Source organism: Halostella sp. PRR32 (genome assembly GCF_034808085.1).
Lineage (GTDB): Archaea > Halobacteriota > Halobacteria > Halobacteriales > Natronoarchaeaceae > Halostella > Halostella pelagica.
In genome coordinates, this window is sequence record NZ_JAXHGL010000003.1 from 780,452 (window position 1) to 834,051 (window position 53,600).

Consider the following 53,600-nt stretch of genomic DNA (forward strand, 5'->3'; position numbering starts at 1 on the left):
GTGGATATCTCTGGCCGAGTAGCGTCGAGTTCGGCCGCGTCGGCGAGCGCCATCGCGGCGGCGGCGAACCCGGACGAGGAAGAGCCGAGACCGACGTTCGACGGGAAGGAGTTCTCGCTCTCGATGCGGACCGGGTAGACGACGTGCGCGGCGTCGGAGCGGTCGCGCACCTCCTCGACGACTCGTTTGAGGCGGTCGAACTCGTGGCCTTCCAGTTCGTCGCCGTCGACGACGTAGGTGTCTTCCTCGTAATCGATGTCGAACTCGACGGTCGTTTTAGTGTGGCTCGGTGCCGTACAGACGCTGATGCTGTCGTGGTACGGTAGACGCAGTCGTTCGTCTCGCATCCCGTGGTACTTGACGATCCCCTGAATCGGATGCGCCTTCGCGGTCGCTTTCATACTACACCACGGTGTAGTGGCCCCGCTTAAACCTCCCGGATGCGGAGGTGTCAGACCGGGGGCGATAGTTTGCCCGGTGCCGTAAGCCGTGTCTGACGCCGAAGTACCGGATCGCTTAGGAACGAGGCGCTGTGAGGGAGACGTATGGGAACGCCGCTTTCGCCGCGCGACGCGCAGGCCGAGGAAGTGATCCAACGACTGGAGGAAGAGTACCCCGACAGCACGATCTCGCTGAACTTCTCGAACCGTCTTGAGTTACTCATCGCGGTGATGCTGTCGGCGCAGTGTACCGACGAACGCGTGAACAAGGAGACCGCAACCCTCTTCGAACGGTTCGACGGCCCCGAAGAGTACGCGAACGCGGACATCGAGGAGATAAACGAACTGATCGACTCGATCACCTACCACAACAGCAAGGCCGACTACATCAAGAGTTCCTGTCGAACCATCGTCGAGGAACACGGCGGAGCGGTGCCGGACACGATGGACGAACTGACCGAACTGAAAGGCGTCGGCCGGAAGACGGCGAACGTCGTCCTCCAGCACGGCCACGACATCGTCGAGGGGATCGTCGTCGACACGCACGTTCAGCGGATCAGCCAGCGACTCGGGATCACCGAGGAAGAGCGCCCCGAGGCGATCGAACAGGACCTACTGGGCGTCGTCCCGGAGCGAAAGTGGCAGCAGTTCACCCACCTGCTCATCGACCACGGCCGGGCGACGTGTACGGCGCAGAACCCGGACTGCGCCGACTGCGTGGTCGCGGACCTCTGCCCGTCGGAGAAAGGCGACGGCGAGGTCGACCTGGCGAGCGGCGAACCCTGGAACTGACCGGGCTACCGACGGTTTTTTTTCGCCCCACTGACCCCGACCACAGTCATAAACAGCGGTCCGGCCACCCCCGGATTAGGGGAGACACACAATGGCAAACGAAGAGACGAGACTCCGGTCGAGTGAGACGAAGGGCACCCGCACGAGCGCGATGTCACGTTGGCACGGGAGAAAGACGAGGAGGAAAACGCCGAAACGGAGGGGGCCGAGGACGAAGCCGAGGTCAAACAGGAGGAGGCTCGTCGTCGCACCGAGGAAAGCGGACAAGCGGGACATCGACGAAGGCTCGACGATCCGTCACGACGGGTGCGCGCGGGACAACGAAGAACCGCGACAACCACCGCGACGAAGGGCCGTTCCAGAGCTGAGGCCGTTTCGCCGTCCGCTTTTTCAGACGAGCGGGAATCCGGTTCAGAACACCTGATACTTGACGAGGTAACGAGCGACACCTAGCGCGTACGCGATGAGCCAGAAGAGGACGTAGCCGAACACGCCGACGCGAAGTCGGCGTCGCCAGTCGTCGGCGTTCTCGTGGATGTCTGAGAGCGAGACGTCCTGATTCGGTTCGGCGTACAGGTCGGACTGACGCTTCGCCTGCAGGATACGGACGATACCAGTAAGCGCGACGAGGAGCATCGCGTAGGCCTGTAACCCGAAGAACGCGTGAGCCGCGGCGAAGCCGCCGAGTTGGTCCCACAGTCGCGGAACCATCCAGACGACGACGGGCACCGTGTTGAGGACGAGACCGGTAACGATGAACTTCAGATGGTAGATGAGTACCCCCCAGGTGACCGTCTCCGTGTCGATCATAATCCACGCCCCGTAGAGATAAAACGGAAAGCTGAGCGTCACGAGGGCGGCTGCGACGGTCGCGAGGAAGACATCCGACGCCATAGGCCGCGGTTGGGACGGGGACGCGTTAAAACGACCGAAAGTACCTGCGTAGCGATGGATCGGCACCGAAAACGCACGTGAGCGCCTCATACTGTCGGCTGTAATTCATCGAACAGTGGTTCGACAGAAACGGTGTGTAAGCAAGTAACGCGGCCATACTTGCCTCGCAGTCTTCACGTACTTACAGCCGACAGTATCAACCGGCGAGAGCGAGATCGTCTAGATTACAGCCACTGGGACCGAGACGGTCGTCGGACAACCAACAGTATAAGCCTGTGGGGGACCGATCGCCGCATAATGGCCGACTCCCCATCGTCGCCGGAAGAGGATCCGGACGACCGTGAGGCCGCCGTCCCGGCAACGGACGGGGCGTCGAACGCGGACGACTCGCTGGGCGAACAGTCAGTCGGGGGCGATGAAACGGCGGAGATCTCGGAGGCCGAACTCCGCGAACAGGTGGAAGAGCAGTACGATTTCGACGACTTCGGGCCGCAAGACATGGCCGAAATGAGTCCCGAAGAGTGGGACGCCGCCTTCGACGACGACACGTGGATCACCGGCCGGGACCTTCTCGACCGGGTCGAGGCGGACCTGGCGAGTCAGATCGCCGACCGTCAGGTGTTCGCCGTTCTCGAACGAAGACAGCAGGACGGAGAGCAGCGGTTGCTCGCGTACTCTGACGACGGCTACGCGCTGGTGTATCCCGACGGCACCGTCGAGGGGTTCGGCACAGTCCTTCGCGACGTCAAACCGACTATCGCGCTCTGCTCGATGGAGAGCTACACGCCGCCGGAACCGCCGGAAGGGGGCGTTTCACTTCCCGATCCCGAATCGGTGGCCGAGGGGAGCGGCGAACTCGGTAATCTAATGCTGCAACTCATCGCCGTCATCCAGTTGCTTGCGGGCCTCGTTCTGATCGGCGCGTGGCTGTTCGCGGATATCACGGGACTGGCGGTCATCGTCGCCGCCGGCTTTCTCTTCTTCAGTCTCGTGCTGTTCACGACTGTCGCCAACGCACGCCTCTCGGACAGGTTCCGCGCGGAGGAGTACCGCGACCGTCTGCGGGCGGTCGGTCTGGAGTCCGGCGAGTATCCGGATTTCCTCCCGTTGGAAGACGGAAAGGACGATTCTAACGAGAGCGAATGAACCGCCAGACGGCGGTATGGGGCCGCGAACCGATAGCAAGCGGGGGAGTGAGCATCGGTGGGTTTAAGCGAACTGAATCCTGAATTTCTAGGCGTATGAACAGGCGGGACTTTCTGAAAACAGCCAGCGGCGTGACAGGTACCGCCGCTGTCGCCAGCGTGGCGCCACCGGCCGTCGCGCAGGAAGAAGACGACGGGAACGAAACCACGTCTTCCGACAACGAGACTGCCGGCAACGAGTCCGACGGAAACGAGACTGCCGGCGGTGGCGGTGGAGGGGGCGGAACCAAAACCGTCGAACTCACCGGGGACAACGTGTTCGATCCGGACGAACTGTACATCCAGCCGGGCACGACGGTCGTGTTCGAATGGACCTCCGACGGCCACAACATCGTCGTCGATGGCCAACCGGCCGACGCCAACTGGGAAGGCCACGAACCCATCGAAAACGAGGGGTTCACGTACGAACACACCTTCGAAGTCATGGGCGAGTACGCCTACTACTGCAAGCCCCACGCATCGCTCGGCATGGAGGCGACGATCACCGTCAACGAGTCCGGCCAGAACCCCGCCGCCAGCGGCGAGGGTGGTGGAGAAGTCGACCCGCACGAACTCGGCGTGCCGTTCCAGGCGCACTTCGTCGGCATAGCGACGATACTCGCGATCTTCATGTCGCTCGTGTTCTCGTTCTACGTGCTGAAATACGGCGAATCGCCGAACACGAGTAGCCCCAACAGGAAGTAAACCATGTCATCAGAAGGAAGCAAATACGGCGACATTCACCGCTACGAACCGGCGCGGGAGAGCACCGCATCGGCGATAGCTATCGTGTTGCTGACAGTCATCGAAGTCGTGTTCGTTGGACTCTTCACGTACGGTCTGGTCAACGGCTGGGGATACGTCGAAACGGGGAACATGTACCTCGGGTTCATCCTCGCCGTCATCTTCATCGACCTGGCCTTTATCCTCCTGCTGTACCGCAAGGAGTTTCTCCCCGACGTGATGATCGTCAAGAAGCGCCGGCGCAAGTGGGAGGACCTCTACGTCCGAGAGGAGGACGCTGAGGGCGAAGAACTCGGCGGGAACGCATGGGAGCACGTCAAACGCGCAGTCTACCCGTACTACAAAAAGTAACTATGCCAGAAGACGAAGACAAGTATCCGGTCGAATCGGACCGTCGCCGTTTCGTGAAAGGTGTCGTCGGTAGCGCAGCGCTCGCTGGAGTCGGCACCACTGGTGCCGCCGCCGTCAACTCTGCAACCGAGCAGAGCGGCGCAGGGGGCGGCGCGACGACGGCGATGGCGATCGAAAACACGGACGGTCCCGCACCGCGCGGAATGCCCCAGATCCCCATCGAGATCGAAGACGGCGAGATCAAAGGCGTCTGGCCGGAGGTAACGGAGATCGAGCAACAGGGCCAGACCGTCACGATCACTCAGACCAAGAACTACAAGGGCACCGACGTCACCTACTCCTCCCGCTGGTTCCAGTACTGCGGTGTCCAGTCGTACACCGGACTCAAACCGGAGGCCGATCAGGAGAACTTCTTCCGCTACTCCTCGTCACCGCCGGTGGCGTACGGCTGGCAGACTGAGGACGTGTCGGGTGGCGACCGCGTGCAGGTCTCCGACTTCGAGGACTACGAGAACTGGGAGAACAGCATCGGTTCGGGCGGCCTCGGCAAGCCCGCTGCGGTGACCTGGCGTTCCCAGGATGTCGACAACTCCAATACCATCCCGGTAACGCTCATCAGGAGCAAACGGATCGAAGAGAAAGCACAGGAAAACGACTGGTTGGCCGCCTCTACCGACAAGGGCTTCATGGCGTATCTGAACAAGTGTACGCACTTCTGTTGCGTCCCCGGCTGGAAGACGAGCGAGCAAGCGTCTCAGTTTAACGCGGAGGACGACGTGTACTGCCCGTGCCACCAGTCGGTGTACGACCCGTTCAAGATCGTCGAAACGACCTTCACGGCGCTCCCGGTCCCCGCGGAGGACTAACACATGAGCTTAGAAAAGAAAGACGAGCACGACCACGAGGCCTGGATGGAGGAGAAAGACCTGACGCCGGTCGAGAAGACGTTTCTGGTCTCGCTGATGTGGCTCGACGAGCGGCTCCGGATCGTCGACTATCTGGAGCTTCTAGAGAACCTCTACTACAAGTCGAACCTTCAGATGCCGAAGAGTCACACGGAACAGTACAATCTGGACAACAAGTTCTGGTACTGGTATCCGCTGTACTCGCTCGGGTTCTTCTCGACTATCGCGTACGTCGTCGCCGCGGTGAGCGGAGCCTTGCTCGGCTTCTACTTCGCACCGGCGACTGCCGGCGAAACCGCGACAGCGTACGAACAGGTCATCTACATCATGACGGACCTGAACTTCGGCTACATGCTCCGGAGCATCCACCGCTGGTCCGCGCAGGTCATGACGGCGGCGGTGTTCCTGCACATGCTCCGCGTCTACTTCACCGGCGCGTACAAGGAACCCCGCGAACTGAACTGGCTCATCGGGATCGTTCTGATCAGCCTGACGATGGTGTTCGGTTACACCGGGTACCTGCTCCCCTGGAATCAGCTGAGCTTCTGGGCCGGGCAGATCGGCGTCGAGATGGCGCTGTCGATCCCGCTGATCGGCGAGTGGGCCGCACAGCTACTGTTCGGCGGATTCACGCTCGGGCAGCCCACGCTGCAACGGATGTACATCCTGCACGTGTTCTTCCTGCCCTTCGTCGTGACCGCACTGATCGCCATCCACATCGGCATCGTCTGGATGCAAGGCATCGCAGAACCACACTAAAACCATGGCAGACGACAACGAAAACACCGAGACACGCACGGACGGCAGCGGGCCGGGCATCGTCGCACCCGACGACGAGGTGCCGACCTGGCGAGAGCGCAAGGAGCGCACGCAGGGCCTGTCCCGCCTCACGTACGAGTACTTCGAGCGGTCGCGCCGAGAGGACCAGGACCTCAGACAGGAATCGAGTTACGTCGAGCGCGACGTGCTCGGCTTCCCGACCTGGCCGCACGAACTCATCCGAAACCTGTCGCTGACGAGTTTCTTCGTCGGCATGATCCTGTTCCTGTCGGCGACGTTACCGCCGGAGATGATGGCAGTAGCGGACCCGAGTACCACGCCGGAGATCATCCTGCCGGACTGGTATCTCTACTGGTCGTTCGGCCTGCTGAAACTGGGGCCGCTCAACCCTGAGCTCTCGATCTTAGGCGGCGAGAAGCTGATGGCCGACCGTACGTACGGCGTCGTCGCTAACATCGTCGTGGTCGGATTCATCGCCATCGTCCCGTTCCTCAACAAGGGAAGCGCCCGTCGCCCGGTCGAACAGCCGTTCTGGGGGGCCGTCGGCGTCGGCGGCGTCGTCTTCGCCATCACTATCAGCGCACTGGCGATCAAGAACCTCCTTCCGCTCGACTCGCACCTGCTGTTCGACATCACGTTCCTCGCGCCCGTCGTGGCGACGCTGATATCGTACGCGGTGCTGAAGTCGATGCGCGAAGGGTACATGTTCGACCTCAACCGCCGGTATTACCGGCTCCGGCCGCCGAAATAACGGTCTCATTTTTTCATGACTTCGCCCGATCCGACGGACGACAACGAGCAGGGCGGAGCGCGCGAGATAACCGTACCGCTGCGGTTGTACAAGGCGGTAACGGTGTTCTCGACGCTGCTTGCCATGATCGGCGTCATCGTCGGATTCATCCTGCTCGACTCGGCGACCAATCGTGCAACGGTGGCGCTGTCGGAGGTGAACGTGCCGCTCGCCCTCGCGGGGTTAGCGGCGATCGTGTTCGGCGGCGGCGTGTACGCGTTCGCCACGCGGTTCCAGGCGGCGGGAATGGGAAACGCTAAAGACGACGACGACGAAGGATCAGATAATGGCTGACGAATTCGCAAAAGGATTCGGGATCCTCACCAGTGCGGGGCTCATCTGGATGGTGCTCGCGGGGTGGTTCAACACGCCTACGTTCGAGGCAAAGGAATACCCACAGTTACTCGCACCGGACCCGGCTAATCCGGATACGTACACGGCTATCGCTCTCGAACTGAAAGACGGCCTGTTCTGGTTCGCCATCCTCGGCGCGTTGACGTTCTGGGTCGTGATTCCCGTCGGCCGCGAACTGTACGCCGCGTACGCGAGCGAGTAGCCGCTCTGCGGCCGCGAAACGACCGACTCCGGGTTTCTCTTCCGTTCTCGTCGTCAATGGTCTGACAGTCACCCGTCGGGCGAGCGATTGGAAAAACACTAATGCGCCAACAACACAGGTTGACGTATGGATCCGTCATCGATGTTCGGCCCCATCGACGCTCTCACCAAAATACAGGTGGAGTTTCTCATCCTGGGGTTGGTGATAGTCAATATGGTTACGCGGATTTTGGCTCACCGGACACACGTCAGTCAGGCACGGGACGGCGCGGACGCGATCACGCGCTACGTACCGCACGAACTCGCGAACGTCCTGCTCATACTTGGGGCATTCTACTACTTAACGATCGAACACCACGGCGGCATGATACTCTCGATGCTCGTGTTAGGTACCTTCCTGACCGACTTCTTCGAGTTCGAGGCACGGAAAGTCGAGGCCCGCAGGGAGAAACCGCTCGACAAGCCGAAAGCAGCGGTCGTCGGGTCGCTGTTCGTGCTCTCCTATATCGCGTACCAGAGCCTGTTCTATCTCGTGGAACCGCTCTGGAACGGCGTCGTGTGAGCGCGGACCGCGGCGTCTGACCGCTCCAGTTTCTCTCGTCAGTAAAACGACCGACTAGCCTCGACGACGGCCAGTTTGAGTGCGTCCGTCCGGGCGATGCGGACCGCGGTGTCGTGTGGAACTGCCCCGGCGCTGCGGCCGTCGACGAGCAGCGAGACGCCGCCTTCGTCCCGTTCGACGGAGAGGGTAACGTCGTCGTGCGGGACGACCCACCGTTTTGCGCCCGTGACGAACGGCGCGATGGGCGTGACAGCGACGGCGTCCGTCTCCGGGTCAAGCACCGGCCCGCCCGCCGCTTCCGCGTACTCGTGACTGCCGGCGGCGGTCGCCACCACGATGCCGTCGGCCCGAAGTTCGGCGACTCGCGTCGGTCCAGCCGTCACCGAGTACTCGGAGATACGGGCCGGTTCCGTCGTGACGAGAGTCACGTCGAACAGCGAGCGAACGGGATCCGCGCCGTCGACGCTCACGGAGAGCACCGGCCGGGTCGCGGTCTCGTATTCCCCGGTGACGACGTCTGCGATCGCTTCGTCCGCGGCGGCCGACGGAACCGACCGGACGCCCGCCCCGGCGTCGACCGGAAGCACCGTCGCGTCCGTGCCGGCGCGGACGAGGTCGACGAGCGCCGAGACGCCGCTGGCGAGAACCACGTCGGCGTCGGCCGCCGCCGCACCGGCGCTCACCTCCACGCCGGTGTACGAGTCGATATCGTCGGCGAGTCGGTCGGCGTCCGCGCCGACGACTGCGACTGGGTCACTGGCCATTGGAAACCCGCACCATTGCCGAACCGTAGCGGCCCGGGGGAGAAAAGGCTGCAGGTTTCGGTTATACTGTCGGCTGTACGTCGGTGAAGAACTCCGGACAGCCCGGACTGACCGGATATCTTCAACAGTGTCGGTCGACAGTGTTAGTCGTCGTAGGGCCAGTCGCCCGTGATCTTCATCCCTTCCGCGAGGTCTTGTGCCTCCAGTGCGGTGGCTATCTCGTCTGCCGACTTGCGCTCCGCGTCGAACTCCTCGTCGGCGAGTGCCACCGCCAGTTCGGTGAGGAGGACGGCCTGCTCGCGCAGGTCGCGCGGTTCGAGTTTGTCGAGGGTGTCCGCGTACGTGTGGCCCCAGCCCCGCCCGTCGTCGCCCGTCTTGCTCATCACGTGGTAGCCGGGGACGCCCCACTGGACGAACGGCCAGTGGTCGCTGTGCGGGCCGAGTTCGGGGACGGTTTCGATGGGGTGGTCGTAGCGGTCGGCGACGCCCCTGGCAGCCGTCTCCAGCGCGTCGAACCCGTGCGTGTAGAGCGCGAGGGTCCGGCCGCGGACGACGCCGTCGAGGTTGAGTACGGCGCGGACGGTATCGCGTTCGACCCGTTCCGACTCGTACTCGGAGCCGACGAGTCCGACCTCCTCCGCGCCGAAGACGACGAAGCGGACTCTGGTGTCCAGTTCGGCCTCGCGCGCGGCGAGCGCTCGGGCGACTTCGACGACCGCGGCCGTTCCCGCGCCGTTGTCCATCGCGCCCTCAGCGATGTCGTGGGCGTCGACGTGGCTGGTGACGAGCAGTTCCTCGTCGGTGTCGGGGCCGAGTTCGGCGTGGACGTTCTGGCTGGTCGCGCCGGATGCGTCGGCCTCGACCTCGACGGTCACGTCCTCGCCCTCGAACCGCCGCGCGAGGCGCGCGCCGACCTCCTTCGAGACGCCGACCGCGGGTATCTCGCCGATCGGGTCGTCCGCGGTGCCGACGGATCCCGTCGGCGGTAGACACCCTTCGACGTGGTTGCGGTAGACGAACGCCGCGGCGTCCGCCTCGACCGCGTGGTAGTACTTCTCCCGGCGGTGGACGTAGCGGTCGTAGTGGTCCGGCACGTCGCTCCGCGCCATCACCACGTTGCCGGCGACGTCCGCGTCGTCGAAGTCCTCGGGGAGACCGTATCCGAGGTCGACCAGTTCGGCGGTGGTCTCGCCCGCGGGGCTGCGCGGCAGCGCGATGCAGTTCTGCTCGGTGCCGTCGGCCCGTATCGCGCTCTCGCCGCGGATCCAGCCCTGTATCTCGAACTCGTCAAGGCGGGCGTTTCGCGCGCCGGCACGGTCGAGCGCGTCGCGCGTCGCCTCCGCGGCGCGGCGTTCACCCTCGCTGCCGGCCATGCGGTTACCGACATCGACCAGGGTTTCGAGATGGTCCCACCCGACATCGCTCGTGAAGGTGTCGCCGATCCACTCGGTCATGTCTGGCTTTCCACCGGGACTCCGCCTAAGCGTTTCGGCTTCCCGAGGTGAACGGTTCCGTCGGGTGCTCGGAACCGCCGGCTCGGAGGAGTTCGCGGACGGCTTCGGCTGTGAGGCCGCCCTCGCTCTCGAACAGCGGCGTCAGGTCCCAGCGATACTGGCCGGGCGTCTCGCTCCGCCGTCGAGCGTCTTCCCGCAGCTCTCCCGCCGGAGAAAAATACGTTCGGCCGTGCTTTCGCTCAGAGCAGTGAAACGGAGAGCGCTCGAACGCGACACGAACGGGGCGTCCGATTCGACGGCAAAACCAAAGTATTCAGTACGGGCCAACGCTTAGGCCCGGGTATGTCAGTAGACGACGCGAACGCGAGACTGTCCCGTCGCGGCTTTCTCAAGGCAGGCGCGGGCGCGACGGCCGCTGCGGGTTCCGCCGGGGTTGCGGCGGGCCAGGAAGACGGAAACGAGTCCGACGGAAACGAGACTGCCGGCGGCGGCGGTGGAGGGGGCGGAACCGAAACCGTCGAACTCACCGGGGACAACGTGTTCGATCCGGCCGAACTGTACATCCAGCCGGGCACGACGGTCGTGTTCGAATGGACCTCCGACGGCCACAACATCCTCGTCGATGACCAACCGGCCGACGCCAACTGGGAAGGCCACGAACCCATCGAAAACGAGGGGTTCACGTACGAACACACCTTCGAAGTCATGGGCGAGTACGCCTACTTCTGCAAGCCTCACGCGTCGCTCGGCATGGAGGCGACGATCACCGTCAACGAGTCCGGCCAGAACCCCGCCGCCAGCGGCGGCGGTGGCGGCCCGTCTCTCCCCGACAGCGCGCTGACGATGGGGATCGCCACGATGGCCGCGATGCTGTCGACGCTCGGACTCGCCTTCTTCTTCCTCAAGTACGGCGGCGACTACGAGACGCCCGAATAGGCAAACGATAGATTTTCACGAGGGGACTGAGTACGCCGACATCGAATGTACATCATCGTCGTCGGTGCGGGTAATATCGGCTATCCGCTGATCGATATCGCCACGAACGACGAGAACGAAGTCGTCGTCATCGAGAACGACGCAGCGAAAGCCGACGAGGCGGCGCGGAATTTCGACTGCCTCGTCCTCGAAGACGACGCGACCGAAATGGCGACGCTCGAAGACGCCGGCATCGACCGCGCCGATGCCCTGATCAGCACGACCGATCAGGACGCCACGAACATCATGGTCTGTCTCCTTGGAAAAGAGAGAGACGTTCCCGCGATCGTCTCGGTCGTTCACGACCCGGCCCACATGAACCTGTTCCGGCGGATCGGCGTCAACACGATGGAGAACCCACAGAGCCTCATCGCTGATTACCTCTACCGCGCGGTCAAACGACCGTCTATCAAGGATTACATGCGGGTCGGCGACACCGCCGAAGTGTTCGAGATCACGGTCGACGACGACGCACCCATCGCCGGCGAAACGCTGTCCTCAGCCGGCTCGAAGGGGCTGTTACCGAAGGGCGTTCTCATCGTCGCCGTCGAGCGAAACGGCGATGCGGATCCGATCACACCTCACGGTAACACCGAGATACGAGTCGGTGATATGCTGACTGTGTACGCGCAGGACGGTGCGACACCCGACGTAACGGACACGTTCGGTCACTACGAGGACCACGAGTTCGCGTAGATGAACCGAAACGGCAGCCGAATTCCGCGGGCAGTCGAGACGATCAGCCGCGACATCGGGTCGCTGTTGCTCATCGAGGCGGTGTTGATGACTCTCACCGTCGTCGTTGCGCTCGCATTCCGGGAGTTCTACGCGGCGCTCGCCTTTCTGATCGCCGGCGGGATCACGGCCGGCGTCGGGGGAGGCGCACGGCTCACCTTCGCGGACGCGCCGGACCCCCGGATGAAACACGGGATGGTGATCGCGGCCGGAGGGTGGTTCGCGACGGCGCTGTTCGGTGCGCTCGGCTTCCTGCTGACGGCCCACCTGACGCCCGAAAGTGTCGCGGCCGGCTACGTCCCGGCGGGTGCTGAGTACTCTGAATCCAGCCTGAAATACTTCGAGCACCCGCTGCACGCCTTCTTCGAGAGCATGAGCGGGTGGACCGGGAGCGGCCTGACGATGGCCGTCCACGAGCCGTCGCTCCCCTACGCGCTCCAGTGGTGGCGCTCGCTCATCCAGTGGGTCGGTGGCGTCGGCGTAATCGTCCTCACCGTCTCAATCCTCTCGCGGCCAGGCAGCGGAAGCTACGCGCTGTACAGAAGCGAAACGCGCGAGGAGAAGATCCACCCGAGCGTCGTTTCGACGGTGCGGACCGTCTGGGGGATATTCCTGATCTACACGCTGTTTTCGGTCATCGCGCTCTTTCTGGCGATCTACTGGACGCAGGATTACACCGTGTTCACGGCGTTCTGGCAGGGGCTCAACCACGCGATGACCGGCCTCGCGACCGGCGGGTTCAGCGTGACGGACAACTCGATCGCGACGTACGACTCCCCGCTGATCGAGAGCGTCCTCCTGCCGATCATGACGCTCGGCGCGATCGCCTTCCCTATCCACTACGGCGTGTTGAACGGACGGAACCCGCGCCTGCTCCTCTCGGATCTGCAGACGCGGTGGCTGCTGGTCCTGCTCGGCGCCGGCGTCGTTGCCCTCTCGCTTCAGAACCTCGGCGTCGACCCCGTTTCGTCCGCCGCGTTCGACGGGTCGTCCGACGCCGTCCGCGACTCGACGTTCCAGTGGATCAGCGCGCTGACCTGCACCGGGTTCCAGTCCTCGCCCATCGGTGAGTGGAGCCCCGGCGGCAAACTCGTCGTCAGCGTCGCGATGGTGCTCGGCGGCGCGGCGGGGTCGACCGTCGGCGGGATCAAGATCGTCCGCGGGTACACCGTCGCCCGCGGCATCAAGTGGCAGTTCTCCCGCGTGTTCCTCCCCTCGTCGGCGGTCGTCCACGCGCGCATCGGCGACCGAGTGCTCGGCCGCGGCCAGATGGAACGGGAGTTCAGCGAAGCGGCCATCGTGACTATCCTCTGGGTTATCCTGCTGATCGTCAGCAGTCTGGTCCTCGTGAACGCCACCGACGCGTCCTACGCCAGCGCACTGTTCGAGGTGGCGAGCGCGCAGGGCAACGTCGGCCTCTCCGCGGGCATCACGGGGCCGAACATGCCGGCACTGACCGAGGCGATGTTCCTCCTGAACATGTGGGTCGGGCGCTTGGAGATCATCCCCGTGCTCGTGTTCGTGCGGTCCGCGCTGTACGGTCTCGAACCGTAGCCGCGAATCGTCACCCCTGCAAGCAGTCCCGGCGTTCCGACCCCGGAACCCATTACCGTCCGGTTCGAACGATCCGGCGATGAAAGTCGCAGTGTTCGGCGGTGGCTACGCCGGCGTATCGCTCGTGCGCCAACTGGAGGACGCACTTCCCTCTAACGTCGAACTCCTTCTGGTCGACGACTCCGGCCACCATCTCGTCCAGCACGAACTCCACCGGGCCGTCCGTCGTCCGTCCGTCGCCGACGACATCCGCGTACCGCTGACCGAGGTCGTCGAACGAGCGCGGGTCCGCAGGGGCCGCGTGACCGATATCGACCCCGAGGCGAACGAAGCGACGCTTTCCGACGGGTCGACGGTCTGCTACGACATCGGCGCGGTGTGTCTCGGCGCGGAGACGGAGTTTTACGGCCTCCCGGGCGTCGAGGAACACGCGACGCCGCTGAAGCGTCTGCCCCACGCCGAGCGGATCCGCGAGGACTTCATGGCGACGCTTACGGACGGCGGGCGGGCCGTTGTCGGCGGGGCCGGTCTCTCCGGCATCCAGTTAGCGGGCGAACTCGCGGCGCTGGCCCGCGAAACCGACGGGGCGGACGTCACCGTCACGCTCCTCGAACAGATGGACGAGGTCGCACCGTCGTTCCCGTCGGCGTTCCGGCGGGCCGTCCGAGACGAACTGACGGCGCGTGATGTAGAGGTCCGGACGGGAACCGCTGTGGCAAGCGCGAACGAGGACGCGGTCGAACTCGTAAGCGGCGAATCGGTCCCGTACGACACCCTCGCCTGGACGGGCGGCATCCGCGGTCCCGACGCGCTCGGCGGCGACAGGCCGCAGGTGGATGGGCGACTCCGTCTGGGCGGTTCGACGTTCGTCCTCGGTGACGCCGCGAGAGTAGTCGACGCTGACGGCGAGGCCGTGCCCGCGAGCGCCCAGTCGGCTATCCGCGAGGCCCGCTCAGTCGCCGAGAACGTGCGTCGACTCGTCGCCGACGACGACGGCGTTTTCGCTCCCCGTCTCGACCAGTTCGCGTTCGATTCGCCGGGATGGCTGGTCAGCGTCGGCGACGGCGCAGTCGCACAGATCGGCCCGTCTATCGTGACTGGCAAAGCGGCGATAGCGCTCAAAGCGAGCGTCGGCGCTGGCTACTTGAGTTCCGTCGGTGCCGTCAGAAACGCCGTGGACCTGGTCAACGACGAACTCGGCCTTGCCGCCGAGTGATCAGACCCCGGGAACGCCGACCGCGCCGAAGGTGGTGAGGCCGGCCGCCGCTAACACGTACAGCACGGCCAGCACGGCGATCCACGCGATGAGGCCGATGAGCGCCGCGTCGACCCACCCGCCGGGATACCGCCAGTTGATTATCGCAAGATACGCAAGCAGTGTGAGGATCGGGCCGAGTAGCGGGATCCATCCGACGAGAAAGCCGACGACGGCCCAAACTATCGCTCCGATCAGTGCTGTCACGATAGCGTACGTGTAATCATCGTAGTCGGCGATGACCCGAGCGCCGACGTAGATGCCGAGCGCACCGATCAGCAGGCTCACGATGAACACGATTAGCGAATCGATGAGTGCCATACTCGGAGAGAACACGCGAACCCGTTTTATAATTCGTTGCTTATTATCGGACCGAAAGAGACAACCTTCGTTTACGCGTTCCCAGATCAGAGATCTGACAGAGAGGGAACGCTGAGTCCGCCATCGTAGGCGTCAATGGCGTTCGCCGCGCATTCGGAGAACAGAAACGAGAGGCGTCGCCGGTCCGCGTCGAGACCGCTGACGGTCCCACAGGCCCCCGTCGACGGGTCGTATCCCTCGGTCCAGGCGTAGTTGCCTATCATCGGGGTGGCCACGGCCGCATCTCCGTGCGTTCGGACGCTTCCCTGGTCGTGCGTTAGGCCGAGCGCGTGTCCGGCCTCGTGGAGGAGTACCTGCATTACCCGGGCCGGTCGGGAGTATCGGACGACCGGCGATACGTCCGACACCGGCGGCATCGCGGCCAGGTAGCGCGCACCGCCGACCGCGGCGATGTGGGCGCGTCCGCCCCCGGTTGGAGCCGAGTCCATCGGCCCGTCTGTGACGAGCAGATTCACGTCGTCGACCGGAGACACGTCACCGTCCGCCGCCCCGACGGCGAGTTTCCCGGGCCACTCCCCGCTTACGACCACGTCGTAGCCGTGTTCGCGCGACACGGCCACTGTCCCGCCGGCCGTCACCGTCACGTCGTCCCTGACTGCGCCAAGCGTTCGGTCCAGATACCCCGTCGCTCGCTCCGCGACTGGCCCCCGTGACGCGGCGCGCTCCGAGAGCCATACTCGCACGTCGAGGGACCCGTCGTCGGAGCCATACCGTTCCAGCAGCGTTCCGACAGTTCCGGTGTGTGCACATAGCTTGAGAAACGAACGTCGATTCATCGGTACGGTTAGTTATCAGTTCTGAAACCGAATCACGTACCGGATAAGGTAAGCTTTCTGATCGGGACAGTGCGGTCACAGACGCGCGATCTACGCCCTTACTACCCGCCACATATCAACTGCCAGGTGCCGTTTACCACCCACAAACGCCGCGTTTGGGAGAAAGCAGTCCGAACAGTGATCAGTTTCCAGTACTGGAAAAGAAACAAAGCGTCAGGACGTGGTACGCTGGAACTCATGACCGCAGTCAAAATCATCGAGGTGATGGGAACGTCGGAATCGTCCTGGGAAGACGCCGCGGAAGAAGCGTTCCGCGAGGCACAGAAATCGGTCGAGGACATCAGCGGTATCGAGGTCGAAGACTGGACGGCCGACGTACAGGACGGCGAGATAACCGAGTACAAGGCGACGGTCAACGTGGCGTTCCCGGTTCACAACGACTAACCGGGGTGGGGCCGGTGCGACCGTCGGCCTCGCCGTTCCGCGAAGACAACAGATAAGGCGGGCCCTCTGGTGACGTATTGTGTGGAACCGGAGCTACAGGTCATCTTTGCCTCGGTACTGCTTCCGTTCGTCGCTGCGATAGCGACTCCACTGGCCTACCGGGTGCTCGGTGAGCGAACCGGCTACGGGGGGGCGGCTGTCGCGCTCGCTTGCTTCGGCCTCGTCGCCTCGCAGATCGGCCGAGAGGGGACCGTCGCGGTGCCGTGGGTGCCGTCTCTGGAGATAGCGATGCGGTTCCGGGTCGACGGGTGGGCGCTCCTGTTCGCACTGCTGGCAAGCGGCGTCGGCGTCCTCGTCTTCGCCTACTCCGCCGCGTACATGCACGGCGAGGACAATCTGGCCCGATACTACGCGACGCTGCTTGCTTTCATGGGTTCGATCATCGGCGTCGCGTTCGCGGCGGACCTCGCCGCCCTGTTCCTGTTCTGGGAACTGACGAGCGTCTGCTCGTTCGTCCTCATCGGCCACAACACCGAGGAGGACGCCGCGCGCTACTCGGCGCGGATGGCGATGGTGGTGACTGTCGGGGGCGGACTCTGTCTGCTCGCCGGCTTCCTGTTGCTCGCCGTCGTCACGGAGGGGGCCGCGACGTTCGACCTGGCGTGGATGCTCGCGAACGACGAGGCCGTCCGCACGGCGCTGCGCGAACAGGGGCTGTTCGTCCCGGCGCTCGTCCTGATCGGCGTCGCCGCCGCCGCGAAGTCCGCGCAGGTGCCGCTCCATTTCTGGCTGCCGAACGCGATGGTCGCGCCGACGCCGGTGTCCGCGTTCCTCCACTCCGCGACGATGGTGAAAGTCGGCGTGTACGTGCTCGGACGCCTTCGACCGCTCTTTCTCGGCGTCGAGTGGACGCTTCTCTTCGCCACGCTCGGCCTGGCGACGATGACCGTCGGCGCGGCGCTTGCGGTGATAGCGAGCGACATCAAGCGCCTGCTGGCGTACTCGACGGCGAGTCACCTCGGTCTGATGGTCGCCGGATTCGGCTTCCGCTCAGCCGCGGGTGCCGAAGCGGGGGCGTTCCACCTGCTCAACCACGCGCTGTTCAAAGCGGCGCTGTTTCTGGTCGCCGGGGTCGTCGCACACGAGGTCGGGACGCGCCATCTTCCGAACCTCGGCGGCCTCTGGCGCGACCTGCCGGTCACCGCGGCCGTTACCGTCGTCGCCGCGCTGAGCATGGCCGGCATCCCCCCGTTTAACGGCTTTTACTCGAAGGAACTCCTCTTCGAGGCGGCCTACGAAGCGGGCCACTCCGCCGGCGGACTGGCGTGGGCGTACCCGGTCGTCGCGGTACTCGCGAGCGTCCTGACTGTCGTGTACTCGCTCCGGTTTCTCTCTATCTTCTTCGGCGACCGTCCGTCGGGGCTCCCGTCGGTCCACCGCGCCCCGGTCGCCCTCGTCGGTCCGCCGGCGGTCCTCGCCGCTCTCGCGGCGGTCGTCAGCGTCACCCCGGAAACCGCCGTCGACGTCGTCGTTCAGGCGGCCGCGGACGCGACCGCCGCCGAGGCCCACGAAATGCACGCCGGACTCCCGTCGCATCTTACGCCGCCGGTACTCATGTCCGCGGTCACGGTGGTCGGCGGCGTGGCCGCGTATCCGTACTCTGACCGCCTCGGACGAGGTATCGAGGCCGTGGTCAACGTCCGCGACGCGTTGCGACCGACCCACTTGTACGACCAGTCGCTCACGGCTGTAGAACTCGGTAGTTCGTTCACGGCGTCGCGAGTACACAACGGCCTGTTGCGGACGTACGTCGTCTGGTGTCTGGGGACGGCGAGCGGTCTCTCCCTGCTCGGATACGCGACGGCGGCGGTGCAGTGGCCCGCGATGTCCGTTTTCGACGTCCCGCTCGCCATGACGTTGGTTCTGGTGGTCGCGCTCGTCGCCGGCGTCGCGGTGTCCGTCGCGCCGTCGCACGTGGCCGGCGTTCTCACGCTGTCGATTCTCGGGTTCATGGTCGCCATCTTCTACATCATGGCCAGCGCACCGGACCTGGCGTTGACCCAGCTAGTCGTCGAGACGCTGGTGTTGCTCATCTTCCTCCTCGTACTGGAGGAACTGCCGGCCTACTACGCGGATGCGAAGCGGTTCGTCGTCGCGAGAGACGCCGCGCTGTCGCTTCTCGTCGGCGTGACGGCGTTCGTCACGGTGCTTCTGGCAGGGCGCAGAGCGGACGACGAGCAGACGGCTGTCGCGGGGTATTACGCCGAGAAGGCGGTTCCCGAGGGCGGCGGGACGAACATCGTCAACGTGATACTCGTGGACTTCCGCGGATTCGACACGCTCGGTGAGATATTCGTGGTCACTATCGCCGCCATCTCCGTCCTCGTCCTGATAACGATGCGGAACAGAGGTGAGCGGCGGTGACGACGACCATCATGAAGACCACGGCGCGTATCGTCGTGCCGATAGTCCTCGTAGTCGCCGTCTCGCTGCTCCTCCAGGGGCACAACCTCCCCGGCGGCGGATTCATCGGCGGGGTGCTCACGACGGCGGCGTTCGCGCTCATCTACGTCGCGTACGGACTCGACTACCTGGAGATCGGCGTACTCGGCCGCGAAGTCGAGTCCGGTACCGGGATATTCGAACACCGGAGCGTGACGGCGTACAAGCGGACGTTCGTGTTCGGCCTCGCGGTCGCAGTGGGGAGCGGTCTGGCGGCGCTCGCCTTCGACGAACCGTTCCTGACGCAGACGTACACGATTGTCGAGCACGTACCGATATACCACGAGATAGAGCTCGCAAGCGCCCTTGTGTTCGACGTGGGCGTCTACTTCGTCGTCGTCGGCGGACTGCTCACGATACTCTCGGTGGTGGGTGGCGAATGACCTCGTCTACTGTTTCTCCGACTGTCGTCGGTCCCGCGGTCGGCCGTACAGGAGGTGAGAGCCGGTGAGCGTCGTCCTCGCCGCCGCCGTCGGCGGCCTGTTCGCGCTCGGCACCTTCCTGTTGCTCCGCCGTGACCTGGTCCGCGTGGTCTGGGGCGTCGCCGTCGTCTCGCAGGCGGCGAACGTCTACCTGATCGCGATGGGCGGCATCTCGGAGGGCGGGAACTCCGTCGTCCCCGTTCTCTCGGGCCACGGCGAGTCGGTCCCCGAGACGGCGGACCCGCTGGTTCAGGCACTGGTGCTTACGGCTATCGTCATTAGCTTCGGCACGACGGCGTTCGCGCTGGCGCTGACGTACCGCGCGTATCAGGAAAACGAGACGATGGACGTCCAGGAGTGGCAGTGATCATGACGGACCAACTCGTCACCGCGCCCGTACTCGTCGCACTGGTAAGCATCGTGCTCACGCTCTCGCTGCGTCGGTGGCCGCGACTCCAGCGGGCGGCGAGCGTCGCAGGAGGGGTCGGTTACGCCGTCGCCGTCGCCCTCGTCGCGTGGGGCGTGGTTCTCGCGCCGAACGCGCCGGGGGCCGTTGCGTACCAGATCGGCGGCTGGCCGGCACCGTTCGGGATCACCCTGGTGGCCGACGCGCTGTCAGCGTTCATGCTCGTCGTCGCGGCGTCAGTCGGGCTTCCCGCGGTCGTTCTTTCAGTGCTTTTCATCGACGTCGACAACCAGCGCGTGTTCTACCACCCGCTCTTTCACTCGCTGTTGCTCGGTATCGCGGGTGCCTTCCTCACGGGCGACCTATTCAACCTCTTCGTCTGGTTCGAGGTGATGCTGATGGCGAGTTACGTGCTGGTCGCGTTCTACAGCGGCGCGCAACACACCGCCGCCGCGTTCCGCTATCTCGTCCTCAACGTGATAGGCGGCGTCTTCCTCCTGCTCGCCGTCGGCGGTCTCTATGCCACCACCGGAACGCTCAACATGGCAGACATGGCGCAACGACTCGCCGACCCCGGCGCGTACGGTATCGACCCCGCTCCCGTGTTCGGCCTCTCGGCGCTGCTGTTCGCGGCGTTCGCGCTCAAGGCCGGTCTCGTCCCGTTCCAGTTCTGGGTCCCCGGCGCGTACCGGGCCGCCCCGTTGCCCGTGTCGGCGATGCTCGCCGGCGCGTCGAAGAAGGTCGGCATCTACGCCATCATCCGGCTCTACTTCACCGTGTTCTCGGGAACGTCGGCGTCGGCCAGCGTCCCGTGGATCGCCGACGGGTCGCCGCTTTCGGTCCTCGCTCCGGGCCTGTTGATCATGGGCGTCGCCAGCGTTCTGGTCGGCGCGCTCGGAGCGGTCAGCCGGGACACCATCGAGGGGATGCTCGCGTACTCCAGCATCGGACAGGTCGGGTTCATCGCGGTCCCGGTAGCCATCGCGGCGGGCGCCGGGTCCGAGGAACTCAGACATCTCGGGATCGTCGCGGCGCTCGTGTACGCGCTCCACCACGCGCTCGCGAAGGGTTTGCTGTTTTTCTCGGCGGCCGCCGTCCGCAGCGCGACCGGAACGAACCGGATGGCCGAACTGAGCGGCCTCGCGAGCCGCTCGCCCGCCCTCGCCGGGGCCTTCTTCGTCGGGAGCCTGTCGCTCGTCGGCGTCCCACCGCTGACCGGCTTCTTCGGGAAGTTCCTCGTATTTGCGACCGCGGCCGACGGGTACGCTGCGGACCCCGCTGTCGGCTCAGGGGCGGTCCTGTTGGTGTTGCTACTCGGCGCGCTCCTCACGATACTTTACACGACCCGCGCGTGGGTCGGGAGCTTCTGGGGACCGAAAACCCCGTCGGTCGAGGCCGCCACGGTCGACCGCGGACAGGTCGCGGTTCTCGTCGCCGTTGCCGCGGCCATTATCCTCCTGGGAATCGGGTTCGACCCGGTGTATCGCTTCGCGTCGGCGGCGGCCGACGCGGCAGTCGACACGAACGGGTACGTCGACGTCGTCGACCCAGCGGGAGGTGACGGGTCGTGATTTGGTCCGGAGGTGACCACGCGTGACCCGGCGATGGCCGGTCGTCGGCGTTCTGTTCGGCGTGTTGTGGCTGTTCGTCCGCGGCGTCGAACTCGCCGTCGACGCCGTTCTGGGGCAGTTCCTGCTCGGCCTCGGCGTCGGTCTGCCGATCGCGTACGTCTTCCGCCGCCTGTACGACGATACGGTCGACCTCGGGCGGACGACGCGGGCCGTCCCGTACGTCGCCCTGTACGTCAGCGCGTTCCTCAAGGAGGTCGTCGTCGCGAACGTCGACGTGGCGTATCGCGTGCTCGACCCGTCACTCCCGATAGAACCGGAGGTCATACTCATCCCGCTCCGGGTCGAAACGGACCTCGGGGTGACGACCATCGCGAACAGCATCACCATCACGCCGGGGACGATCACGCTGGACTACGATTCGGAGGCGAACGCCCTGTACGTCCACGTGATAGACGGACGCGACCCGCAGGGTATCGTCGAACCTATCCGCGAGTGGGAAGACTACGCGCTGGTCATCTTCGACGAGGAGCGAACTCCGGCGGACCCGGCCCCGGAAATCGCCGTCTATCCGGCGGGGGAGTCCGGCCCGCCGTCCACGGCCAGCGAGATCGTCCAGAAGGACTGGGACGGCCCACGCCAGGAAACGGACGCAGACGGCACCGATCGCGACGGGGACGAGGGCGACGGAGGTGAAGACCGTGGCCGCTGAATCCGAACTGGTGACGCTGGCCGCCGACGTCGGTCTCGTCGTCGTCAGCGGCCTGTGCGTCCTCTGTGGCTACCGCGTGATCCGCGGTCCGACCGTTCCGGACCGCGTCGTCGCGCTGGACGCCATCGCGACGAACGTCGTCGCCATCGCCGTCCTGTTCGCGCTGAAAACCGGACGTGGCCTCTTCGTAACAGTCAGCCTGGTGCTTGCGATCATCGGCTTCCTGTCGACCGTCATCGTGGCCAAGTTCGTAACCGAAGGCGATATCATCGAACGACGAGAGTGAAACAGATGCACGCTACAGACGAGAAAGACGAACGGAGACCGGAGGAAAGACGATGGTCGGAGTGATCCGTACGGCGCTCGTCGTCGCGCTGATCGCCGTCGGCTGTTTCTTCCTCGCCGTCGGGACCATCGGCCTGCTTCGCCTGCCGAACGTGTACAACCGGATGCACGCGACGAGCAAACCGACGACGCTCGGCACGGCGTCGATATTCCTCGCCGGGTTCGTCTACTTCGGGCCGGGTACCGCGGGGATGCCGTCGCTCATCGGCATCGTGTTCCTGTTTCTGACGGTGCCGACCGGCGCGCACATGATCTCCCGGTCGGCGGAACGAACGGGCGTGCCCTTCCTCGGAGGCGTCACCTGGCCGGGCAAGGAAGAGGAGGAGGAACTGCGGGAACGGTAGTCGCGCGGTGCCGCGTCTCACTGGCCGGGGACGTGTTCCGGATCCACGTGGCTCTCGTCGTCGAGGACGACACGCAATCGGCCCTCGTCGATCAGCGAGTTTATCTGGTCGTAGTTGAACTTCCCGTGACAGTCCTCGCTGCTGAGGGTGATGTGACGGTCGGTCTTCTCGATCACAGTCGCGAGCGAACTACCGGTGCGATAGTCGTAGTGGACGGTCGTACCGGGATGGATCGCCTCCGCGGTTACGTAGAGGTACTCGTGCTGGCAAAACACCATACGCCGACACATCACTTTCGATGTATAACAGTTTTGGTGGGTATAGTGACGGCCGATACCGCAACCGATGATATCCGGCTCCGACGAGAAAAGACACGAGTCGGACGAGGCCTGCAACGATATGTGACTGGTAGTTATACTTTTCCAGTGTTTTCATTTTGAATGATGGTTCAGGACTTGATCGTGAAACTCGGCTGGACTGGGTTCAGCCTGCCCTTTCTGGCTGTCGGTCTCTATACGATGAATAAAGGCCGCAAGCAGCGGGCCCGGAGTGAACGGATCGCCGCGACCGAGACGACACGGATCGGAAACGTCCGGCCCGGAACGGTCGAAGTGAAGGGGACCGCCCGTCCGGCCGAGGACGCGAACGTATTCGACTCGCCCATATGGACCGAGGACGCGCTGGCCACCCGTGTCGAGGTCGAGAAATGGGAAAGCAGTGGACAGGGCGGTGGAAACTGGGAAACCGTCCACGAGGAGGAGACGGCGGTGCCGATAGCCGTGGACGACGGCACCGCCGAGGTCCGGGTCGAACTCCCCGCTGACGGCGGGTTGAACGTGGAGCGGACCCGGACCAAAGTCGGCAGCGGGGACGAACCCCCGGAACCTATCCGGCGGTTCCTCGAAACCCGAGACGATATCGACGAGGCCACGCGGCGCGAACTCGGCCCGTTGAGTTTCGGTGAGCGTCGGCGCTACTCGGAAGGGGTGATCGCTCCGGACGAAGAAGTCTACGTACTCGGGACGGCCCGCGAGGAGCAGGCCGGCTGGGGCGACCGCAAGTACGTGATCGACGAGCCGACGGACTCTGGGGATTTCGTCCTCTCGGACAAGTCCGAAACGGAGTTGATTCGGGAGGGCAAGCGCGGCGGCCTCGTTCCGCTCGCGTTCGGCGGACTGTTGACGGTCGTTGGCACGCTGCTCAGTATCTACCCCTGGCTGGCGATGTGAGAGATACCCGTCGCAGTGTGTTCGCGTCCGTTCGTCTCTCCCCCCGTCAGTTCGAGGTGTCGATTTCCAGTCAGCTATCGACGACAGCAACCGAACAAATGCCGCGCTACTGTCGATGCAACCGCTGTATTCTGCCAAAACGGGAAGAAATTTACAGCGGAACCACCGATAGTAGTGTATGGATTGGGCCCTCCGATTTCGCAAAGGCGTCTCCTCCAGAGTACAGTTGTTGATACTGCTCGCCGCGATCCTGTCTATCGCGACGGCGCAACACTTCGGGATCATCTGACGTCCACGGACGCCCCGAGATCGCAACCCGACGGCCGCACGCAGTACACCGTATCAATCCAGAGGGGGCTCAGGGGTCGTACGAACAACTGTCACCGCACTCGTCAGTGCAACCACACTCTTTCTCACCGCAGTCGTCGCAGCAGTCTCCCCGCTGAGACACGGCGAGAGCGACAGCCACTCCGACAACGCCGAACGCAGTACCGGGGACAGACCCGACGAGCGGGACGACGACGGCGTCCTCGCCGAGAACGCTGATGCTGTAGCCCGCTAAAACGCCGGCGAGCAGCATTACGAGGGTGCGCACGCTGATTAGTTCGCGGACAAACGAAGCGATCCCGTGTTTCGTCAACGGGCCGTTCGTCTCAGAGGTCATATCCGATGGATTTGACATCTAGCGTTATAATTCTCACGTGATCGCAGTAGTCTCGCAACTCACTCAGCGAGCGCAACCCACGTCCAGTCTCTGGCCTTACGTCACGGTCGTTCGTTCTTGGCTGTCGGAGCCAGTTGCAGTTACGGTAGTCACTGAAAGTCAATGTACACTTGACCGCACGACAGCGAAGCGATCAGCGTGTAAATCGTTTCAGTGACTCCTCTAGTTCGTGGAACGTCCCCGCGACAGTTTTCACCGGCAAGGATCCGAATCCGTGAAAGCGGATACCAGAGATACGGAACGGCAACCGGTTCAGTACGTCCCCGTCGAAACTGCGCCGCGAGTCGATCTGTCACTCCTCGGAACGGAACCGGTTAAGTGGCGGTCGGCCGCTACAGTAGCTATGAACGGTCGAACGTCTCGGCGACGGCTTCTTGCCGCGTGTACTGCGACAGTGGCGGCGTCTCTGAGCGGGTGTATCGCCATCGGGTTCGAGCGGAGCGCGGAAACCACGGTCGAAGAGACGTACGACGCCGGAGACGTGTCAGATCTCGCGGCGTCGACCGAAAGCGGAGACGTCTCTATCGACAGCGCCGACCGGGAGACGGTCGCGGTTCGCGCGAGGAAGACGGGCGCGAGCGACGACGACCTAGAGACGGTCCAGTTGGAGGCGTCGAGGGAAAACGGGACGCTTGAACTCGCCGCCGAGCGGGACGGGCCGCGGTTCCGTCTCGGTCCGAAACCGCGGATGCACCTCGACGTAACCGTCCCCAAACAGGTCGGTTCGGTCCGCGTGAACTCGCAAAGCGGGGACATCGACGTGTCGAGCGTGGCCGCGGCCGACGCCGACACCGTCAACGGCGACGTAACGCTCGCGAATATCGACGGCGACGCGACCGCGGAGACGACGAACGGCGACGTGAACGTGACCAGCGCCGCGGGGAACGTCCGGGTCGAAACCACGAACGGCGACGTCGACCTCCGAGACGTTCGCGGCGACGTGACCGCGGACACAACCAACGGCGATGTCGACGTAGCGGTCCCGGCCTCGCCCGGTGCGGCCGTGAAAGCCGACACGGAAAACGGCGGCATCACCGTCGAGGGTGACGAGCGGTCGGGGTCACCGGTTACCGCGTCGGTCGGCGACGGCGAGAACCGGGTCGAGATAACGACGACGAACGGGGACATAGACGTCAGGGCGGTCGAGTGAAGCGCCGCGGCGTCAGAACAGTTCGAACTCCGGTGGCAGTTCCCGGCCCTCGCGGTACCGTTCGAGATAGTAGACGACCCCTGGCTGATGGGCCGCGCCGACAATGAGATGCACCTCCTCGGCGTCCTCGTTGTGGTAGACGACGTAGTCGGCCATCCGCTCGTTGCGGGCGTGCGAGACGAGTTCCAGTTTGGGGTCGTGCCGTCGAAGCCACTCGCGTTCCAGCGGTTGCGGGAGGAACGTCCGGTGGTAGTAGCGCTGGAGTTCGTCGAGTTTCTCCGGGTTCGTGCCGGCCTCTCGGCTCAGTACGTACGATTCGAAATCGTCGCCGATAGCGAGGTCCCCGTGGCTCATCAGGAACCCTGCGGCGACGTCACCGAGCGCTCGCTCGAACTGCTCGCCGTACACCTCGCTACCGGACTCGATGAGCGAGAAGACGGCCGCTTGAAACTCCGAGGCGACCGAAGTCACGTCTTCGCGTAGCGATCCGAAGTCCATGCCGGGGATGCCGTCGAGCGGTGACTCGCCATCGAGTTCGGAACACTCGTTCATCGCCCACCGGTAGTCGTCCATCTCGCAGACGCCGGAGAAATCGCTGAAATACATCTGCCTGATCCCCTGCTCGCAGTAGACGGTTGCACCCCGTTCGAGAAACCGCGAGACGTGGTCGCGGAGAAACGCTCGCTCCTGCGGTGTCCCGGCGTGTGTGACTCCGTGGACGTGGAACTCGGTACCGTCGACGACGACGCACCTCCCTGGGAGACCGTCTGACCGACCCTGGGTTGCCTGCTGGCGGCGTTTGGCTGTTTCCCACTTTTCTTTCGCGCGCAGGTACGCATCGTGGTCAGAGTTCACCCCGATGAGTCCGTGCAGATCGGCGAGGCTATCGGCCTCGCGGATCGCTGCGAGCGTTGTTTCGTCGCCTGTTCGGTTACCGACCATCTCGTCTTTACTGCGTGCTGGGTTCACATATAGGTCAGCGATCACCCACCCGTCGTTCCCGCAGTTCCACGTTCGGGCGCTGGACGACCGAACCAGTGTCAACGCTTTGACACCGCTCGACACCCCTTTAGTTCTATGCCGGACGTACGTCGCGTCAGAGCGGCACAGAGCCCCCGCGCGGTGCGTGTCTGTTCAGTCGGTCGCCGAGGTGGACTGCTCGGCCGACTCGTCGTCGGACGCCCGCCAGCGGAACGCGACTTCCCGCTTTCGGCCGTCCCCGTCGTCCAACGACTGCTCGATGACCGTTATATCTGAGTCCGGTCGCGTGTATCGGCGGGCGGTCTCCGGAAACGCTGTGCCCGCGGTCTGGTCGGGACCGACGAGTTCGTTCCGCAGGTCTCGGAGGTAGTCGCCGAACTCTTCGCAAGACATCGTCTCCTCTCGGTCCGTCTCGTAATCGGCCGCACCCTGTCCCACGCCGCCGGCCTTGCCCGACGAGTGCCCGCCGAGGACAGCGTTGATGACCGCGCCGAGAAGCAACACGAGTCCGGAGAAGTACAGCCACGTGATAATGACGATGACGCTGCCGAAAAAGCTCCCCGAACTCCCGCCCGTAATGGAGAGATACACCTGGAACAGCGCCTGAAACGCGGCCCACCCGACCGCGGCGAACGCCGCGCCCGGCAGCACGTGGTCCCACTCCACGTCGGTGTCGGGGAAGCGATAGAATATCGGCAGGAACGCGACGACCAACCCGACGACGAGAACGATCGGCGTCAGGTAACCGACGAACGGGACTACGTCGGAGTACCGCGCGAAGACGGCCGTCACTCCCACCGTCGCCAGGATCGCGACGACCATCGCCACCAGGACGACCAGACCGTCGATCAGTTTGTCGACGAAGGAGTTCGCTGTCTCCGTCTCGTAGATCTCCGAAAACGCGGTGTCGAGCCCCCGAAATATCTTTAGCGTCCCCCAGATGAGCACGACGAGACCGACGACCGACGCTCCGGAGGCACCCGAGTTATCCCGAAAGATCTGTTCGACGGTGTCGGCTATGGGGCCGGGCAGCGAGTCCTGCGCGAGCGTAACGATCCGCTCCTCGAGACCGCTCCCCGCGACCGAAATGACGAACAGCAGTATGAGCAGCATCGGCGCTAGCGAGACGAACGCGTTGTATGCGATTCCCGCAGCCATGAACGTCACGTTCTTCTGCGAGAACTCAGAGAACACCTGTTTTCCCGTGTTCACGGCGCTTGACAGGCTACCCATGTCTCGGTGTTCGACGGTGAAACGGAAAACGGGCAGTGTGGGCGCTCAGACCTGTCCGGATCGCGACGCTGTATGCCGTACCGCGTGATATAGTAGTCACTGAACGGTAGCCCAGTGTTATCCCCGCCAGGGCGCGCCGTCAAAATCGACCTGGCGGCGAGTCCGGTTGATGGCATCTATCCGTGCTACGTCGGCAGAGTCGAGTTCGATCCGACGCGCTTCGTGGTTCTCTCGCAGGTGCGACTCGGACGACGACCGCGGGATCACGGCGACGTTCTCTTTGGACAGAAGCCACGCGAGGCTGATCTGCGCGGGCGTGGCCCCGTGTTTCTCTGCGATTTCGACGAGTTCGGGGACCTCAGTCACGGCACCTTTCGCCAGTGGAGAGTAGGCGACGAGGTAGTGACCGTCTTCGCGTGCGCGTCGCCGCAAGCGGTCCTGTTGGAGAAGCGGATGGCATTCGACCTGGTGTGCAAATAGCGGCGTCTCTAACCGGTCGAGCGCCTCCGCGAGCAGCGAAGGCGTAAAGTTCGACACTCCGACGGCGTCTATCACGTCCCGGTCGTAGAGTTCGTCGAAGGCGGCGAGCGTTGACTCGGGGTCGTACGCGCGTATCGGCCAGTGGACGTACAGTAGGTCCAGGCTCTCGACGCCGAGGCGCTTGCACGACTCCTGTGCGTGGTCGATGACGTCGTCGAACGCCAGGTTTTTCGAGTGGATCTTCGACGCGAGGAACACGTCCGACCGTTCGACCTCCGCGGTACGGAGGCCGCGTCCGACCGCGGACTCGTTCCCGTACATCTCAGCGGTATCGACGTGGCGGTATCCGATGTCGAGTGCCGTTTCGACGGCGTCGGCGCAGGTCGACGGTTCCAGGTCGTAGGTTCCGACGCCGACCCGGGGCATCCCGTCGGCAGTCATTGCTCTACCGCCGTCCGTTCAGCCGGCGGTGTTTCTGGGTGCGCGCCTCCCGACTGACCGGGTACTCCACTGCGAACTCCCAGCCGGACTGTCGGATCCAGCCGGCGGTGTGATTGTTCAGTATTGTCTCCTCGTCCGGAACATCGAGACGACCTATCGAACAGTTTCTCGGCGCTCGTCCGGACGTCCGTTCGGTCTGGATCGGTTCGCATGCCGTGACGAATATCCGAGTAACAGCCATTAATACCTCCGCCAAAACTGGTTTTTGTTACCCATCTGTCATACATCGGGATTCGAAAGCCGCGTGCGTCCCTGAACTGTCACGCGGATTCGACCTCGCTCTCTGGGGGTTGGAGGTGCGTTTTACCCCACTGTTCGAGCGAGTCGATCACCCGCTCTAGCGACCGGCCGCGTTCGGTCAGAGAGTACTCGACCGCGACGGGTTTTTCGCTCACGATCGTACGGTCAACTAGTTCCTTCTCCTCTAAGTCGTCCAGACTCTGTGAGAGCATCTTGTTCGTGATTCCGTCGACCTCGTCGCTGAGTTCATTGAACCGTAGTTCATCGCGTCTGAGGAGTCGGTGGATGATCACCGGATGCCACTTCTTTCCGATGACGTCCATTGCGCAGGTGACCGCACACCAGTCGTCGCCCGCACACCACACGGCCAAGCACTCGTCTTCGGGTACCTCAGTTGTGTCGCTCATACGTCGCCTTCGAAGGGCCGTCAGAAAGTAGTTCCTCATAGATACGTCGTATACAAACGAAACCGCGGTTTCGCAGGCGAAACCTCGTTTCTTGAAATATACCTGATATTTATGCACGGGGCGGCCCTCGGTCGACCCGTAATGTCGGAAGTCAACATCGAATACTGTGTCCCGTGCGGTCTACTCGAACACGCCGTGGAGACGCAGGAAGCGTTGCTCGAAGCGTTCGGAAACGACCTCGATGGCGTCCGGTTGCAGCCCGGCGGTGGAGGCGTCTTCGAGGTCTCCGTCGACGACGAACTCGTCTGGGACAGAGACGACGGCGATGGAGAGATCGACAGTACTGCAATCACCGAAGCGGTCCGCGACCGGGCCGATCACGCCTGACTCGCCCAGCGACCGACCCCATTCACACGACCAATGTTAGAACTCTACCAGGCAGAGGGATGTGGCTACTCCGCAACCGTGCGGGAGACCCTGACCGAACTTGGCCTCTCGTACGTCGTCCACAATCCTCGCTCTGGCGCCGGCGAGACGCGCAACGAACAGACGCGCGATCAACTCCGGACCCTCGGAGGCGACGATCAGATCCCGTTCCTCGTCGATCACCAGCGGGGCGTGACGATGTACGAATCCGACGACATCGTCGACTATCTGGAAACACTACACGTGACCGACGCCGTTACGGAAGACTGCCCGATCTGTGCCTCATCGGACAGCGCGAAAGAGCAGTTCGCGACTGTGAAAGTCACAAAGCACATCAAACGGAAAGCACGGCGCGACGAGACCCATCAGCAGTGGATCGACACGCACACGACGAACGGAACGCTCGCGGAGATCCGCGACGCGCTCGGAGAACACAGCGGGCCGAGACGATAGCGGATGTCTCCGAACAGTGACAGCCCGGCAACGTGGCTCCGCAGACACGGACGTCCGGGACTCCGTATCGGGACAGCCGTACTCCTGTTGGGTCCGGGCGTGAGGAAATACCTCACGTACGCACAGTCCGTTTACTTCTTCACGTCGCTGGGGCTTCCGATGCCCGAGCTATCCGTGGTCCTCGTCGGCGCTATCGAGGTCGGGGCTGCACTGTCACTGTTCCTGAACCGAGTCCCGTGGCTCGGGGCGCTCCTGGCAGTCCCGGTCATGGCTGTCGCAATAGTCACCGCCGGCCCGTCGTGGCAGAACGTCAGCGTATTACTCGCTGGAACCTTCCTTTTCGGTAGCGACCGCCGCGTACTGGGGGCGATCATGCGACTGTTCCAATCATGACACGACTCTCGAAACAGTGGCTCCAGCACAATCAGGTCGGGGTGTACGCTATCGCTGTTCTCCTCGCGCTCGGGACCGGCCTCGGACGGCCAAGCACAGGTTCGACACTGGAACCACTCATCAATCCCGTTCTGGCGATCCTGTTGTACGTGACGTTCCTGGAGATCCCGTTCGTCCGGATCCGGCGGGCGTTCCGGAACGGACGGTTCATGCTGGCTGCCCTGGGGATGAACTTTCTGGTCGTCCCACTGGTCGTATTCGGTCTCACGCGGTTCCTCCCGCAGGAGCCGGTGATCCTTGTCGGAGCGTTCATGGTGTTGCTGACGCCGTGTATCGACTACGTCATCACGTTCACGGAACTCGCAGGCGGCGACTCCGAGCAGATCACCGCCGCAACGCCGGCGTTAATGCTCGTCCAGTTGCTGTTGCTCCCGCTGTACCTCTGGCTGTTCATGGGTCAGCGAGTTGCCGAGTTCATCGAGGCCGGGCCGTTCATCGAGGCGTTCGTCGTGATCATCGCGCTCCCGTTGACGCTCGCGTGGGTCACAGAACTCGGTGCGGAACGGTCCGGCCACGGCGAACGGTGGCAGGACGCGATGGGGTGGTTTCCCGTTCCGATGATGGGTGTGACGCTGTTCGTAGTCATCGCCTCACAGCTACCGCGCGTTCAGGACTCGATCCATCAGATAGCCGCTGTCGTTCCGGTGTACGTGGCATTTCTCGTCGTCATGCCGCTGGTCGGCCGTCTGGTGGCTGGCCTGCTGGGGATGGGCGTCGGCGAGAGTCGCGCACTCGTGTTCACGTCCGTGACGCGGAACTCGCTGGTCGTCCTCCCCCTTGCGCTCGCGTTGCCGTCGGGGTACGCGCTCGCCCCGGCAGTCGTCGTCACCCAGACGCTCGTCGAACTGACGGGGATGGTCGTTCTCACGCGGGTCGTCCCGGGCTGGTTAGTACCCGAGACCTCCGATCAGTTCCGCAGTCGCGAGGTCGAACGGAGTGACTGATCGACGCCAGACTCTGGCCGATAGCGCCTTCGGACGGTTGCGTTCGGTGATGACGAGATGACGACGAGCGCCGATTACGTACCGGTAGTCCCGATTACGTACCGACACTCCGGCAGAGTGACTGAACTACGCCGACTCTTCCTCCAGTCGTTCGACCAGACCTTCCCGGAACATCTCCCTGATTCCGTCCGGACCTGTGACCGTCAAAACCGTCTCTTCATATGGTGCCGATACGGTGATCGCGTAGTCAGCGAACGAACAGCAACGCAGTTCGTCCGCCGTGAACTGAGCGACTGCTCGGAGCCTCGTCGGCTCCTTCGAACCGGATCTCTCCGCCGTCCGTCCGCACTTCGGACCCGAGGTAATGGCCGATGAGACGTGTCCGAACCTCCTCTGATCGCTCCGGTTTCGTCCTCCGTTAGCGTACATCTGCTCTCTCGTCCCGCGTCGCTCTGTTCCATGCTACAGCTATACTTTGAACACTGAACTATTTATACTGTCAAGGACGAAGCATAGAACGAAGTGTGGTGAACGAAAGCTATGTCTGATACTCCTGACTCAGCGGTCGACGGGGCCGGTTCATCGAATACTGACGTGGACTGCTTCTGTCCACTGGGCGGGGTGATGGATCTCCTGAGCCGTCGCTACGCGATGCAACTCATCTGCGTGGTCGGCGCTATCGGCCCGGCACGATACGGAGAGATCGAGGAGACGTTCGACGGGGTGAGTAGTTCGACGCTCTCGACGAGACTCGACGACCTAGTCGAGGCCGAGATCCTCGCTCGCGAACAGTACGCGGAGATCCCGCCACGAGTCGAATACGAACTCACGGACACCGGTGAAGAACTGTGTCAGCACCTAGATCCCCTTCTCAAGTGGGCAGAAAAAGCACAAGAGGGATGATTTACGGGTCAGTTTGTGAGGGCTGACTTCCCGGATCTACACCGGGGACAGAGGGCGAGTCGCAAGTAGGGCCGCCGACAGAAGGAACACGGCCGCGGGAACGGCGGTCTTCGACGGTGGGTCGTCGATTCGAATGTGAGTCATCACTGCACCGGCCGTGACTCCACTCAGCAAAAGCGCCCCGACCGCCGTTAGTTCAGGCGTCCAGACGAGTCCCGCGATCAGTCCGATCCCGGCACCGATCTCCGTTAGGCCGGTGCCGATTCGGAACCACTGCGGATATCCGTATCGGCGGAACTCGTCGACCTGTTCCTCCTGATGGGTGACTTTCGCACCGCCCGCTACTAGTCCGACGAGTCCGAGCACGGTTTGCGTGACGAGCGCTGCGACGCCCGCGACGCTCATCCCGCGACCTCAGAGGGCGCACTCGCCGTCAGGGCGGCGGCGATAGGAACTCCGGACTCGAGGGGAATGGCTACGGTCGTCGCAGCCACGTCCTCCGCCCAGTTTTCGTAGTCCTCTCGGGTGTGGAACGCCTTTACGTACGGGCAGATTGCCCCGTAAACTTCGTCCGTAGTGGGGATATCGCCGGCAGGGATATCTCGGTCCGTGGCCACGCCGAAAGACATGATGGCATCCGACGGAGTGACATCGATATCGCTCTCGGGCGACGCCCGCATCTCGATCGGCTCGTTCGTGGGCGTTTCCGTTCGGATCTCGACCGGTTCGTCGACGAGATGTGCGAGGGCGATTCCGTCGTAGAAGCACCTGAAGTAGTACGTCTCGTCGGCGGTTTCAGCGGAGTGCGGCGTTTCCCCGTCGACGTGGCAGAGTTCGTCGACGGCGATCCCGTCCCCTTCGGTCACGGTACGGATCGCCGAAATCATATCGTCGAACGCCTCGATCGACTCACCGAAGAACCGACTCATGTTTCCTGCAACGTCTACCGGTAGCTGTGCGGTCTTTACTGGCCGCTCTTCGACCCAACCGTTCGAGTTCGGGGTTTGATCAGTTGCCGTATCAACCGTCACATCGGCGCAGTTGCAGTCTTGGTCAGACATACACAACTACATTGATTCTCGAAGTAGTTATACTGCCAAGTCCGAAGTAATGAACAAACTTCGAGCGGTCGAACTCACGGGCAAACTGCGAACCGAACGGTTAGAACTCGTCAGGCGTGCAGATACGCTCTATCGCCGACTGGAGTTCTGTGGGGCGTTGCGATCCGATGAACCAGCGTTCCCCGTTCGTCCGTTCCACTTCAACCCCCTGTCCTCCTCGAAGTCGATACACCGTGTTCCCGTTCGGTGTGCGCCGTACGCCCCAGTGCCATCCGCCGTACGCCGTCCCTGCGTATGAAGTGGCGTTCACGTCCCGAATCTGCGCTGCCGGGATCCGACGAAACGAGCATTGGACCGGATGCAGACGGACGTTCACCCCGTCTCCCCGGACTTCGGTGACAAGCCTCAGGAGCCAGAACCGTTCAGTGGTCTCTCGGAATATCGTCTCGTCGTCAGTGTTCTCGGCGGAACTCATCGCTTCTGCTATTTGCCGTCGGTCGTGTTCAAACGCCGGATCTGTTGTGCCATACGCGCGAACCTATCTGAACACAGATTCAAATCGCAACAGCTATTTGAAAACAGATTCAATCAGCATCTAATGGCAGAGAGGACACGCATTCGCCGGTTGATCGCCGACGAACTCGGGGACTGCTGTGACGAGGACGTGGAACAGCGACTCGACGAACTCCAGGTGCTGGCTGATACCGCGTTCGGCGACGACGCTGTCCGGCCGGTCTTTGCCGTACTCGGGAACACGACGCGGTACCGGCTCGCTCGCGCCCTCGCCGTCGCAGACGGCGAGCTCTGCGTCTGTGAGCTCGAACCGCTCGTGGACGTCGGCGAGAGCGCCGTCAGCCACGCGCTCTCCGATCTCGTCGACGCGGGCCTCGTCGGCCGCCGGAAAGACGGTAACTGGCGGTATTACAGGTCGACCGAGTTCGCGGAGACGCTCTTCGAATCCGCGGACCGCGGAGTGAGCGGCGATGAGTAACGTCACGCACGATCACGGCCCGAACTGCGACTGCCCGGACTGCGGCGACCCGCGGTCCATGGACTTCCTCGACAAGTACCTCACAGTCTGGATAGTCGGGGCGATGGTCGTCGGAGTCGGACTCGGCTTCGTCGCCCCGTCTGTAACCGAGTCGATCCGCGACCTCTACCTCGTTGAGATCGGTCTTATCCTGATGATGTATCCGCCGCTGGCGAAGGTCAACTACGGTCAGCTCCCGACGGTGTTCAGGAACTGGCGCGTCCTCGGACTCAGTCTCGTCCAGAACTGGCTCATCGGTCCGACGGTCATGTTCGCGCTGGCGGTCGTCTTCTTCGGCGGCCTCGTGCCGGGACTTCCGGCCCGGCCGGAGTTTTTCCTCGGGCTCGTCTTCATCGGGATGGCGCGCTGTATCGCCATGGTCCTCGTCTGGAACGAGCTTGCGGACGGATCCGCTGAGTACGCGGCGGGGCTGGTCGCGTTCAACAGCGTCTTCCAGATCCTCACCTACGGAGTGTACATCTGGCTTTTCGCTCTGTTCCTGCCGCCGTTGCTCGGTATGGAGTCGCTGGTCGCCGGAATCGACGCGTTCGACATCACGCCGATGCAGGTGTTCGAGGCCATCGCTGTTTTCCTCGGTATCCCCTTTGCCGCTGGGATCCTCTCGCGGTACGTCGGCACGCACACGAAAGGCGTCGAGTGGTACGAAAAAACGTTCGAGCCGTCGATCAGTCCGCTGACGCTGGTCGCGTTGCTTTTCACCGTGATCGTGATGTTCGCTCTACAGGGCGATCGGATCGTCGCCCAGCCCGGCGACGTGTTCCTGATCGCGGTACCGCTGACGGTCTACTTCGTGGTGATGTTTCTGGTGAGCTTCTGGATGGGCCGGGAGGTCGGTGCCGACTACTCGACGACGACGGCCATCGGGTTCACGGCCGCCTCGAACAACTTCGAGTTGGCTATCGCCGTTGCTGTCGCCGTCTTCGGCGTGACCTCCGGCGTCGCGTTCGCAACCGTCGTCGGCCCGCTCATCGAGGTCCCCGTCCTTCTGGCGCTCGTCAACGTCGCACTGTACTTCAGGCGGCGATTCGACTGGGACGGGTTCCGGACCGGAAGCCTCAACGAACCGACGACCGAACCGACGGGAGACGATGATTGACTGGACTGTGCAACTCCCACGGTGTCCGGCACCCGTCGGATTCAGTTCCCCCGGAGACGATGACTGAGACCGAACCGACCCGGATCGCGTTCGTTTGCGTGCAGAACGCGGGCCGCTCGCAGATGGCGTACGCCTTTGCCAAGCGGGAGCTCGACGCCCGCCATACCGAACGGGAGTTCGACCTCGTGACGGGGGGAACACAACCTGCTGAGCACGTCCATCCAGAAGTGGTCGAAGCGATGCGGAACGCGGGGATCGATATCTCCGCGAGGTCTCCTCGGGCGGTGACGTTCGAGGAGCTACAGCACAGCGAGTACGTTATCACGATGGGCTGTTCCGCGGCGGACGTCTGTCCAGCCGGGTTCGGTGGGGAAAGCCGTGACTGGGGCCTCGACGATCCTGACGGGCGCTCGCCCGATGAAGTGGCCGTGATTCGTGACGAGATCCGGCGGCGCGTCTCTGCCCTGTTCGACGAACTGACGCCGAGCGAGTGACTTCTTGCGGTCGGACGAGTTTGCTGCCCCGGATTCGTCGTCGTGATCCCCGATGCCACCGGATTGGATGTATTCGAACCCCTGCGCAATCGCTCTCGCGTTAGACGATCGAACGCACGCGAAATCCCTGTAGGGTGTCGCCGTTCGGCAGTCTCAACGGTGATCTGTTTCGGTCGGAGGCCGGGTGTACCAGAGTGCCCAGAGGATCAACACGCCCTGGAGTGGGAGTCGTCCCCAACGAACGATGTCTGAGGGGTCGCCGCCGCCCGGCATCCCCTCGATGACGACCCCGTGAGTCGCCATGTAGACGTTTGCCGGAAAGACCGCAACGAGTAACGCGACTGTCGCCCACGCTGCATGCTGTCGAGTTCGAGGAAGCAATAGCCCGACCCCGACGGCTATTTCGGCGATTCCGGACAGATAGACGAGCGCAAGCGCTGCCGGGAAGAACGGTGGGATAATCTGGACGTACAACTCCGGCACGACGAAATGCAAAACTCCCGCGACGACGTACGCCGGGCCCATCAGATACAGTAACGGGCGCTTGAAACGGTGCAGAACCTCGTTCATCGTCGGTTGATACTTCTCAAAGCGATGAAATAGTTTCGCTCTTCGACGATCTGCCCGCCCGATGACCGGTTGTGCACCTGGGAGTTGTGAGAGCACGCTGCCGACCCCGCTGTCGAATATCCCTGCTCGTCCACACGCACTTGCTGGAACTAGAGGAGTAATACGATGGCCCGGTCGAACAGTGCAGTTGACTCCATCGGGTTCCTCGACGATGTCTGTCGGATGTGAATCGTTCGAAAAACGAATGGGCGCTGATTGCCCCGGTTCGACCGTCGAACGAATCGACCTTTGAGGCGTGAGACGGTCGATTCGGGAGTCTAAGAGCAGATATTTGACAGGTCCAGTGAAGGTGCGTACTCTGTGGGAGAGGCAGCGCACATCTTACGACCAGTCCCGCCTGGCGAGAACATTCTGGAGATACGTTTATTGATTCTCCCACGAGATTAGTTAGCATGACTCAGACTGGGTTCACTCCCGATCTGGATCTGGATGGACTTTCTCCGGACGAAGCATTCGCCATACTGGGAAATGAAATCCGATTAGAGATCATCCGAGTACTCTGGCGTGAAGACGCCGCTCACGAATACGATGACGGCTCTGATACCGCTGAGACGATGTCGTATTCCGAGTTGCAACAAGAGGTTGATATCGACGATAATGGGAAGTTTAACTACCACCTTTCACAGCTCGCCCCCCACTTCATTCGGCGAACTGATAACGGATACCGGTTGAGCGGTGCAGGAAAACAAATCGCCAGAACGGTGATAGCGGTCTCCGGGACAGACTACCTCGACTTCTCTACCGAGCTTGAACAGAATTGTCCGTTATGCGGGGCACACGTAGAAGCCACCTATGAGGATCAGTGGCTTCGGATCAGGTGTACCGAGTGTGACGGAGTGTTCGGTGACCAAGCACCGACGGGGACGCTCTTCCTCACGACCTACCCGGCCGCAGGACTGGCGTCCCGTGACCCTGAGCAAGCACTCGCCGCCGGACTCTATCGGTGTGCGCTAGACATCACATATCTTATGTACGGTATCTGTCGGGAATGTGCAGGCCACATTTCATCGTCAGTGACGGTCTGTGATGCGCACGAAAATCGAGGAGGCCAACCCTGCGCCGCCTGTGGAACGCCGTTCCAGGTATGGGCAGACATGCGGTGTGATACCTGCAGGTTCGCCAAGCGGTTGCCGGTCGAAATATTTACTACTGGTCTTATTATGGCGACTGGGCTGATCGACAACCGAGAGATGGACATCCACTCTCCCTCTTTCGACGAGGCTATCGACTTGCTTCAAAACAGGGTCGAGACCACCGTCTCGAAGGATCCGCTCCGCGTATTGATCACTATCGAGGACGAGACGGCATCATTCACTGTCACACTGGACGACGATATGAATGTCATCAGTTTCGACCGAAGTTCTCAGACCGACGTCGTTACCTCGTAACCCGGATTCGTCTCGGTCTAACTAGAGAAATGTTATTCTCCTAACATATAAACCCAATCCCGACGCTAGAAACACATGCTGTATCAGAGCAAGATCCAGGCAACGTAGCGTCCGGTGCACGGAGGAGTAGGAGGTGATGTCTAAATGACGGACGGAATGTCACGGGAGGCGACCAATGATCACAACGAGCAACACGAACTGGAATACCGATCGTTGCCGATTGGAGGAGACAGCATGACGACCAAAGAGCACGGCAAACAGGACCGCGTGCTCGATTTTGGAGGATTTCCTGGCCGCTGGGAGATCACGAAATCGACGAAGGAGACTGACGGCAAGTTCTTGGAGATGCGATTCGAAATCGAAACCGTCCCTGAAGACGGCCCATTCGTCCACACACACCCAAACGCCGAAGAGAGCTACGAAGTGCTCTCCGGCGTCTTGGAAGTGTACATGGACGGCGAATGGAGGGAGGTCTCCGAGGGGGAGAAACACACCGTCCCGCCAGGTACACCACATACCTTCAAGAACAAGACGCCGGTTGAGCTCATCAACGTCCACAAGCCCGCGCTGGAACACGAGGCGTTCTTTCGCAGGTTCCATCGACTCGTCACGGAGCGAGGAGTGACACTGCCACCAGGGAGGGTCAGTGATATCGTGCTAATAGCGATGCTGACGACGGAACACGAGGAGGACGTCTACGCGGTGAGCCCACCACATTGGGTCTTTAAGATCTTGGCTGGTCTCGGCCGCGTGCTGGGATACCACCTCCCCGACTGACCGGGGTGGAGATTGACTCGTGACACGTGACCTCGTCACTGATGTGAACGAAACCTGCGGAGTGGCTTTGGCACGCTGGCATAAGAAGCCCAATCCGGCGGTTTTCGACAGTTCGGCCACTCACAGCGGCATCCGCAGGGGTTCCAGTACCAATTTTCAAGTCGAGTGTCCGTCTTCGACGTCCCGCCCTGGATGAGCTTTCGGCGGCAGTCGCGTGGATGTCCGAGCGTGATGTGTCGTTCTGGGAAACCGTGACCGACCCGTGGTCAAGGAAGTCACGAACCACCTCGCTGACCGCGTGAAGGCCGAAGAGCACCCCGGGATGGCCTCACTCGATGAGATATCACCCCAGAACTCGGTTGCCGTGATCGCTGAGGCGACCGACCCGGACGAACGTCACGACTTCAGCACGGTTACGGCGTCGGCCTTCGAGATGCCGCTGCACGTCGTAGAGCAGGTCGATCAGGCCGCTCTGGCGGCAACGATGCCCGCTTGTTCCTCGGCAGAGTGGGCGGAGACCCCACTGCTAACGGGGTCTTGATACAGAGCGGGGACGTGGCCGTCGTCTACTCGATCGGTGTGGTCGAGGAGTTCCGCCGACAGGGGATCAGGGAAGCGATGTGTTGGGATCGAGACGGTCGTCGCCTACCACCTCTTCGAACCAGCCGTCTAATCGGTGAAAAGTCCAGAGTAGGCGATAACTCCCGGCCTGAGAAAACTCGATCGCCCTGCTAACTCCAAGATCTGTATTTCGCACGGCATTCCTGACAGAACCTAAGACAATTTCGGCTTGAGTTCGATGATCGAACGAATCACCCTTTCAGGCATAAGGTGGCTGTTTTTCGAGGATTTGAGAATCGGCGTAATTGATGGAGGAGTCATGAACTCGTACCGTCTTGCTGAATCGAGTAGCGCGTATCGGTCACGAGTTCACCGACCATCTGCTAAGTACACGAGACGAACATCGCCCGGGGTATCCTCGGCCAGCAGAATCTCGATTCCCTCGCTCGTCTACGAACCACTACCTATACGGATTTGCTCGCTTTCTTCTCGGGAACCGTGAATGAGAAAGTCGACCCCTCACCGAGTTCCGACTCAACCCAAATGCGGCCATTGTGAATGTCAACGATCCGTTGGCAGAGTGCGAGGCCAATACCAGTGCCGGCATACTCGTCAGTGGTGTGGAGGCGGTTGAACACCTCAAAGATCTCCTCGGCCTTGTCCAAATCGATCCCGATTCCGTTATCCTGGACCGACAGCACCCATTCGTCGTTTTGCGTCTCAGCGGTGACGTGAATACGCGGGGGCTCGCCACCAGCGTACGTAATAGCGTTGTCGAGCAGATTTTGGAACAGCTGCACCAGTTGCTGCTCGTTGCCCATGACCGTAGGCAGTGAATCCGAGGTAATCTCGGCGCTGCTCTCTTCGATGGCGATTTGAAGATTATCCGTCGCCTGAGCGAGTACGTCATTACAGTCCACGGGTTCGAATTCTTTGTCACTCGTGTTGAGCCGTGAATACTGCAGCAACGCATCGATCATCTCGCGCATCCGGTCGGCACCATCGACGGCGAACTCGATGTACTCCTGTGCGTCGGCATCGAGATCGTCGGCATATCGTTGTTCGAGCAGTTGGACGTAACTCGACACCATCCGTAACGGCTCCTGGAGGTCGTGGGAGGCGGCGTAGGCGAACCGCTTCAATTCGGCGTTCGAGCGTTCCAGCTGTGCATTAGTTTGTTCGAGTGCCTGCTGGCGATGCTTGCGTTCGGTGATGTCGCTCGCCATACCGATCCATTCCTCAATGTCACCGTCCTCGTTCAGCATTGGGACCGCACGCGTGAATGACCAGCCCAGGCTGCCATCGACCTGCTCCACCCGGTGTTCAAGCTCGAACGTACTCTTGGTCCGGCGGGCTTCGTTGACGGCCTCCATGACGCGCTCCTGGTCGTCCGGGTGAATGTATTTGTCGAGCCAGTCGCTGCTCGGTTCGTTCGTGTCGGCGAGGAAGCCCTGGGCTTCGAGGTGTCGCATTTCGTTCCAATCGGAACTCATGCGAAACACGGCTTCCGAACTCGCGGTGACCAACGCTCGGAATCGCTCCTCGCTTTCGCGCGCCGTTTCATACAGGCGGGCGTTATCAATGGCTACGGCCGCTTGGGAAGCAATCCCGGTGATGATGTTTTCATCTTTCTCGGTGAAGATGTCCCGCTCCGAATGGCCGAAGAAAAGGCCGCCGTGTACTTCACCGGAGTTCGAGATTACAGGAACTGCCAGGTAACTGGATACCGGCAGATGGCCTTCGGGCATCCCGTCGTAGGGCGCGTTTTTACCGTACCGCGGATCTTCGGTGATGTCGTCCGAACGGACGACCCCCTCGCCATGAAAGGTCGGGCCGAAGACCTCCGTATTACGCGGCATCGGGAAGTCTTCGAATTCCTCATCAGGAGCCCCTGAGAGGGTATAGAGCGTGTAGGATTCGCCCAGATCATCGATGACGTTATAGAAGAAGGCACCAAACTCCGCGCCGGTTATTTCCGTACCGGCGTCCGTAACCTCCTGCACCAGAGTCTCGAGGTCGAGTTCGGCGGCCAATGAGTTGCCCACCTGGTTGATCGTTTCGAGGGTGTGGGTTTGTTCGCGCAGTGCCTCCGCGGCCTGCCTGCGTTCGAGTTCGTACTCCACCCACTGCCCCATCAGGTGGTGGAACGTGCGTTCGGCCTCTGAGAACTTCTCCTTCCGTGGTTCGTTCGAGACGAAGAAGAACGTTCGATCGACGTCACCATCGACTTCGAGGTGGCTTCCGAGGTATGCCTGAACGCCGAAGCGCTCGTAGCACAGTTTCCCCTCGAACCCCTCGCTTACAGGGTCGGTGACGGCAGCGGTTTCTCCGTCGTCTGTCACCAATCGGCAGTAGGTTTCGGAGAGCGGATACTGCTCACCCGGGACGAGGTGGTCGTGGTCCCCGCGTATGGTCTCCACCTCGAACAGATCGGCCGTCGGATCGATACGGGCGATCCCGCCGTATTCAAGGTCGAATCGCTCGCAGCCGAGCTCAAGTACCGCTTGGAGTTTGTCGTCCAATGGCCTGTCAGAATCGGCCACGATCTCGTACAATCTCTGTTGGGCCTGCTCGTGTTCCTTGCGTTCGGTGATGTCGCGGATCGCCGCGAGCACGACCGAGCGGTCATCGACCTCGATTTGGGACGCCGAGATCTCAGTCGGAATCCGGCCCCGATCCCTGGTGCGGCAGGTAAGTTCGTCCGTCCAATCGATACCATCTTCGAACGCCTCGTCAACGAACGTACTGAATCTGTCGAGTTCGTCGGGATACAAGTCGGAGGGGCGGCGCGACAGCAGCTCGTCTCGTTCGTATCCAAGCATCTTGGATGCGCCTGGATTTGCGTCGAGGATTTCGTCCGCTTCGGGGTCAACGATGAGGATAGCGTCGTGGCTGCTCTCAAAGACCTGCTTGAAGTGTTCTTTCGATTGCTGGAGTTCCGCCTTCGCCTCGGTCTGTTCGCGAAGCTTCCCCATCATCCGATCAACCTTATCGGCTGGCTGCTCGGGGCCGAAGAACTCCTCGGGTGGGGTGTAGTAGACGTTGTGAGAGACCATGTTGTCGTGGATGAGGTGCGGGTGGGTCTCGATAACGTCTTCGAGTACCTCGGGCGGGAACCGCTCGCGATTATACTGACACATGATGGTGTAGTCCTCGTTCTGGATCAGAGTGTTGAGGGCCGCTTCGTACTCGACCAGTTGATCGGGGCTCGTATTCTCATCCAGCGCCCACGTCATCTCGGCGGCTACCCTGATTCCCGTGTAGCCGTCCTCGTCTGTTGCCTCCGTTAGGGAGTCCTCCCAGAACTCCAGTATTGCATCCTGATTGAACGTGCCGGTCCTGCGGTACGTGTCCGCCTTCGTGTGGACGGAGAGCGCACCCGAGTCGAGGGCACCGTCCACGTCAATGCCGCGGGCCCGCATCGCTTCCAGTACTTCTGCTTTCGAGTTGTCATCCGCGACGTACAGGCACCGCTCGCCCTGCTCAAGCCCGTGGTGGATGAACGGGATGGCGGCCGCGAACTGCTCGTCTCGTGTCTCATATATGAGTGCGAAATGGTCGTTGGCGTGGTCGTGACCATCGAGGGATTCGACCGGGCCGCGAAACTCAGGACTCTGACGCAATGCCTCGAGGGCGCTTTCGAGACCCGGCGCCCCCGGTTGATCACTGCGTTCGCCCTGTTGACTCATTGGCAATGGTAGTTGAGTGGCACAGTTAAATGTGGTCTTCATCTGCACGTGGGTGATCCGCCCTCGTACACCCACCGTTTGGAGCCAGCGCTCGGTTGATATGCAAACCTTCCTATCAGCTAGTTCGCTCAGTGATTCACGAAAGAAATCGGGACTGCGTCGCGCGTTTCTCTGTCTTCAGGACGTGGACTTCTGAACTACTCCTGAATCTGGATTCGGAGACAGCGAAGTGATCGTTCGACTATCGAACGAGTAGTGCTGTGAGAAAACGACGAACCGAAACTCCGTATCGCGATTCAGAATCTATGGGCGCTGCAGGCATCGGTTCGACTCTCGAACACGAGAGTTTCAACCGGTTCCAGTCGTCCCCTGAGCGATCCTACTTCAACAGACCCAGTGGCGATACTGTTCGTTCTCTCATCCCGGGCCAGTCGATCGTCGGTGATCGGTTCGTCATCCGACTGGCAACTATGTCACTGGAACCAATCGACCCAGAGACGGCACTCGAACTGTACATAGCAGACAGAGAAAACGAGCTGACCGAAGCGACAATCTACTCGCACCGGTCGCGGCTCGGGCACTTCGTTCGCTGGTGCGACGAACAGGGCATCGGGAATCTCAACGATCTCACCGGTCGTCAACTTCACCGTTACCGACTGTGGCGGCGCGACGAAGGCGACCTCTCACTTGCCTCGGAGAAGACTCAGATGGACACCCTGCGAGTCTTCGTCCGATGGTTAGAGCAGGTGGATGGAGTTGAGCAGGACTTGAGCACGAAGGTTCGCTCCCCCTCACTGACGCCAGAGCAGAACACTCGGGATGTCATGCTTGATTCGGATCAGGCTACGAACGTACTGGCTCACCTCGAAAAGTACCAGTACGCGACGTTGGGGCACGTCACAATCGCCTTACTGTGGCACACGATGATGCGCGTCGGAGCCGCGCACGCGTTGGACCTTGGTGACTACCACCCAGACGAGCAGTACCTCGATGTCCGTCATCGCCCAGACCAGGGAACGGCAATCAAGAACAAGGAGGACGGGGAGCGACTCGTGGCACTGTCTGATCAGCTCTGTGAACTCCTGAATGACTGGATCGCCGACAAGCGCCCGGACGTAACGGATGACCAGGGACGAAAGCCGTTACTCGCGTCGCGCCAAGGTCGAGCACACCGGACGACGCTACGCGGGTATTGTTATCGGGCGACTCGACCATGCGAATACGGTGCCGAGTGTCCGCACGACCGCGATCCAGAAGACTGTGAAGCGACTGATCGGGACGCTGCGTCCAGCTGCCCATCGAGTGTAAGCCCGCACGCGATTCGTCGTGGGAGCATCACGCACTCACTCAACAACGAAATACCTGAAAACGCCGTTTCAGACAGAGCGAATGTCTCGAAAGTCGTGTTGGAACAGCACTACGACCGCCGGACAAAGCGCGAAAAGATGGAGCAACGGCGAGATTACCTGGATAACCTCTAACAGGCAGTACTACTGTGCTGTCCAGTAGTGAGACGATCTCGTTAATTAATTCGCATCGGCTCTGTTGAAACCCCATGATTCATATATTTTTATAGTCTGGAATGATCCTTCAATAAGAACTGCGTATTGGTAAGTTCTAACAAACCTCGTATGCCTTCCAAAAAACCGTACAAGATGGAATACACATATTCTGCACCTAGCTGATGACGAGTCCGGTAAGTGCCGAAGCCATCTTCCTTACGTAAGTGATAGGCCAGAAAGACTGTAAACCGATACCAAGCCCTGTGAGGTGCGCGACATCATACAGCGTTTTTCCATCCCTCAATTTAAAAATTCATCATGTCATGGTCATTTCATACACCCAACCATACAATACCCACTCAAAAACGTCAGAAATCCTTAACTTCGTACACGTCACCTAGCTCGTCCCGATCCGACAACGCAGAATCCGTCACCGTCAAAATCACCTGATACTCTGACAGCTCCTCCGGCAATGCCAACAAGAAATTCCCAATATCCGGCGCGTTCCCCGTATCCGGAATGTCGAAGAATGGCGAATCAAAAATAAACATTCGGATTGGTAACGTACTCGACTGCTCTGCCAGCTGCTTCAGCACCGCCGTATGGAACAGCAACGCCACAATCTTCCCTTCATTCGAATACTCATTGTGGCGGTCGGACGGAACATTATCTCCGTCCTCAACTACCACTGAGAAATCATACCCGCCACGCGGTTGGAACTCAACACTTCGCGCATCGGCGAACCGGCCGTACTCAAAGTACGACAGCAGGTCGTTCATTTCATCCTGCAGGGCGTTCTTCAGGTCTGTCCGTTCCTCCTCGATATGCCGCCGAACCACTCGTTCAAACGTTTTTAGCGCCTGCTGTTTCTGCGCCTTCTCATTCCGGGATTCGTACGCCCCTTCTAACTCGTCAACCCGCTCCCGAACATCCTGAAGCTCATCTTGTCTCGCATTCATTTCAACCCTTATCGAGGTTGCCTCACGCTCCAACTCTGAAATCTCCGTTTCCAGTTCGTCCCGCCGATCCGCCAACTGTTTCACATCATTGTCCGCCATCTGCGCCTCCACCGTATCGAGCTGGTTCTGATGATCCTCAATCCGAGACTCCACCAACTGTAATTCGCCTTCAAGCTCTCTCTCCCGCGACTGCAACTCGTCCAACTTCTCCTCCATCTGCTCCTGCTCAATGATCGACTCACGCACATCTTGCTCCGTTCCTTCCTCAATACGGTCCGCCGGCATCTCCTTCCGACACAACGGACAGTCCCCATCATTCATCAATCGACGACGTTGGTCATCGTCAACAGAATTAGTACAGATCGGGCAGCGGTTCGGAACACTCATCATCTGCTGCAAATCCTGCGCGGTCGAGTGCAGTTCCTCGCCCATCTCCATCTCCTCATACCGCTCAATCCTCAGCCGCGTGTCCCGCAGATTACCGCGGGTCTCACGCTTTTCCGACTCCAACTTGTCAATCTGCCGCTGTAACCGGCGCTTTTCTGATTCTAACCGCTCCAGTTCGTTATCCTGATCTAGCGTTTCATTGATCGACCGGAGTTCACTCCGACGATCAGCCAACGTTGTCTCGGTTTCCTCTTTCGACACCTGCAACTCTTCCACTCGCTCTTGAAGCTCCGTCTCACGGCTCTGCGCGGTCGCTAAGTCCTCAGGTGCCGTTTCTTCGTCTTCCGTTAGCTCATACACCTTGTTCCGTCGCTTCTTACTTTCATTAATCGGTGCAGCCAAGCTGATACCGAACAATAGATCGATGAAATCTCCCTTATTCTGCCACCGCAGGAACGCCTTGTAATCAGGTGCCATCAAACAGAACAACGAGAAAATATTGTACCGTCCGAAATCACGGGATTCTACCGGCCAAATACCGAACGCCTCAGACACGTCTTGCTGCGTATTCGGTGCCTGGAACGGAATATCGTCCTCCGACGACGGCTCCGTGTTCAATTTCGGCCGGTCATCGCCCGAATACCCTGGGCCTTCTCGATTCATCATCCGGTGGACTAAGTAGTGGTTCGTATCCACTGACCAGTTCCCTGTCGTTTCCAACGACTCCTTCCCATCCTGGATCGGGTCAGTCAGTGTAATGCGCTGCTTCTGTTGCCGGCCGAATAAATTGAAACGGGCCGCTTCCAACATAGCCGTCTTCCCCTGATCATTCGGCCCGTACAGCACCGTATTCTGGTCATCAAACCGTACTGTCCGGTCGTCCAAGTTCCGGAAGTTCTGCGCCCTGATCCGCCGCAGTGTCACATTATTAACTGGGAATTCCAGGTCACGGTAATTCTCCTTAAGTAACCGACGGCATTCCTCAATATCATCTGGCTCTAAGTCCTCCCCCTGCAACTCGGTGATAATGCTCTCGATGATGTCGTCTCTTTTAGGCATGGGCAAATTGTCCTGTTAACTCGTCCAAGAACTCAATGTCATTCGCTTTGAACTTCCGCGTCGGCCCGACAAGCAGCTCTGTCCCGATGGACGCACGTTGAAGCCGCTCATCCTCACCAATCGTTCCAACGATGTCCTCATGGGTCATGTGAACAACCTCGTCGATCACCGATTGCTGGGCATAGTTCCACGATGACAGCATAACGCTGTCAGCCTGTTCAACCCGATCGTAGAACTGGTCAATCATAATCTCGCCCGCCGATGTGAGTTCGATACCGTACCGTCGGTTCCGTTCACCGACCTCGCCAGTCCCCTCTTTGCCAACGACCGGTTCGTCGATTAGCTCCCATGCGAACAACCGGTTCTTGTCTTCGTAGACATCAGCGGAGAATGGGCCGGAGTCGCGTTTCGTGAACTGGTACCGGTACCCAGTCCGATCTAACATACCGAGATCGCCGCGGTTCTCCCCGACGGCGGCGTAGTCCTCTTGCTCTGAAATCTTCCGGTTCACGAGATATACTAGTTTCTGCAGCCGGTACCTGGAGTCTATCATCCCTGTGTCCGACCGAAGAGAGTAGTCCTTGACCAGTTTCAGCAGCATAGCAAAGTCGATGAGTTCGTCAATCCGGAACCGAAGTTCGTTCCAGGTCTTTACTAACTCGTCAGCATCGATAGTTCCGTTCCGAAATTCCGCTAGTTGATTGTCCGATAGTCCAAAGCCGCGAAGGGTAGAGACTACACGATCATCAGAGAATACCTCCTGGTTTAGGAATTCGTAATACTCGTAACCGAATTCCTCAAAATCGGCTGTGGCCGCCATCGCCTCGCTGTATACATCGGTTACGACTTGGAGGTATTCCTCTCGTTGCTCATGGTTCAAGTCAAACCGGTTTACAGCGCGTTCAAGGACTTTCCACTCGTTCGGCATTAGGGTACCCCCAAGTCATCGCAGACCTCGTTGTTCCACGCGATCACCTTTTCTGTACCGCCTGAACAGGCAGGGTTCGCCGTGTTCAAATGTCCCTGCGCATATGCGACAAGGAACTGTTTCGACGGGGCGACGGCCACACTCGGGTAGCGGGATCCAACCTTCTCAGCCTTCGCAGGGCCGTCAACACAGAGAACGATCTCACTCTCATTTGGATAACCGCGGGTGTCAAGATAGTGCTTGAGATAGGGATAGGGTTCGTCTTCAAGACATTCCTGCCAGTGGATGATCCAGACACTGTTCTGAATCAACTTATCTCGGTTTGTGAGGTCGTCCAAGGAATGGAAGTATTCCTGAATAAGCAGTTTGTCACCCTGAATTCCGTCACGGATTTCCTGCACGATATCGGAAAAATCGTTGCCGTAGCACCGACCACTCCTAGTGAGAATCAGCAGATTCTCTTCGTGTGGGATGGCATCGTTCGAATCGTTATAGCGGGTTATCATTCCTGTTCTCCAGCAAGAATCCGGAGTCTTTGGCGGATTGATCGCAGTTCCTGATGCTCTTTCGCTAACTGTTCGTTCTTGGTTTCTCCTTGTCCTCTGATAATTGTTTCCTTCGATAGCTCACTGTGTCCGTCGAAATGTTCCTGCCAATCCTCGAAATCTGACCGAAGCTGCTTTCCTTCAACCGTCTTCGCATGCGATAGTAGATCTGACAAGTCGTCCATCCGGTCACTGAATTCGTCATAGGCTTCTTGCTTGGCGTGGCTCCGTTCATCCTCATCCACCCAAGAGAGCGACTCCTGCCACGCGCTGATCGTTTCAACAATCGTATCACGACTGGGTTGGTCATCGACAACGCGGGCGTGATATCCTACTGCCAGTAATGATGCGAACAATACCGTGAGCATCGCAGAAAACACATAATCAAGACGGTTGAGGCTGGTCCACCCTGTTGTTGTGAGGATTAGGAGGATGTACCCGAACACGATGATGACCCCAGATGCAACGAGATATCCGAAAACAGAGACGATGAGATGGAATCGTGTGTAGAGAGTGGATGAAAATGTTCGCTTCCGCATTTTCGCGGTGAACAAGAAGAGGATGCCGAGGAAGACGATCGAAGTGGCGGCATATGCCTGGATGAAGAGGTCGGGATTGGAGACTTGGACGAGAAGTGAACTGGAAAACTGGAATGTCAGAAAGACGCCGGCAAATTGGAGGAGGAGGACTTCGAGCAGGAAGTGGGGGCCATGCCCGAAGGTGACATGATCAAGGAGACGTTGCAAGGTCATCTGATCCGCCATATGGGGTGATGGTACACCTGCCACATAAAACGGGGTTCTGCGCTGCTGGCATGGATGAGATCTTGCGATAAGTGCTAGTTGTCTTATTCGGTCTACCTGTCAACACCCCGTCGGTGATTTCTATCCCCTTGGCCAGTGGCTGAAAATTGTCCACCACCTTGTGCTGACTACACCCTCTAGATCTTGCAGGCAGTTTCTGACAGATGAGCGGTAGACCAAGATCCGCAGTGATAGGTGAGCCACCTGTACTGAACGAAACGGGGTCTAACGTATTACCTTCTGAGAATTTCAACAGAGCCTTCGCATCTATTCTTTAACCGGTTGCGGTCTTCGAAGCCATTTTTGAGGGGCGGCGAGGACACTCTCCCTGCATCAGTATCTGTTGTTTCGCCAACGAACCCCACACTATCGTTGCTCAAGCGTTCGACGACGCTCGATTCTCGCCCGGGATTCTCGGTCTGTTACCCAGCCAGCATTGATGGCGGTTTTCAGAAATCTTCTGTTGGTGAATGCCGCGCTCAGGCGTGTTGTGTAATATCGCGGAGGTCAAACACGTGTACGTCATCGCGTTCGGAGACCGCTTCCTGTACAGATTGTGTGACGCCGCTACGCGTGAACAATACGTATTCCATATTGGTGTCACCAGTATCTGGAGTCCATCGGACTTCCGCAGAATGGTCTTCGAGTGAGGCGAGCGCACTGTAGTCAAGGGGTGCGTTCGTGAACTTACACTCCCCCGCGACCATGGTTCCATCTGTCGTGAATCCGACGACATCAACCTCATGCTCCTTGTACCACCAGCGGCCGATATCGAGGAACGTCTTCTCGGGAAACAGATTCGGCAGCGCATCCTGACAGAGCTTCTCGAATTCTTGGCTCACGAAGTCCGGGAGTTCTGGTTCGATAGCCGCCTCGTAGGCGTCTTCACCCAAGCGTTCGTATCGGTCTTCTTTGCCGTAGACGAAGCGGAACCAGAAGCGAAACAGTGGGTCCAGGATTCGATAGCGTCCGCGGCGTGATTTCGCTTTCTCTTCGGTTAGTGGAACCTCACGCTCGATGAGTCGTAGCCGTTCCAACTTCTGGGTGTACGTCGAAATCTGCTTCCCATCGATCCCTACTGCTTGCGCAATCTCGTTTGACGTCGTCTTCCCTGCAGCGATCGTAGTGAGGATCGCAAAGTACCGATTCGGGTCTGTGAGTTCTGTTCGGAGGACGTACTCTGGTTCATTGTGGAGATACCCCTTCTGAGAGAGTACTTCCTCAGTGAGAACGGCTCCGAGATCCTGATCAAGATTGACACCGTCAAGGTAGTACGGGACACCGCCGAAAATGCCCCACGTGAAAATCTGCTCTTCAGGCGAGTAGTCGTCCGGAAGGAACTCCTGTGCGGCTGCGAAATCGAGTGGTCGGAGGTCAAGTTTCTCGGTAAACCGCCCGTACAGCGGGCTGTTTCCAAGCAGAGTTGCTTCTTCCATCATGCTAATCGAGGATCCGACCAGAATGAGCGTACCCGAGGTGTTCTGGAAGCGTTGGTCCCACAGCCGCTGAATAACCGAAGGAAGGCTTTCGTCAGCATCGATGAGGTAGGGGAATTCGTCAAGGACCACAATTCCGTCGTGGTCGCCGAGATACCCTAAGAGGGACTCCCAGTTCTGTTTGATCTCCGTAATCCCAGGAAATGTGTCGGCCGCAACATCGACGAACTCGTCAAGTTGTATCTGTGAAGTGGTCTCCGTGGCTTGGTAGACGACGGCGTCGTCCCGGTCGGAAAGCGAGTGCTGAACGAGCTGTGTCTTCCCGAGTCGTCGCCGACCAAAAATAACGACCATCTCGGCGTCGTCGGATTCGTAACATCCACGCAGCCGTGAGAGTTCCTGTTCCCGATCCACGAAGCGTTCCATGTGTCTACTCTCTCCTACTGGAGAATAATACTTCCGGGTAGCCTATTTCAGAATAGGCTAACTCAGATTTGGCTATTTGCTAATTCCTTCTCCTGATATACCGGATGGATTGAGAAACAGCTGGCTCTGTTGAAACCCTTAGAACATGAAAGGTTCCCGAGTTGTGGAGGGCCTGTAGTTTCCTCAACCCATGGTATCTTTACTGAGTTACTGAAACAAGACAGCATGCTTGACTCTACTACCGCTGGCGACATTTCTGCGGTACGCAATCACACACGTGAACTCATTGAGGATGCCGGTGACGCAGAGGAACCCGTACTCATCGAAGCACCTCCGAATAGCGGTAAAACAACGAACGCCGTCAAATTAGCACTCGAAGCAGAGAAGCCGGTCACGTATCTCGCACGCCGAATTGATCTGTATGAACAGGCCGAAGAGAAAGCAGAGGAACATGGTGATATCCGGTATAAGCGAATTCCCGCACCCCAACGTGATTGCGAGACATTCCTCGGAGAAACCGAGGGGTCCGCAGCAGATATCCAACGTCTCTATGAGAAGGGGTATTCAGGGCGGACGATTCACTTAAAATTCCGAGATCAGGCTCCCTGTGGGATGGACTGCGACTATATGGAGAAGATGGAGACGATTGATGAGGAAATCGAATCGATTGACCTCCTTATCGGGCATCATAGCCATTGTAAACGACGTCAGTATATCCGAAATCGGATTGTAATCATTGACGAATTCAACCCTGGACCATTTCTACAGCCGTTCCCTGGGGACAACTCAGGTGTTATCGACAATCCCGGTGATATTGTTCCCAGCTTCCTTCACGCATTGGACGAGGGTGACACAGACTTCCCAACAAACGTCTACAATGACGTCACTGACCTGATGCAGAGACGAGACGGCCCCAAGGGCTGGCAGGAAGCAATCGACTGGTTCCAAGAGCATGGAGCCAGTCGTCGTGTAGCCCAGCACTCTGAGCTCTTAGATCCTACACTTGAGAAGTATGATGACGTTCACGCCTATGCGCCGTTTCTCACCTTCAGCTTGCTCTGTATGGAACGAATCGGCCCAGGGGTTGACCTCGCTCCACCACCCGGTGGTTCACTTGACGACATATGGCAAAGTGCAGACCTTGGACCTGCGACGAAATGCCTTCGAGATCGAAATACGGGAGAGATGTTCGCTCTGAGCCCCCCAGATCTTTCCGAGGCAGAGCAGGTTATCGGTCTCGATGGGACACCTACCATTGACCTGTGGAATCTCCTCTTTGCACCAGAGGATGGGTTTGATCATCAGCAGGTAATTGACCGAGAGGATTTCCCAACGTATCTCCGTTCTGCGATGAACATGTCGCTCATCCAGATCGGTGATGGATGGTACCCATATGCGGCTGGGGATATTAGTAACTCAGACCCAGACCGGTTTGCTGCTGTTCAGGCGCTTGAAGAAGACCCATTCGCGCTAATTTCGACAAAGCGAGCGTTAGAGCGGTATCAGAACAGAGGACTACTGGACACTTTCGTCAAACAAACTGATTCTGGACAGGAGACCGACGATACCCAAGTGTCCGATAAACATCAGGCACTACATTACGCAACGGTCAAAAGCTCGAATGACTTCGAAACAGAATCCTTGGGGGTCGTCGCAGGCATGCCTCACCCAGGGGACGATCTTGTCCGTCTCTGGGCGGGGTTATGCGGAGAGGCAGTCGAAATAACACGTAGCGACGATGAGGACGTTGAGAAGTCATTCGGCGACCTTGGCGATGAGATCTACCAGTATTTCGCTCATGATCAAGTCGTACAGGCGGTACTCAGATTTGGTCGGGATCAAACCGTATTCGAAAACGGCGGTGCGACAGTCTATATTAGCACCTACGCGCTTCCAGACTGGTTCGATGTAGAGACTGAATTCAACGTTCAGTCGAGAGAGTTGGAAGGCGCAGTTCTCGTAAAACTATTCGAGGGGCACTGGTGAATCGCTGTAAGGCGACGGGATAGGTCGTCAAATCAAAGGAAGTGAAGCGGGAAATCGCCGATGC

The 53,600-nt window shown here is 60.7% G+C and carries 59 protein-coding genes and 1 pseudogene (1 of these 60 cut by a window edge); 37 read left to right on the forward strand and 23 right to left on the reverse strand.

Annotated elements, in window-relative coordinates; genetic code table 11:
• Nucleotides 1-401, reverse strand: the 5' end (the start) of a protein-coding gene (gene mvaD, locus SM753_RS13855) for a phosphomevalonate decarboxylase MvaD (RefSeq protein ID WP_138797064.1). It extends 583 nt beyond the left edge of the window; the window shows 401 of its 984 coding nt (coding positions 1-401); the start codon lies at nucleotides 399-401; its stop codon lies beyond the left edge, outside the window.
• A 144-nt stretch (nucleotides 402-545) separates the two neighbouring features.
• Here mvaD and nth point away from each other — a divergent pair, with 144 nt between their 5' ends.
• Nucleotides 546-1,232 (forward strand): endonuclease III, encoded by a 687-nt coding sequence (gene nth, locus SM753_RS13860; protein WP_323192029.1) that lies wholly within the window; start codon nucleotides 546-548, stop codon nucleotides 1,230-1,232.
• A gap of 75 nt (nucleotides 1,233-1,307) precedes the next feature.
• On the opposite strand, the gene SM753_RS13865 is transcribed toward nth, so the two are convergent.
• Nucleotides 1,308-1,508, reverse strand: a complete 201-nt coding sequence (locus SM753_RS13865; protein ID WP_323192030.1) for a hypothetical protein — start codon at nucleotides 1,506-1,508, stop codon at nucleotides 1,308-1,310.
• Nucleotides 1,509-1,643: 135 nt separating this feature from the next.
• A complete protein-coding gene (locus SM753_RS13870; protein ID WP_138797066.1) occupies nucleotides 1,644-2,126 on the reverse strand; it encodes a hypothetical protein in 483 nt (160 codons plus the stop codon).
• A gap of 297 nt (nucleotides 2,127-2,423) precedes the next feature.
• On the opposite strand from SM753_RS13870, the gene SM753_RS13875 reads away from it, so the two are divergent.
• From SM753_RS13875 to SM753_RS13915, 9 genes are all read left to right on the forward strand, one after another.
• Nucleotides 2,424-3,272, forward strand: coding sequence for a hypothetical protein (locus tag SM753_RS13875; RefSeq protein WP_323192031.1), 849 nt, complete (start codon nucleotides 2,424-2,426; stop codon nucleotides 3,270-3,272).
• 95 nt (nucleotides 3,273-3,367) lie between these two features.
• Complete coding sequence (locus SM753_RS13880; RefSeq protein ID WP_323192032.1) at nucleotides 3,368-4,015, forward strand: plastocyanin/azurin family copper-binding protein; 648 nt, start codon at nucleotides 3,368-3,370, stop codon at nucleotides 4,013-4,015.
• A 3-nt stretch (nucleotides 4,016-4,018) separates the two neighbouring features.
• Nucleotides 4,019-4,405, forward strand: a complete 387-nt coding sequence (locus SM753_RS13885; protein WP_135533294.1) for a hypothetical protein — start codon at nucleotides 4,019-4,021, stop codon at nucleotides 4,403-4,405.
• Nucleotides 4,406-4,407: 2 nt separating this feature from the next.
• Nucleotides 4,408-5,271 carry a ubiquinol-cytochrome c reductase iron-sulfur subunit gene (locus SM753_RS13890; RefSeq protein WP_323192033.1) on the forward strand — a complete coding sequence of 288 codons (864 nt, stop codon included), beginning with the start codon at nucleotides 4,408-4,410 and terminating at the stop codon, nucleotides 5,269-5,271.
• A gap of 3 nt (nucleotides 5,272-5,274) precedes the next feature.
• The gene (locus tag SM753_RS13895; protein WP_135533292.1) at nucleotides 5,275-6,069 is read left to right on the forward strand and encodes a cytochrome bc complex cytochrome b subunit; all 795 of its coding nucleotides are present in this window, start codon (nucleotides 5,275-5,277) and stop codon (nucleotides 6,067-6,069) included.
• 4 nt (nucleotides 6,070-6,073) lie between these two features.
• Entirely contained in the window at nucleotides 6,074-6,841 is a 768-nt protein-coding gene (locus SM753_RS13900; protein ID WP_323192034.1) for a cytochrome bc complex cytochrome b subunit, read from the forward strand.
• A 15-nt stretch (nucleotides 6,842-6,856) separates the two neighbouring features.
• Nucleotides 6,857-7,174 (forward strand): hypothetical protein, encoded by a 318-nt coding sequence (locus tag SM753_RS13905; protein ID WP_138797070.1) that lies wholly within the window; start codon nucleotides 6,857-6,859, stop codon nucleotides 7,172-7,174.
• Nucleotides 7,167-7,436, forward strand: coding sequence for a hypothetical protein (locus tag SM753_RS13910; RefSeq protein WP_135533289.1), 270 nt, complete (start codon nucleotides 7,167-7,169; stop codon nucleotides 7,434-7,436). The genes SM753_RS13905 and SM753_RS13910 overlap by 8 nt, the downstream gene beginning before the upstream one ends.
• 126 nt (nucleotides 7,437-7,562) lie before the next feature.
• A complete protein-coding gene (locus SM753_RS13915) occupies nucleotides 7,563-7,997 on the forward strand; it encodes a hypothetical protein (RefSeq protein ID WP_323192035.1) in 435 nt (144 codons plus the stop codon).
• Nucleotides 7,998-8,035: 38 nt separating this feature from the next.
• On the opposite strand, the gene SM753_RS13920 is transcribed toward SM753_RS13915, so the two are convergent.
• Both SM753_RS13920 and SM753_RS13925 read right to left on the reverse strand, forming a co-directional pair.
• Nucleotides 8,036-8,761, reverse strand: a complete 726-nt coding sequence (locus tag SM753_RS13920; protein ID WP_323192036.1) for an ATP-NAD kinase — start codon at nucleotides 8,759-8,761, stop codon at nucleotides 8,036-8,038.
• A 143-nt stretch (nucleotides 8,762-8,904) separates the two neighbouring features.
• Nucleotides 8,905-10,215: a M28 family peptidase gene (locus SM753_RS13925; RefSeq protein WP_323192037.1), complete on the reverse strand. Its 1,311-nt coding sequence runs from the start codon at nucleotides 10,213-10,215 to the stop codon at nucleotides 8,905-8,907.
• Between the two features lie 342 nt (nucleotides 10,216-10,557).
• Between SM753_RS13925 and SM753_RS13930 the strand changes: the two genes are divergently transcribed.
• The 4 genes from SM753_RS13930 to SM753_RS13945 all read left to right on the forward strand — a co-directional run bounded on the left by SM753_RS13930 (nucleotide 10,558) and on the right by SM753_RS13945 (nucleotide 14,695).
• Nucleotides 10,558-11,151 carry a plastocyanin/azurin family copper-binding protein gene (locus SM753_RS13930; protein ID WP_323192038.1) on the forward strand — a complete coding sequence of 198 codons (594 nt, stop codon included), beginning with the start codon at nucleotides 10,558-10,560 and terminating at the stop codon, nucleotides 11,149-11,151.
• 45 nt (nucleotides 11,152-11,196) lie between these two features.
• Entirely contained in the window at nucleotides 11,197-11,886 is a 690-nt protein-coding gene (locus SM753_RS13935; RefSeq protein WP_323192039.1) for a TrkA family potassium uptake protein, read from the forward strand.
• The gene (locus SM753_RS13940) at nucleotides 11,887-13,479 is read left to right on the forward strand and encodes a TrkH family potassium uptake protein (protein ID WP_138797074.1); all 1,593 of its coding nucleotides are present in this window, start codon (nucleotides 11,887-11,889) and stop codon (nucleotides 13,477-13,479) included.
• A gap of 79 nt (nucleotides 13,480-13,558) precedes the next feature.
• The gene (locus SM753_RS13945) at nucleotides 13,559-14,695 is read left to right on the forward strand and encodes an FAD-dependent oxidoreductase (RefSeq protein WP_323192040.1); all 1,137 of its coding nucleotides are present in this window, start codon (nucleotides 13,559-13,561) and stop codon (nucleotides 14,693-14,695) included.
• On the opposite strand, the gene SM753_RS13950 is transcribed toward SM753_RS13945, so the two are convergent.
• Both SM753_RS13950 and SM753_RS13955 read right to left on the reverse strand, forming a co-directional pair.
• Entirely contained in the window at nucleotides 14,696-15,055 is a 360-nt protein-coding gene (locus SM753_RS13950) for a hypothetical protein (protein WP_135533281.1), read from the reverse strand. It abuts the gene before it with no gap.
• 86 nt (nucleotides 15,056-15,141) lie between these two features.
• Nucleotides 15,142-15,891, reverse strand: coding sequence for a hypothetical protein (locus tag SM753_RS13955; protein WP_323192041.1), 750 nt, complete (start codon nucleotides 15,889-15,891; stop codon nucleotides 15,142-15,144).
• Between the two features lie 237 nt (nucleotides 15,892-16,128).
• On the opposite strand from SM753_RS13955, the gene SM753_RS13960 reads away from it, so the two are divergent.
• The 8 genes from SM753_RS13960 (at nucleotide 16,129) to mnhG (ending at nucleotide 22,634) form a co-directional block, all read left to right on the forward strand.
• Entirely contained in the window at nucleotides 16,129-16,335 is a 207-nt protein-coding gene (locus tag SM753_RS13960) for a dodecin family protein (RefSeq protein WP_323192042.1), read from the forward strand.
• An 81-nt stretch (nucleotides 16,336-16,416) separates the two neighbouring features.
• Nucleotides 16,417-18,759, forward strand: coding sequence for a hydrogen gas-evolving membrane-bound hydrogenase subunit E (mbhE, locus tag SM753_RS13965; protein WP_323192043.1), 2,343 nt, complete (start codon nucleotides 16,417-16,419; stop codon nucleotides 18,757-18,759).
• The gene (locus SM753_RS13970; protein ID WP_138797078.1) at nucleotides 18,756-19,220 is read left to right on the forward strand and encodes an MnhB domain-containing protein; all 465 of its coding nucleotides are present in this window, start codon (nucleotides 18,756-18,758) and stop codon (nucleotides 19,218-19,220) included. The genes mbhE and SM753_RS13970 overlap by 4 nt, the downstream gene beginning before the upstream one ends.
• 64 nt (nucleotides 19,221-19,284) lie before the next feature.
• Complete coding sequence (locus SM753_RS13975) at nucleotides 19,285-19,626, forward strand: sodium:proton antiporter (protein ID WP_323192044.1); 342 nt, start codon at nucleotides 19,285-19,287, stop codon at nucleotides 19,624-19,626.
• Nucleotides 19,627-19,628: 2 nt separating this feature from the next.
• Nucleotides 19,629-21,236: a proton-conducting transporter membrane subunit gene (locus SM753_RS13980; RefSeq protein ID WP_323192045.1), complete on the forward strand. Its 1,608-nt coding sequence runs from the start codon at nucleotides 19,629-19,631 to the stop codon at nucleotides 21,234-21,236.
• Between the two features lie 22 nt (nucleotides 21,237-21,258).
• On the forward strand, nucleotides 21,259-21,945 hold the full coding sequence (locus tag SM753_RS13985) for a Na+/H+ antiporter subunit E (protein WP_323192046.1): 687 nt from the start codon (nucleotides 21,259-21,261) through the stop codon (nucleotides 21,943-21,945).
• Nucleotides 21,935-22,231, forward strand: coding sequence for a monovalent cation/H+ antiporter complex subunit F (locus SM753_RS13990; protein ID WP_135533273.1), 297 nt, complete (start codon nucleotides 21,935-21,937; stop codon nucleotides 22,229-22,231). Before SM753_RS13985 ends, SM753_RS13990 begins: the two co-directional genes overlap by 11 nt.
• Before the next feature lie 61 nt (nucleotides 22,232-22,292).
• Nucleotides 22,293-22,634 carry a monovalent cation/H(+) antiporter subunit G gene (mnhG, locus tag SM753_RS13995; RefSeq protein WP_135534006.1) on the forward strand — a complete coding sequence of 114 codons (342 nt, stop codon included), beginning with the start codon at nucleotides 22,293-22,295 and terminating at the stop codon, nucleotides 22,632-22,634.
• A gap of 17 nt (nucleotides 22,635-22,651) precedes the next feature.
• Here mnhG and SM753_RS14000 read toward each other — a convergent pair whose 3' ends face one another.
• Nucleotides 22,652-22,912 carry a hypothetical protein gene (locus tag SM753_RS14000; protein ID WP_323192047.1) on the reverse strand — a complete coding sequence of 87 codons (261 nt, stop codon included), beginning with the start codon at nucleotides 22,910-22,912 and terminating at the stop codon, nucleotides 22,652-22,654.
• A 162-nt stretch (nucleotides 22,913-23,074) separates the two neighbouring features.
• Here SM753_RS14000 and SM753_RS14005 point away from each other — a divergent pair, with 162 nt between their 5' ends.
• Nucleotides 23,075-23,863, forward strand: coding sequence for a GIDE domain-containing protein (locus SM753_RS14005; protein ID WP_323192048.1), 789 nt, complete (start codon nucleotides 23,075-23,077; stop codon nucleotides 23,861-23,863).
• Nucleotides 23,864-24,221: 358 nt separating this feature from the next.
• On the opposite strand, the gene SM753_RS14010 is transcribed toward SM753_RS14005, so the two are convergent.
• Nucleotides 24,222-24,527, reverse strand: coding sequence for a hypothetical protein (locus SM753_RS14010; RefSeq protein WP_138797081.1), 306 nt, complete (start codon nucleotides 24,525-24,527; stop codon nucleotides 24,222-24,224).
• A 403-nt stretch (nucleotides 24,528-24,930) separates the two neighbouring features.
• Here SM753_RS14010 and SM753_RS14015 point away from each other — a divergent pair, with 403 nt between their 5' ends.
• Nucleotides 24,931-25,737, forward strand: a complete 807-nt coding sequence (locus SM753_RS14015; protein ID WP_323192049.1) for a DUF4097 family beta strand repeat-containing protein — start codon at nucleotides 24,931-24,933, stop codon at nucleotides 25,735-25,737.
• 12 nt (nucleotides 25,738-25,749) lie between these two features.
• Here SM753_RS14015 and SM753_RS14020 read toward each other — a convergent pair whose 3' ends face one another.
• The 4 genes from SM753_RS14020 to SM753_RS14035 form a co-directional block, all read right to left on the reverse strand.
• Nucleotides 25,750-26,679 carry a hypothetical protein gene (locus tag SM753_RS14020; RefSeq protein ID WP_323192050.1) on the reverse strand — a complete coding sequence of 310 codons (930 nt, stop codon included), beginning with the start codon at nucleotides 26,677-26,679 and terminating at the stop codon, nucleotides 25,750-25,752.
• A 192-nt stretch (nucleotides 26,680-26,871) separates the two neighbouring features.
• A complete protein-coding gene (locus tag SM753_RS14025; protein WP_323192051.1) occupies nucleotides 26,872-27,951 on the reverse strand; it encodes a YihY/virulence factor BrkB family protein in 1,080 nt (359 codons plus the stop codon).
• 117 nt (nucleotides 27,952-28,068) lie between these two features.
• Nucleotides 28,069-28,872, reverse strand: coding sequence for an aldo/keto reductase (locus SM753_RS14030; protein WP_323192052.1), 804 nt, complete (start codon nucleotides 28,870-28,872; stop codon nucleotides 28,069-28,071).
• 320 nt (nucleotides 28,873-29,192) lie between these two features.
• Nucleotides 29,193-29,579, reverse strand: coding sequence for a helix-turn-helix domain-containing protein (locus tag SM753_RS14035; protein WP_323192053.1), 387 nt, complete (start codon nucleotides 29,577-29,579; stop codon nucleotides 29,193-29,195).
• A 141-nt stretch (nucleotides 29,580-29,720) separates the two neighbouring features.
• Between SM753_RS14035 and SM753_RS14040 the strand changes: the two genes are divergently transcribed.
• The 5 genes and pseudogenes from SM753_RS14040 to SM753_RS14060 all read left to right on the forward strand — a co-directional run bounded on the left by SM753_RS14040 (nucleotide 29,721) and on the right by SM753_RS14060 (nucleotide 32,758).
• Complete coding sequence (locus SM753_RS14040; RefSeq protein ID WP_323192054.1) at nucleotides 29,721-29,966, forward strand: Rdx family protein; 246 nt, start codon at nucleotides 29,721-29,723, stop codon at nucleotides 29,964-29,966.
• 33 nt (nucleotides 29,967-29,999) lie between these two features.
• Nucleotides 30,000-30,239 (forward strand): annotated as a pseudogene (locus SM753_RS21385) (glutathione S-transferase N-terminal domain-containing protein); the annotation flags it as partial.
• 222 nt (nucleotides 30,240-30,461) lie between these two features.
• Nucleotides 30,462-30,851, forward strand: a complete 390-nt coding sequence (locus SM753_RS14050; protein WP_323192056.1) for a DoxX family protein — start codon at nucleotides 30,462-30,464, stop codon at nucleotides 30,849-30,851.
• A complete protein-coding gene (locus SM753_RS14055) occupies nucleotides 30,848-31,855 on the forward strand; it encodes a bile acid:sodium symporter (RefSeq protein WP_323192057.1) in 1,008 nt (335 codons plus the stop codon). Before SM753_RS14050 ends, SM753_RS14055 begins: the two co-directional genes overlap by 4 nt.
• A gap of 624 nt (nucleotides 31,856-32,479) precedes the next feature.
• A complete protein-coding gene (locus tag SM753_RS14060) occupies nucleotides 32,480-32,758 on the forward strand; it encodes a helix-turn-helix domain-containing protein (RefSeq protein ID WP_135533264.1) in 279 nt (92 codons plus the stop codon).
• Between the two features lie 36 nt (nucleotides 32,759-32,794).
• Here SM753_RS14060 and SM753_RS14065 read toward each other — a convergent pair whose 3' ends face one another.
• The 3 genes from SM753_RS14065 to SM753_RS14075 all read right to left on the reverse strand — a co-directional run bounded on the left by SM753_RS14065 (nucleotide 32,795) and on the right by SM753_RS14075 (nucleotide 34,294).
• Nucleotides 32,795-33,163 (reverse strand): DoxX family protein, encoded by a 369-nt coding sequence (locus SM753_RS14065; protein WP_323192058.1) that lies wholly within the window; start codon nucleotides 33,161-33,163, stop codon nucleotides 32,795-32,797.
• Nucleotides 33,160-33,819, reverse strand: a complete 660-nt coding sequence (gene merB / locus SM753_RS14070; protein ID WP_323192059.1) for an organomercurial lyase — start codon at nucleotides 33,817-33,819, stop codon at nucleotides 33,160-33,162. Before merB ends, SM753_RS14065 begins: the two co-directional genes overlap by 4 nt.
• Before the next feature lie 100 nt (nucleotides 33,820-33,919).
• Nucleotides 33,920-34,294: a hypothetical protein gene (locus tag SM753_RS14075; protein ID WP_323192060.1), complete on the reverse strand. Its 375-nt coding sequence runs from the start codon at nucleotides 34,292-34,294 to the stop codon at nucleotides 33,920-33,922.
• Nucleotides 34,295-34,417: 123 nt separating this feature from the next.
• On the opposite strand from SM753_RS14075, the gene SM753_RS14080 reads away from it, so the two are divergent.
• From SM753_RS14080 to SM753_RS14090, 3 genes are read left to right on the forward strand one after another with little or no spacing between them, the layout of a single operon-like run.
• Entirely contained in the window at nucleotides 34,418-34,810 is a 393-nt protein-coding gene (locus SM753_RS14080; protein ID WP_323192061.1) for a metalloregulator ArsR/SmtB family transcription factor, read from the forward strand.
• Nucleotides 34,803-35,966 carry an ACR3 family arsenite efflux transporter gene (gene arsB, locus SM753_RS14085; RefSeq protein WP_323192062.1) on the forward strand — a complete coding sequence of 388 codons (1,164 nt, stop codon included), beginning with the start codon at nucleotides 34,803-34,805 and terminating at the stop codon, nucleotides 35,964-35,966. Before SM753_RS14080 ends, arsB begins: the two co-directional genes overlap by 8 nt.
• Nucleotides 35,967-36,025: 59 nt before the next feature.
• Nucleotides 36,026-36,460: a low molecular weight phosphatase family protein gene (locus SM753_RS14090; protein WP_323192063.1), complete on the forward strand. Its 435-nt coding sequence runs from the start codon at nucleotides 36,026-36,028 to the stop codon at nucleotides 36,458-36,460.
• 153 nt (nucleotides 36,461-36,613) lie between these two features.
• Here the strand turns inward: SM753_RS14090 and SM753_RS14095 are convergent, their stop codons facing one another.
• Nucleotides 36,614-37,030 (reverse strand): DoxX-like family protein, encoded by a 417-nt coding sequence (locus tag SM753_RS14095; protein ID WP_237561251.1) that lies wholly within the window; start codon nucleotides 37,028-37,030, stop codon nucleotides 36,614-36,616.
• Nucleotides 37,031-37,482: 452 nt separating this feature from the next.
• Here SM753_RS14095 and SM753_RS14100 point away from each other — a divergent pair, with 452 nt between their 5' ends.
• From SM753_RS14100 to SM753_RS14110, 3 genes are all read left to right on the forward strand, one after another.
• A complete protein-coding gene (locus SM753_RS14100) occupies nucleotides 37,483-38,478 on the forward strand; it encodes a hypothetical protein (protein WP_323192064.1) in 996 nt (331 codons plus the stop codon).
• A gap of 234 nt (nucleotides 38,479-38,712) precedes the next feature.
• Entirely contained in the window at nucleotides 38,713-39,255 is a 543-nt protein-coding gene (locus SM753_RS14105) for a cupin domain-containing protein (protein WP_323192065.1), read from the forward strand.
• A 262-nt stretch (nucleotides 39,256-39,517) separates the two neighbouring features.
• Entirely contained in the window at nucleotides 39,518-39,796 is a 279-nt protein-coding gene (locus SM753_RS14110; RefSeq protein WP_323192066.1) for a hypothetical protein, read from the forward strand.
• A gap of 484 nt (nucleotides 39,797-40,280) precedes the next feature.
• Here SM753_RS14110 and SM753_RS14115 read toward each other — a convergent pair whose 3' ends face one another.
• Nucleotides 40,281-43,505 (reverse strand): MEDS domain-containing protein, encoded by a 3,225-nt coding sequence (locus tag SM753_RS14115; protein WP_323192067.1) that lies wholly within the window; start codon nucleotides 43,503-43,505, stop codon nucleotides 40,281-40,283.
• Nucleotides 43,506-43,975: 470 nt separating this feature from the next.
• Between SM753_RS14115 and SM753_RS14120 the strand changes: the two genes are divergently transcribed.
• Nucleotides 43,976-44,986: a tyrosine-type recombinase/integrase gene (locus SM753_RS14120; RefSeq protein ID WP_323192068.1), complete on the forward strand. Its 1,011-nt coding sequence runs from the start codon at nucleotides 43,976-43,978 to the stop codon at nucleotides 44,984-44,986.
• Nucleotides 44,987-45,375: 389 nt separating this feature from the next.
• Here SM753_RS14120 and SM753_RS14125 read toward each other — a convergent pair whose 3' ends face one another.
• The 5 genes from SM753_RS14125 to SM753_RS14145 all read right to left on the reverse strand — a co-directional run bounded on the left by SM753_RS14125 (nucleotide 45,376) and on the right by SM753_RS14145 (nucleotide 51,550).
• Complete coding sequence (locus SM753_RS14125) at nucleotides 45,376-47,412, reverse strand: hypothetical protein (RefSeq protein WP_323192069.1); 2,037 nt, start codon at nucleotides 47,410-47,412, stop codon at nucleotides 45,376-45,378.
• A complete protein-coding gene (locus SM753_RS14130) occupies nucleotides 47,405-48,340 on the reverse strand; it encodes a hypothetical protein (RefSeq protein ID WP_323192070.1) in 936 nt (311 codons plus the stop codon). The genes SM753_RS14125 and SM753_RS14130 overlap by 8 nt, the downstream gene beginning before the upstream one ends.
• A complete protein-coding gene (locus SM753_RS14135) occupies nucleotides 48,340-48,846 on the reverse strand; it encodes a hypothetical protein (RefSeq protein ID WP_323192071.1) in 507 nt (168 codons plus the stop codon). The genes SM753_RS14130 and SM753_RS14135 overlap by 1 nt, the downstream gene beginning before the upstream one ends.
• Nucleotides 48,843-49,649, reverse strand: coding sequence for a hypothetical protein (locus SM753_RS14140; RefSeq protein WP_323192072.1), 807 nt, complete (start codon nucleotides 49,647-49,649; stop codon nucleotides 48,843-48,845). The genes SM753_RS14135 and SM753_RS14140 overlap by 4 nt, the downstream gene beginning before the upstream one ends.
• Before the next feature lie 518 nt (nucleotides 49,650-50,167).
• Nucleotides 50,168-51,550 carry an ATP-binding protein gene (locus tag SM753_RS14145; RefSeq protein ID WP_323192073.1) on the reverse strand — a complete coding sequence of 461 codons (1,383 nt, stop codon included), beginning with the start codon at nucleotides 51,548-51,550 and terminating at the stop codon, nucleotides 50,168-50,170.
• A 225-nt stretch (nucleotides 51,551-51,775) separates the two neighbouring features.
• On the opposite strand from SM753_RS14145, the gene SM753_RS14150 reads away from it, so the two are divergent.
• Nucleotides 51,776-53,536 carry a hypothetical protein gene (locus tag SM753_RS14150; RefSeq protein WP_323192074.1) on the forward strand — a complete coding sequence of 587 codons (1,761 nt, stop codon included), beginning with the start codon at nucleotides 51,776-51,778 and terminating at the stop codon, nucleotides 53,534-53,536.
• The last annotated feature ends 64 nt before the right edge of the window (nucleotides 53,537-53,600 follow it).

What these genes read in the sequence shown, in the direction of transcription:
- nth (WP_323192029.1), top strand. Translation starts at nt 546, where the DNA reads ATGGGAACGCCGCTTTCGCCGCGCGACGCGCAGGCCGAGGAAGTGATC.
- SM753_RS13865 (WP_323192030.1), bottom strand. Translation starts at nt 1,508, where the DNA reads ATGTCCCGCTTGTCCGCTTTCCTCGGTGCGACGACGAGCCTCCTCCTG.
- SM753_RS13870 (WP_138797066.1), bottom strand. Translation starts at nt 2,126, where the DNA reads ATGGCGTCGGATGTCTTCCTCGCGACCGTCGCAGCCGCCCTCGTGACG.
- SM753_RS13875 (WP_323192031.1), top strand. Translation starts at nt 2,424, where the DNA reads ATGGCCGACTCCCCATCGTCGCCGGAAGAGGATCCGGACGACCGTGAG.
- SM753_RS13880 (WP_323192032.1), top strand. Translation starts at nt 3,368, where the DNA reads ATGAACAGGCGGGACTTTCTGAAAACAGCCAGCGGCGTGACAGGTACC.
- SM753_RS13885 (WP_135533294.1), top strand. Translation starts at nt 4,019, where the DNA reads ATGTCATCAGAAGGAAGCAAATACGGCGACATTCACCGCTACGAACCG.
- SM753_RS13890 (WP_323192033.1), top strand. Translation starts at nt 4,408, where the DNA reads ATGCCAGAAGACGAAGACAAGTATCCGGTCGAATCGGACCGTCGCCGT.
- SM753_RS13895 (WP_135533292.1), top strand. Translation starts at nt 5,275, where the DNA reads ATGAGCTTAGAAAAGAAAGACGAGCACGACCACGAGGCCTGGATGGAG.
- SM753_RS13900 (WP_323192034.1), top strand. Translation starts at nt 6,074, where the DNA reads ATGGCAGACGACAACGAAAACACCGAGACACGCACGGACGGCAGCGGG.
- SM753_RS13905 (WP_138797070.1), top strand. Translation starts at nt 6,857, where the DNA reads ATGACTTCGCCCGATCCGACGGACGACAACGAGCAGGGCGGAGCGCGC.
- SM753_RS13910 (WP_135533289.1), top strand. Translation starts at nt 7,167, where the DNA reads ATGGCTGACGAATTCGCAAAAGGATTCGGGATCCTCACCAGTGCGGGG.
- SM753_RS13915 (WP_323192035.1), top strand. Translation starts at nt 7,563, where the DNA reads ATGGATCCGTCATCGATGTTCGGCCCCATCGACGCTCTCACCAAAATA.
- SM753_RS13920 (WP_323192036.1), bottom strand. Translation starts at nt 8,761, where the DNA reads ATGGCCAGTGACCCAGTCGCAGTCGTCGGCGCGGACGCCGACCGACTC.
- SM753_RS13925 (WP_323192037.1), bottom strand. Translation starts at nt 10,215, where the DNA reads ATGACCGAGTGGATCGGCGACACCTTCACGAGCGATGTCGGGTGGGAC.
- SM753_RS13930 (WP_323192038.1), top strand. Translation starts at nt 10,558, where the DNA reads ATGTCAGTAGACGACGCGAACGCGAGACTGTCCCGTCGCGGCTTTCTC.
- SM753_RS13935 (WP_323192039.1), top strand. Translation starts at nt 11,197, where the DNA reads ATGTACATCATCGTCGTCGGTGCGGGTAATATCGGCTATCCGCTGATC.
- SM753_RS13940 (WP_138797074.1), top strand. Translation starts at nt 11,887, where the DNA reads ATGAACCGAAACGGCAGCCGAATTCCGCGGGCAGTCGAGACGATCAGC.
- SM753_RS13945 (WP_323192040.1), top strand. Translation starts at nt 13,559, where the DNA reads ATGAAAGTCGCAGTGTTCGGCGGTGGCTACGCCGGCGTATCGCTCGTG.
- SM753_RS13950 (WP_135533281.1), bottom strand. Translation starts at nt 15,055, where the DNA reads ATGGCACTCATCGATTCGCTAATCGTGTTCATCGTGAGCCTGCTGATC.
- SM753_RS13955 (WP_323192041.1), bottom strand. Translation starts at nt 15,891, where the DNA reads ATGAATCGACGTTCGTTTCTCAAGCTATGTGCACACACCGGAACTGTC.
- SM753_RS13960 (WP_323192042.1), top strand. Translation starts at nt 16,129, where the DNA reads ATGACCGCAGTCAAAATCATCGAGGTGATGGGAACGTCGGAATCGTCC.
- SM753_RS13980 (WP_323192045.1), top strand. Translation starts at nt 19,629, where the DNA reads ATGACGGACCAACTCGTCACCGCGCCCGTACTCGTCGCACTGGTAAGC.
- SM753_RS14000 (WP_323192047.1), bottom strand. Translation starts at nt 22,912, where the DNA reads ATGGTGTTTTGCCAGCACGAGTACCTCTACGTAACCGCGGAGGCGATC.
- SM753_RS14005 (WP_323192048.1), top strand. Translation starts at nt 23,075, where the DNA reads ATGATGGTTCAGGACTTGATCGTGAAACTCGGCTGGACTGGGTTCAGC.
- SM753_RS14010 (WP_138797081.1), bottom strand. Translation starts at nt 24,527, where the DNA reads ATGACCTCTGAGACGAACGGCCCGTTGACGAAACACGGGATCGCTTCG.
- SM753_RS14015 (WP_323192049.1), top strand. Translation starts at nt 24,931, where the DNA reads ATGAACGGTCGAACGTCTCGGCGACGGCTTCTTGCCGCGTGTACTGCG.
- SM753_RS14020 (WP_323192050.1), bottom strand. Translation starts at nt 26,679, where the DNA reads ATGGTCGGTAACCGAACAGGCGACGAAACAACGCTCGCAGCGATCCGC.
- SM753_RS14025 (WP_323192051.1), bottom strand. Translation starts at nt 27,951, where the DNA reads ATGGGTAGCCTGTCAAGCGCCGTGAACACGGGAAAACAGGTGTTCTCT.
- SM753_RS14030 (WP_323192052.1), bottom strand. Translation starts at nt 28,872, where the DNA reads ATGACTGCCGACGGGATGCCCCGGGTCGGCGTCGGAACCTACGACCTG.
- SM753_RS14035 (WP_323192053.1), bottom strand. Translation starts at nt 29,579, where the DNA reads ATGAGCGACACAACTGAGGTACCCGAAGACGAGTGCTTGGCCGTGTGG.
- SM753_RS14040 (WP_323192054.1), top strand. Translation starts at nt 29,721, where the DNA reads ATGTCGGAAGTCAACATCGAATACTGTGTCCCGTGCGGTCTACTCGAA.
- SM753_RS14050 (WP_323192056.1), top strand. Translation starts at nt 30,462, where the DNA reads ATGTCTCCGAACAGTGACAGCCCGGCAACGTGGCTCCGCAGACACGGA.
- SM753_RS14055 (WP_323192057.1), top strand. Translation starts at nt 30,848, where the DNA reads ATGACACGACTCTCGAAACAGTGGCTCCAGCACAATCAGGTCGGGGTG.
- SM753_RS14060 (WP_135533264.1), top strand. Translation starts at nt 32,480, where the DNA reads ATGGATCTCCTGAGCCGTCGCTACGCGATGCAACTCATCTGCGTGGTC.
- SM753_RS14065 (WP_323192058.1), bottom strand. Translation starts at nt 33,163, where the DNA reads ATGAGCGTCGCGGGCGTCGCAGCGCTCGTCACGCAAACCGTGCTCGGA.
- merB (WP_323192059.1), bottom strand. Translation starts at nt 33,819, where the DNA reads ATGTCTGACCAAGACTGCAACTGCGCCGATGTGACGGTTGATACGGCA.
- SM753_RS14075 (WP_323192060.1), bottom strand. Translation starts at nt 34,294, where the DNA reads ATGAGTTCCGCCGAGAACACTGACGACGAGACGATATTCCGAGAGACC.
- SM753_RS14080 (WP_323192061.1), top strand. Translation starts at nt 34,418, where the DNA reads ATGGCAGAGAGGACACGCATTCGCCGGTTGATCGCCGACGAACTCGGG.
- arsB (WP_323192062.1), top strand. Translation starts at nt 34,803, where the DNA reads ATGAGTAACGTCACGCACGATCACGGCCCGAACTGCGACTGCCCGGAC.
- SM753_RS14090 (WP_323192063.1), top strand. Translation starts at nt 36,026, where the DNA reads ATGACTGAGACCGAACCGACCCGGATCGCGTTCGTTTGCGTGCAGAAC.
- SM753_RS14095 (WP_237561251.1), bottom strand. Translation starts at nt 37,030, where the DNA reads ATGAACGAGGTTCTGCACCGTTTCAAGCGCCCGTTACTGTATCTGATG.
- SM753_RS14100 (WP_323192064.1), top strand. Translation starts at nt 37,483, where the DNA reads ATGACTCAGACTGGGTTCACTCCCGATCTGGATCTGGATGGACTTTCT.
- SM753_RS14105 (WP_323192065.1), top strand. Translation starts at nt 38,713, where the DNA reads ATGACGACCAAAGAGCACGGCAAACAGGACCGCGTGCTCGATTTTGGA.
- SM753_RS14115 (WP_323192067.1), bottom strand. Translation starts at nt 43,505, where the DNA reads ATGAGTCAACAGGGCGAACGCAGTGATCAACCGGGGGCGCCGGGTCTC.
- SM753_RS14120 (WP_323192068.1), top strand. Translation starts at nt 43,976, where the DNA reads ATGTCACTGGAACCAATCGACCCAGAGACGGCACTCGAACTGTACATA.
- SM753_RS14125 (WP_323192069.1), bottom strand. Translation starts at nt 47,412, where the DNA reads ATGCCTAAAAGAGACGACATCATCGAGAGCATTATCACCGAGTTGCAG.
- SM753_RS14130 (WP_323192070.1), bottom strand. Translation starts at nt 48,340, where the DNA reads ATGCCGAACGAGTGGAAAGTCCTTGAACGCGCTGTAAACCGGTTTGAC.
- SM753_RS14135 (WP_323192071.1), bottom strand. Translation starts at nt 48,846, where the DNA reads ATGATAACCCGCTATAACGATTCGAACGATGCCATCCCACACGAAGAG.
- SM753_RS14140 (WP_323192072.1), bottom strand. Translation starts at nt 49,649, where the DNA reads ATGGCGGATCAGATGACCTTGCAACGTCTCCTTGATCATGTCACCTTC.
- SM753_RS14145 (WP_323192073.1), bottom strand. Translation starts at nt 51,550, where the DNA reads ATGGAACGCTTCGTGGATCGGGAACAGGAACTCTCACGGCTGCGTGGA.
- SM753_RS14150 (WP_323192074.1), top strand. Translation starts at nt 51,776, where the DNA reads ATGCTTGACTCTACTACCGCTGGCGACATTTCTGCGGTACGCAATCAC.